Raw genomic sequence first — 57,671 nt, 5'->3', positions numbered from 1 at the left:
ATAAAAGGAAAAGGTATTTATATAAATAATCCAATTAATTCCTCGCTTGATCAAGTTCGTTCACTTTTTGTTAAAAACTCTTTATCGCTTCAGGTAATCATGTTTATTCTAATAAAAGACATTGAACACATTAGTGATTTAGGAAAAGTCTTATATACGCATCACAATACTGTTTACAAGATTCTCGAACGAGTAGACACCTTATTAAAGTCGTATAATTTAAGTTTGAAGCGTGCACCACTTGAAATTGTAGGCAATGAGTTTCAAAAAAGAATCTTATGCTGTGACGTATTGTATGGTCTATATTCCTATACAAATAAATGGGCTTATGATTCACTATCGTTTTCTATTATAAAAAAAGTAGTTACAAAGTCAGCTGAAAAAAATAATTTACTTTTATTTCCACCTACTATATATAAATATATTTATTATGTTGGTACGATGCTTCAAAGAATCGATCGAGATATTCAATTGGATTTAAATCCTTCAAACAATATTAAGGATTCAAAGTTTTTTTCAGTTGCAACTGATATATGCGTACAGCTAGAAAATATTTATAAAGTTTCAATTCCATTAAATGAACTAAACGCTCTTTCTATAATGATATCTGCATCCCCTTATTTTTCTAGCGATAATGAACCTCAAAATGAAATTATAAATAACTATCATAATAAATCAGAAAAACAATATATAGAATTACACGAGCTCGTTACGATGCTCGAAAAAAAGCTTAGTATAAAATTACATGATCATAATGATTTTATTCTCACTCTTCAAAAACAATTTAAAGCCTTTTCCCTAGTTCTTTTTTTAAACGGTAGAATTGATCGATCTTGTCTCATTTCCGAATACGTTAAAAAGCGATATCCGGAGTTATTTAATAAAGTAAAAACTGTATTTCGTAATTGGTGCAATTTCTTTTCATACCCAGAAGTAAGTAATGAAGTAATTGCTAAAATCACATTAAATATTCAAGCAATCATTATTAAATTATCATTAGTAAAAAAAAGGGTACTACTGTTAAGTAGTGAAGGCTATGGTGTAAGACAGTATATAACAACTAAACTAATAAAAGAATTTGGAGATAAAATACAATTTGTTGAACTTCAAAACGGCGTACTGAGTCCTGAAACGGTTAGTGAATTACGTTTGGACTTTATCATTGCTGATTTTCAAATTGATATCGAAATTGTTCCAATTGCGGTAATTAGTTCTACTCTTTCACAGCGCGATATTAATCATATCGCGCATTTATTAAAATAAATTTTATTTTGAATAAGCATTCAAAGGTGATTTTATGATAAAAGAAAAGTCAACATTAGTCACAAATGAGTTAGTTGAACTATTAAGGCAACTTGATCATGGTACTTTTTTACACGGGATGCGTGTAGGTGAAATGGCGTATAAATTTGGTAGATATTTAGATCTCTCTTTACATCAATCAAATCAATTGCATTTTATTGGTTATGTACATGATATTGGTAAGCTTAAAATACCGATTTCAATCGTTGCAAAAAGAGGTCCTCTTACTGATTTCGAGTGGAATCTAATGAAGAATCACACAATTTATGGGTATGATTTATTAAAAAATTTTTCATATCATAATGATATTTTAAATGCTGTACGGTATCATCATGAAAATATTGATGGGACTGGCTATGAAGGTTTATATAGTAACGAAATTGATTTTAATTCGAAAGTAATTAGAATAATTGATAGTTTTGATGCACTGACCCATGATCGTTCTTATCGAAAAAAATGTTCAATTGAAGTATCGTTAAAAAAAATTCAAAAACAAAGTGGTACCGTTTATGACCAGGATTTAATAAAGGAATTCACTAAGTTTATTTGTAAATTGTATTAAGTAGTATTCAATAATGCTAATAATTTACACCTATTAATTGCTAGACCAGAATCTATTAACATGTTATAGTTTCATTAAAATTATAAATTTCACTCGTATAATAGTGAGGATATGGCTCACAAGTTTCTACCGGTTAACCGTAAATTTACCGACTATGAGTGGTAACACATCTGACATGTTAGCTCTAGCGAATCAAAGACTCAAAATGTGTTACTTCACTCATTTTATACAGTGAAGTACATGTTTTGAGTTTTTTGTTTAGATTAAGGGGGATCATTATGGAATTTTTACTAAAAAAAATTGAACAAGAAGGAATCGTTTTAGCAAATGATGTATTAAAAGTGGATGCTTTCTTAAATCATCAAATGGATCCTGTTTTAATGAAAGAAATTGGGGAAGAATTTGCGCGTTTATTTTCTGAAGAAAAAATAACAAAGGTAGTTACTATAGAATCTTCAGGTATCGGACCTGGGCTAATGACAGCACTTGCTTTAAATGTCCCTCTAGTTTTTGCACGTAAGAAAAAATCAATCACAATGCAGCAAGATGTTTATACTGCTAAAGTATATTCATTTACAAAAAAAGAAGAAAATGAAATTTCAATTTCTCATAAATGGTTAGACGAAGGCGATAAAGTATTAGTAATAGACGATTTCTTAGCAAACGGACAGGCAGCTCTTGGTTTACTTTCAATCATGGAACAAGCGAAAGCAGAAACAGTTGGCTTCGGTATCGTAATTGAAAAATCATTCCAAGATGGTGGAAAGATTCTGCGTGATCGCGGTTATCGAGTTGAATCTCTCGCTCGTATTCAATCTTTAAAAGACGGACAAATTAAATACTTCAATGAAGAATTAACTGTTTAAAAATAAAAAAAAGACATTGTTTGAACGATTTGTGTTGTTCACAATGTCTTTTTTTATTAATTAAGCCTTTTTTATTATTAAATAGACAAAGTAAGGTCCACCGATTAGGGCAACTATAATCCCTGCTGGTATTCCTTCTGGATCGACTAAGTTTCTTCCGATTGTGTCGGCAACTAATAGTAATAATCCACCAATTAAAATTGCGATGGGTATAAATAATTGATTTCTCGGGCCAACTAAACTTTTAGCAATATGGGGTGCCATTAATCCGATAAACGCAATTCCTCCTGTTACTGAAACAGCAGATGCTGCTAATGCAACTGCTGCTAACATTAAAACAATTCTTTCCTTTTCTAATGAGACCCCTACCCCGATTGCAACAGGCTCATTTAAATTAAGAAGGTTTAATGTGTTTGCTTTATATAGAGTAAACGGAATTAATACAATTAGCCAAGGTAAGAATGCCCAAATAAACGGCCAATCTGTCCCCCATATATTACCTGCTAACCATTTTGCAATAAAATCTACTTTAGCACGTTCCGAAGATGAAATTAATACAATCATGATTCCTGAAAGAGCCATCGAAAAACCAATACCTACTAAAACGAGTCTTATAGGTTGTAAACCCGTATTTTTCTTATAAGAAAATAAGTAAATAATAATTGCTGTAACAACAGCACCACAAAATCCAACGATTGGGATTAAATAAACAAACGATCCTGCTTCAATTGGAAAGTATAAAAAGAATACTGTAATAGCTACACCTGCACCAGCATTAAAACCTAGTATTCCAGGCTCAGCCATATCATTTCGTGTTACCCCTTGCAAAATTGCACCAGATAATGCAAGTGCCATTCCCGCCATTAAAGATATAATCATTCTAGGTAATCGAATTGAAAAGATGACAAACTCTTCTTTAAATGTACCATCCCCTAAAAATGTTGGAAGTAATCTACTATATGGTATTGCTGAAAATCCCATTCCCATTCCAATAAACATTGTAAATAGAATAAGTATAAAGAGTATTAACAGAATAAACCTTTGTTTTCTAATAATAGCAGGGTGTATCATGAGAATTCTTTGCCTCCTTTATGTATGATAAATAGAAAGAAAGGAAGGCCAATCATTGCAACAATCGCTGCAACAGGTGTTTCATAAGGTATATTAATTGTTCGCCCAAGTGTATCTGCCAAAAGTAAGAATGTAGCACCAAAAATAGCAGACATCGGTATAATAAATCGGTAATCAGTTCCGACGAATCCACGTACCAAATGAGGTACCATTAAACCAAGAAATGCCATATTTCCTACTAGAGCAACTGCCGCTCCAGCTAGTAAAACGATTACTACAAATAAGATTGCTTTGATTTTTGGGATATTTTGACCTAAACCTACAGCAACCTCTTCATTTAAACTAAGTATTGTTAATTGACGCGCCAAGAAAATTGCTACTAGAATACCAACTACAATAAATGGTGTAATCGTTTTTACTTGCCCCCATGAAGTACCAACTAATCCACCTGAAGTCCACATTGAAATATTTTGAGATATTTTAAAGTAAATCCCTACCCCTTCAGAAATAGCAGTTAAAAAACCTGTAACAGCCGCTCCTGCTAAAACAATACGAAATGGAGAAAAGCCGCCTTTTTTCACTGTAGCAATACCAAAAACGATTAGTGAACCGACCGCTGCACCAATAAAACAAGCTATCATAATCCCAAAATAATTTACTTTTGGTAGGAAAGCCATTGTTATTGCTAATGCTGCATTTGCTCCTGCTGTTAATCCAAGCAGACCTGGATCTGCAAGAGGATTTCTTGTCATACCTTGCATGATAGCGCCTGCCACTGCAAGAGCTGCCCCTACAAATATTGCCGCTACCTCTCGGGGTAACCGTAACTCTCTAATAATAGAAATCTGTTGACTATTCATATTTGTAAAAATTGCATTCCAGACATCACCAACGGTTGTATCCGCTGCTCCGAAAACAATTGAGATTACAAACATAACGATAAAAATGATAATCCCCAATATAAATTTAAAAAAGAATGGAACAGTGCCTTTGTTTTTTTGTGTCATTAGCCTCTCATCTTCTCTTTATAGAATGTCTTCAGACTGCCCGCCAAACGCTCGCTTTCTGCAGTGCTCATTACTGAATCAGTCTGCAATAAAATTTTTGGACAATGTCTAAATAATAAGAGTAGGAATAATAGAATTCCTACTCTTATTTTTGTTAATTACCTAAAAATTGCTTTTTAAAGAATTCTAATTGCATGTCTAAAGTATCTGGATCATTGAAATAGAATTCACTTCCATTTACTCCGAAAACGTGCTTATTCTTTACTGCTGGTATATTTTTGTAAGTATCTGTTTTTTCTACAGAAGTATCTGTTTGATCAAATTTACTGAAGATTACATAGTCACCCATAAACTCAGGAAGTACTTCTAAGGAGATTGCATAATATCCTGGTTTCAATGCATTTTCTTCAACTTTTTGAGGCATTTTTAATTTCATCTCTTGGAAAAGAATCTCTGTTCCACGACCCCAGTTGTTACCATATACATAAAGCTGCTTGTCGAATTTTTCAATTACCGAAACAGTTGCATCTGGACCAATTTTAGCTTTAATCTCTTCTCCGGCCTTTTGTGCACGGGCTTTAAAATCATCTACCCAAGCTTGCGCTTCTTTTTCTTTGTTTAATAATTTTCCAATTTCAATATGTTGAGTTAAGTAATCTACTTTGCCGTATGTATAAACTACAGTAGGTGCGATTTTCTTTAATTTATCAAGGTTTTTAACATTATCTAAACCAATGATTAAATCAGGATTTAACTCAATAATTTTTTCGATATTATCATCTGAAACTACTTCAGCATTTTTTAATTTTTCAGCCCAGCGAGGATTCGACTTAGACCAAGAATCTACACCGACGATATTAACTCCTAAAGACATTACATTTCCTGCAAACGAAGATAATACTACTACACGTTTAGGATTTGCTGGGACTTTAACTGGACCATTTTGAGATTGATATGTAATAGTTCCAGACTTTTTTGGTACATTCTTTGAGCTTTCTGTACTTGATGCTCCTTTACTACATGCACTAATAATTAGCACGAATATTAAAAGAAATGGTATTAAGATTTTCTTCATTTTTCTCTTCTCCCTTAAGTAAGTTGTATGTAATGCACATTGGTTTATTTGTTCTTGGGTCTCTTCCAATTACTGTGTCAATCGAAAAAACTTTTTTTAGAACTTCATGTGTAATAACTTCTTCGCAAGAACCTGCTTTTACGATTTCCCCATCTTTAAGTGCGATGATATAATCCGCAAATCTAGCTGCTTGATTTAGGTCATGTAAAACCATTACAATCGTACGGTCTTGCTCCTGATTCAGCTTTTGTAACAACTCTAAAATTTCGAGCTGATGAGCTAAATCCAAATATGTAGTAGGCTCATCAAGGAAAATGATTTCAGTTTCTTGTGCTAACGCCATTGCGATCCAAACTCGTTGACGTTGACCTCCTGAAAGTGAATCAACTGACTTGTACTTATATTCCTTTGTACCTGTAACCTCAAGTGCCCAGTCAATTACTTCAATATCTTTTTTAGTTAATCTGCCAAAACCACTTTGATATGGGAATCGCCCGTAAGATACTAGTTCACCTACTGTTAAACCACTTGCACTCTCTGGTGTTTGAGGTAGAATCGCCATTTTTTTAGCTAGTAATTTAGTATTCTCTGAAGCAATGTTTTCTCCATCTAAGATAATCGTTCCGGATTGATGAGAGATTATTCTTGTAATCGCCTTCAAAAGAGTCGATTTACCGCATCCATTTGAACCGATGATTGTTGTAATTTGTTTATCCGGAATTTTTATATTAAGGTCTTTTACAATCAAACGATCACCATAACCAATGGTCAATTCATTAGTATATAACCGAACCATAAACGGACCTCCATTCATCTAATATTCAAACCGTTAATGAGAATGATAATTATTATCAATAAATGTTACTAGGTAAATATAAGTCTATTTACTATTATTGTCAATATTAATTTTTAGTGAAATTATTGAAAATTTCTCAAAAATGGTTTATATTTTATTGAGAATGATAATCAATGACAGAATATTCTGGAGTGAGACGGAAATGAATATAAATGATCTATATGATGTAACAGTAATCGGGGGAGGTCCTGCTGGACTATACTCTGCTTTTTATAGTGGTTTAAGAGAAATGAAAACAAAAATAATAGAATTTCAATCTGAATTAGGTGGGAAAGTCCATTGTTATCCTGAGAAGATGATTTGGGATGTTGGAGGACAGCCACCAATTCCCGGTGAGAAATTCATCGGCCAAATCGTTCAGCAAGGTATAACGTTTGATCCTACAGTTGTATTAAATGAAAAAGTCGACACGATCACTCGTGATGATAATGGCATTTTTATTTTACATACTTCTTCAGGTCAAAAGCATTATTCTAAAACAATTATTGTTGCAGTTGGTAGTGGAATATTAAACCCAACGAAGCTTAAAATAGATGGTGCAGAAAGATTTGAAGTTTCAAATTTAAACTATACAGTAAAATCACTTAAACATTTTAAAGACAAAACTGTAATCGTTTCCGGTGGCGGTAACTCTGCGATTGATTGGGCTAATGAATTAGAGCCGGTTGCTAAGAAAGTTTATTTAACTTACCGAAAAGATGCTCTAAAAGGTCATGAAGCACAAGTCTCTCAATTAATGAATAGTTCAGTAGACTGTCTATTCAATACATCAATTACGAAATTAATTGCTTGTGAAAATCATGAAGAAATAGAAAAAGTTGAACTAACAAATAACGAAACTGGTGAAATATCTCACTTGACAATTGATGAAGTAATCATAAACCACGGTTATGAACAAGATACTTCTTTATTAAATAACAGTGAAATAAAAGTAGAAATGATTCAAGATTTCTATATTAAAGGGAATACAACGAGTGAAACTTCGATTGAAGGAATCTATGCAGCCGGAGATATTCTAATGCATGAAGGAAAGTTACAATTAATTGCTGGCGCATTTCAAGATGCCGCTAATGCCGTAAATAAAGCAAAGCAATATATTCAACCAGATGCTAGTGGATCAGCAATGGTTTCATCTCACAATGAAGTGTTTAAACAACGAAATCGTGATTTAATTAAACAGATGATGAACTAGAAAACAACTTCTCTTTTCCATGTTAAACTATTAAACAACAAATGAAAAATGAATCAACATTTTATTTTGATACGATAGATGAATTTAGCAATTTTTCATTAGGTTAAAACAAAAAACAAAATAAACTTACTCTTTAAAAAAACGCATCATTTTTAAAATTTTTGTGTTAGTTTTGAGGAAATTTTCATAAAAAGAAGACCTTCAATACACGGTCTTCTTTTTGAATTTTCTAATGCAATTAATATGTAAAGCTTTCATAACAATTGCAATTTTTGTTTCTTTTTATCATCAACTAGGTATATTAGTCCGCCTGCTGTTTGAATCAACTTCTTCTTTTTTTCCAATTTTAAAAATAAAGAAGGAAGAAATCACTAAAACTGTAATTAATGATGTTAAATAGAATTGAGAGCGAAGATCATCCATAAAGTACATCGAAAAATAGATGACGATCATCACTAGTATAGTAACGTAAGTAACATATGGGAAACCCCACATTTTTAATCGTAACACTTTTCCCGTTTTCTCAGCTTGCCTTCGCTTTATTACATGTGATACTGCAATAACAATATACACTAGAAGAGCAATTGAACCTGATGCATTCAAGAGAAATGAAAAAAGTTTATCAGGTGAAATAAAGTTAAAAATTGCCGCTAGGAAGGCGAAAGCTGAACTTGCCCATACGGCCCAATACGGTGATCCACCTTTATTTACTTTTGTAAAGATTCTCGGTGCACTTCCTTGCTGCGCCAAAGAATAAAGCATTCGAGAATTCGTATAAAGTGCTGAATTTAAACATGAGAGTACTGAAAAAAGTACAACAACCTTCATGATTGTTCCAGCTCCTGGAATCCCTAAATTGTTAAGCAACGTTACATATGGGCTACTTAATGATTTTGCATCATCCCAAGGCATTAATAAAACTAAAATAGATACTGACCCAATGTAGAACAATGCTACACGCCAAACAACAGTATTAATGGCAGTAACAACAGATTTTTGAGGGTCTTTTGATTCTCCAGCAGCAATTGCTGCAATTTCAGCCCCAAAGAAAGCAAACATAACTGTCATAAAACCACCTAATATTGCGCTTATACCTTTCGGGAAAAATCCGCCGTGTTGTGTCAAATTTGAAAATCCCGGAGACTGGATCGTAGGGATTAATTTGAATAAAATTGCAAGACCTAATAACATAAACGCTGAGATCGCCACTACCTTTGTAATGGCAAACCAATATTCAAACTCTCCAAATGTTTTCACTGATAAAATATTAGTAAGTGTAAGTACAAATGTAAGAATTAAAGCCCAGCCCCATAATGGGATACTTGGGAACCATGAATTCATTATATTTGCACCTGCAATCGCTTCAATTGCAATTGTAATTAACCAGAAAAACCAATACAACCAACCAATCGTGTATCCTGCCCAAGGGCCAATCGACTCTTTTGCATACGTTGAAAATGAACCACTAACTGGGTTCTCAGCAGCCATTTCTCCTAACATTCTCATAAGTAGTGCAACTAATAATCCCGCTATTAAATAGGCAACAATTGCTGATGGACCCGCACTATGAATAACATTCCCACTACCTACGAATAAACCTGCCCCAATAATTCCACCAATTGAAATCATTTGAATATGACGGTGTTTTAGATTTTGTTGTAAACCATTGTGTTGTTTCTCCATATTCACCCTATCCTTTTTTCTGTTAATATAAAAGAATTTATAAAAACCTTGCAGTAAAAGACTCGAGCAAGTCCCATTAATCTACACATTTGGACGTTACTTTTAAAAAGTTTGAACATATGAAAATCATTTAATGATCAGTTTAACAAAATTTAGCAATTAGATAATACGTTTTCTAGAATAACAAGACCTTCGTTTAACTCATTTTCTGTAATCACCAGTGGACTTAAAAAGCGAATAATATTCCCATCTAAACCTGCAGTAAGTAATAGAAGCCCAGCTTCATTTGCTGCTTTTGCAATTTTTGTAGTAAGATCTTTATTCGGTGTTTTTAATTTTTGATTAGTTACAATCTCTACTGCACACATTGCCCCTAGACGACGGAATTCTCCAATGAAGTTATACTCTAATTGCCACTTTCTCACACGGCTCTCAAGTACATCTCCAATCCATTCTGCTTTTTCACACAATTTTTCTTCTTCAATGACTTCTAATACTGCCAATGCGGCTTCACACGCAAGTGGATTTCCACAATAGGTTCCACCTAATTCACCTGGATCTGCTATATCCATTATTTCTGCCTTACCAATAACAGCACTTAGTGGCATACCACCTGCGATAGATTTAGAAGCTGTCATAAGATCAGCTGCAACTTCGAAATGCTCCATCGCAAATAATTTTCCTGTTCTTGCGAATCCGGTTTGAATTTCATCTGCCACCATCACAATGCCATATTTTGAACAAAATTCACGAACGTGTTTTACAAATGATTTTGGCGGTATTACAAATCCACCTTCTCCTTGAATCGGCTCCATGACAATACACGCTACAGTCTCTGGTGCTACAGTTGCTATAAAAAATTGATTAAACTGTGCAATAACATCTGCTTCGTATTGCTCATCAGTCATACCATCTGGCTTACGGTACATATATGGATATGGTGCTTGATATACTTCAGGTGCAAAAGGACCAAAACCAAGTTTATATGGTTTTACTTTGCTCGTCATTGTCATCGTCATTAAAGTACGTCCGTGAAATCCACGAGTAAATGTGACAACTGCTTGGCGTTTTGTATATTTCCTTGCGATTTTCACGGCATTTTCAACTGCTTCAGCACCACTGTTTAATAAAATAGCTTTTTTTTCAAAATCTCCTGGAGTTGCTTCACACAATCTTTCACAAACTTCAATGTATGACGGATACATAACGACATTGAAGCCAGGATGAATGATTTTTTCTGCTTGTTCTTGTATGGCTGCTACTACTTTTGGGTGTGAATGCCCTACGTTAATGGTTCCTATAGCTGCACCGAAGTCAATAAACTTATTACCTTCTAAATCATATAATGTAGCTCCCTTGCCTTTCACAGCAACTGCTCGATTTCCATTGCTAACGCCTTTAACAACGTATTTATCTCGCTTTTCTTGCCATTCTTTTGTGGATAGTTGCTTAATCATTATTTGATTCCTCCGTTTTTATAATAATTTTTCTACGATGTTTGTTTTTTCAATTACTGAATTAATTACGAGCTAATCATAGTAATATGTATAACTGCCTATACGCTCATTTCTACTTCCAGTATGAGAAACCTATAAACAGTTAAAAAGTACCTTCTAAAAAACGATAAAGCTAAACGGTACACTTAAAAATGAAAACCATTTTAGATGATGTCTAAAATTTATCCTTTGTGCCAAATAACGAGTTTCATTTCAGTCATCTCTTCAATTGCATATTTCAATCCTTCACGTCCTGTACCACTTTCTTTTACACCTCCATATGGCATTTGATCAACACGGAACGTAGGTACATCATTAATAACTACGCCTCCTACATGCAGATCGTCCGCTGCTTTTAGCGCGTTAACAACACTATTAGTGTAAATTCCAGCTTGCAGACCATATCGGGAATCATTCACAGCATCAATTGCTTCTTCAACCGAAGATACTTTACAAATTGAAACAATTGGAGCAAAAACTTCGTTACATGATACTTTCATGTTACTTGTTACATCTAAAATAATTGTAGGTTCAAGAATATTACCTAGCGTTTTGCCACCTGTTGCAATAGTCGCACCCTGTGCTTTTGCTTCTTCGATCCAGCTTAAAGCACGGTCCAATTCATTCGATGAAATTAGAGATGAAACATAGGTTTCAGTATCTAGAGGGTCACCTAGTTTGAGTTCGCTAGCACTTTTTGCAAACTGCGAAACAAACTCATCATAGATTTTTTCGTGTACATATATACGTTGTAAAGAGATGCAGATTTGCCCTTGGTTAGAAAATGCGCCCATTAAGCAGCGATCAATAGCCTTTGTTACATCAATATCCTCATCAATGATTAATGCCGCATTTGAACCTAGTTCAAGTGTTGTTTTCTTAAGCCCTGCTTTTGCTCGAAGTGCAATTCCAACTGAGGAACTTCCTGTAAAAGTCACCATACTAACTAGATCACTTTCTACAATGGCGTCACCTACAACTCGTCCTGGTCCTGTAACGACATTTAATACGCCATCTGGTAGACCAGCTTTTTTGAATAAATCTGCTATATAAAATGCAGAAAGTGGTGTTTGTGAAGCTGGCTTCAATACCACGGTATTCCCTGCAGCAATAGCTGGTCCCACTTTATGCGCAACTAAATTCATCGGAAAATTAAATGGAGTAATTGCACCAATAACTCCAATTGGATTTCGAATGGTGTAGCCTATTTTTCCAATACCACTAACCGCCGCATCAAAAGGAATTGTTTCTCCATGAATTCGTTTTGCTTCCTCTGATGCAAATTTGTATGTTTCAACCGTTCTTATTACTTCTGCTTTGGCGAAGATAAGTGGTTTAGCCGACTCGAGAGCAATTACTCTTGCAGCTTCTTCTAAATTTTCTTCAAGAAGTTGCGAAACTTTCTCTAAAATGGCTGCTCGTTGGTGAGCAGGTATTTTGGCCATTACTTCTTTAGAATCATAAGCAACTTGTATTGCATTCTGAGTTTGTAGTTTATTCGCAATAGCAATATCTGCAATTTTTTCTTGTGAATAAGGAGAAAGCAAATCTGAATAATTTTCTGTTTCTACATATTGTCCGTTAATCCAAATATTCTTTTTCATGTTTCCCTCCATAACTTATGAATACGTATTAATAATAAGCTTCATTTTTAATAATTGTCAAACAATTTTTATTTTTTAGCATTTTATAAATATTTAATTAACATCTAGAAAACTTATCTATATTCTCTAACGAGTTGTGCTTAATGTTGATTGCATCTTGGATCTAGTAAGTATACTTTCGATTTTTATAAAATTTTTATCAGCAAGTATCTAAACTATGTAATGATTACACTTTCATTCTAATTTCTATGAATACGTATTCAAAAAATTCGTTAATTTGCACAAAACTTCTAATCAAGTTCGATTTTATTTGCTATAATATAAAATAGTCCCTTGAAAATTCCAAAAATTATATTGTTTTGGGAGTAACAAGATTTAGTACGTCTGCCGTATTCATTGTTTATTTAATTAATTAACTATTATTTTTAAATTATATATTATATGAACTTGGAGTGATTTATTTGGTTTCTTCACACGATGTTGCGAGGCTAGCTGGCGTCTCTCAATCTACTGTTTCTCGTGTATTAAATGGATCTAAAAATATTAAGCAATCTACAGTAGAGAAAGTAGAGAGAGCCATTAAAGAATTAAACTATCATCCGAATTTGATTGCTAGAAATCTCGTAAAAAAGAAAACCAATATGATTGCGTTAATCACAGGACATACTCATGATCCTTTTTATGAAGAATCTACTCGGGGAATTGTATCGATTGCAGCAAAAAAAGGATATAACGTACTCGTATTTTTCAATAAAATAGATAACGATAAAATGCTTTATAACCAAGTATTAAGCGCTCCTGTTGATGGAATCATAATGTCTTCTATTTTAATGAATGATTCTATTTTTCCCGTTTTAGAAAGTTTGGAAGGCAAACCGTATGTGACCTTCAATCGCAAGCATTCCTGTGGGACAAACTATTTTGAGATTGATAACGTAAAAGCCGGCGAACTAATAACTAATCATATGATCGAATTAGGTCATAAAAATCTAGCGTATATAGGTGGCCCGCTACAAGCATCTACTTTTCACGGTCGTTTAGAAGGGTTTAAAAAAGAGGCTAATAGACAAAAAATAGCAGTTCGTGAGGATTGGATAAAAACCACCGATACAACTATAGAATCCATCGTCCAAGCCTGTAAGGAGTTATTTTCAGGTATTGAATTTCCAACAGCCATAGTCGCTGCGACGGATGCTATTGCATTAATTTGCTTGGATTTCCTTCTTAATAAAGGCTTTAGAATACCGGAAGATATCAGCATTGGTGCAATTGATAATATCGAGTTTTCTGCCCATGCATCTATTCAATTAACAACAGTGGGAACTCATTTAAGTCAGTCTCTAGGAAATCTGGCTATGGAACATCTAATTAATTTGATTGAAAATAAAAACAAACAATTAAATTCCGTAACAACTACAATCACACCTCATTTAATTGTTCGACGATCAACTGGAAAGCCTAGAATAAAATAGATTTTAAATTTGAAACTATTTTAACAAGTAAATTGAGACGTGAATAACTCACGTCTCCTATTTCCGCTCCAATTATTTATAGCATTATATTCACTAACAACAATCCCATCCGAAATTCTACCGAACTCGCATGACATTATTTGTCATTAACTTAAACTCTTTTCTTTATTACTCTTTTTACTATTACGATAAAACAAAAAGGATTGTCCCCTGTGCAGTACAGAGTCCAATCCTCTTTAGCAGCATAAAACTATTTGTCTAACTTTTTCGGTTCACTTTAAATGTGCTTTATTTCCACACCGTCATATATTTTTTTCGATATTTTGGATCCTCTTCAGTTTCAATCAATTCGAAAGCCTTTTGTTTAATCTCTTCATTCTTAACCGCGTCATAAAGGTTTCTCATACATTGAATGATATCGTAACGAATCAATGTATGGTTCTTCTCTTCTTTGCAATTTAAATAACGATTTTCTAGATGATCAAGCACGATTGCTCTTTGTTCTGGACTAGCTAACCCTACTCTCCATATTGATTGTAAGGTATGTCTTGCGGTAACAAATTTTGGATCATATGTAACTTGCCAAATTTCAGGAAAATCATTTAGCATTCTTTTCTCTGGATCACTGATCGCTAAATTTGAGAGAAATTGTGCAGCTCTTGACCTTTTGTGATTTCCTTTATGCGTTAGATCCGACTTTAATCGATCCCATACTTCATAGGACCAATCAACTTTTTCTTTTGTAACGGATATAATGTAGTTAAAGGCTTCGAATTGCAAATTCTTGTCTTTTGATTCAAGGTTTTCAAAATAAGTTTGTACTTGTTGATCCATTTCACGTACCTCTCCTGAGAATAGTAAATAATTCTTTTATCTAGATGATATCATTCCCTAGCATTTTCAAGCTATGATAAAAATTATCTATTGTTCAAATTTTTTTCTTACTTTTACTAATACTAAGTCTATATTTTCAAGCCCGTATACTTTAAAATCATGGCTATCATTACATTTTCAACGTTATCATAAACTTCCGACCCAAAATTGGACTGAATGTATTTTTCGTGGCAAGTCACAGCATCTGAATAACGTATTCAATTTAATTAAACGTTTGTTTAGTTTTGTAATATGAACGAGTTCGGTAAAAAGTATCGCTTATTTTTATAATTGAATTAAAATAAATGAACGAAATACGATCCCTAGTCGTATAAGAAGTAAGGAGGGATTTTTAATGAAAACAATTTTATTTGAGGAAGATAAATTAATCATTTCACTTTCTAGTCTTGAAACAATTTTAGGATTAAAACATACAATCGAGGTTCCCTACAATAATATAAAGGATGTTTCTATAGAGGATACCCATCAATTTTTATGGAAAATATATGGTACACATTTAGGCGCAAGTAAATATGGCTATTTCAAAAAAGATGGAGTGAACTATTTTGTAGCTTCAAGCACTAATAAGGGAAATTTAGTTTTAACGTTAAATAACCACAAATACGATAAAATCATTTTAGAACTAGATCACGTTGAAGATGTTTTACCGCAGATACAAAATACGTTACGTACTGATATTAAATAACTTAAATAAGACTGTCTTAAACGGACAGTCTTTTTACTAATATTTAATCAATAATTCAATGTAAAGACTTCACCGCTTCAACCGTAACTTCTTCAAATGGCCAAGCTGGAAGCATTTTTCTTAACACTTTATCTTCTCTATTTCCAAGGTCATATTCAGCTTGCATAATTGTGTGAATTTCTCTTGTTCCTTCGTAAATAACAGGTGCTTTTGAGTTTCTTAAATAGCGTTCTACTGGGAATTCGTTTGAAAATCCGTATGCACCGTGAATTTGAACTGCATCATTTGCTGCTTCATTTGCGGCATTACAAGAAATCCATTTTGCTAGTGATGTTTCTCTTGTATTTCTCTTTCCGTTATTTTTTAACCAACCAGCCTTATAAACTAATAGACGTGAGATTTCAAGGTTTGATGACATTTTAGCGATCATTTGTTGTACTAATTGATGTTTGCCAATTTCTTTACCAAATGTTTTTCGCTCATTACAGTATTTTACGCTTGCTTCAAGTGATGCCTGAATTAATCCGCAAGCACCAGCCGCAACTGTGAATCGTCCGTTATCAAGCGCAGACATTGCAATTTTAAACCCTTCACCTTCGAAACCTAGTAAGTTTTCAGCTGGAACTCTTACATCATCTAAAAATACTTCACCAGTATTCCCTGCTCTAATTCCCATTTTTCCTTTGATTGCTTTTGTGGAAACGCCTTCAAAATTCCTTTCTACGATAAAACAAGAAATTCCATGGTGCTTTAAGTCATGATTTGTTTTCGCAAAAATTAAGAAATGATCAGCTACATCACATAAAGAAATCCATGTTTTTGACCCGTTTAAGATGTAACTATCTCCATCTTTTACAGCTGTTGTTGCCATTGCTACTACATCTGATCCTGCATTTGGCTCTGTTAATCCAAACGCACCAATTTTCTTACCTTGTGCTTGAGGAACAAGATACTTTTTCTTTTGTTCTTCAGTTCCCCATTGCAGTAATGTCATACTATTTAAACCAGTATGTACTGAAACAGCAGTACGGAAAGCAGTATCTCCACGTTCTAATTCCTCACATACAATCGCTAATGTGTTATAATCCATTCCTACTCCACCGTATTGTTCTGGAATACATACACCCATTAGTTGTAAATCTGCAAGTCGTTTTAGAATATTAGCTTCAAAATGTCCTTTTTCATCCCATTCTTTTATAAAAGGGATAATTTCTCTGTCTACAAATGACCTAACTACTTTCCTTACACTAATTTGTTCCTCTGATAATGAAAAATCCATATTTATTTCCTCCTTAAATTGTTTTATTTCGTTTCATATCTTCTATTTCAATTTGAGAATACCCCAGTCTACTAATTATTTCTTCTGTATGCTCGCCATGTAGGGGCGGGTGTCTTAATACTTCAATTGGTGTTTTTGATAATTTTAACGGTGATCCGACTAATTTTAGATCCTTTATAAAAGGATGGTTTACTTCCAACACCATTTCTCTCGATTTAGCCTGATCAGACTGTAAAGCTTCACTCACATTATTTATTGGGCCATTTGGAATCCCTATTTGATCTAATAATTGTTTCCACTCATTTTTACTCTTCAACTTCAACTTATTTTGAATTAATTGCTCTATTTGTTTTCTATGCTGTAAACGGCCCGTATTTGTCTTAAATTTTTCATCCAATAAGTTTGGTTCATCAATTAGTAAAGTAAACCTTTTAAATTGTTCGTCATTCCCTACTGCTATGACTAATTCACCGTCACTTGCAGCAAAGACTTGATATGGAACGATATTTGGGTGTTGATTCCCCATTCGTTCAGGAACAATTCCACTACATAAATAATTACTAGCTACATTTACTAAAGCAGCTAGCTGAGAGTCAAACAATGAAATATCAATTTCCTGACCTTCTCCTGTACGATCTCGATTCTGAAGTGAAGCAAGAATCCCAATACATGTAAATAGACCAGTTAAAACATCCGAAATGGCTACCCCTACTTTTATTGGCTCTGCCTCTTTCTCACCAGTAATGCTCATTAATCCAGACATCGCTTGGATGATATAATCATATCCTGGTAAACTTGAATTTGGTCCTTCACTGCCAAACCCACTAATGGACGCTAGTATTATATCTTCTTTTATTTTTTTCAAATCTTCATAGCCGAAACCTAGTTTTGTCATTGTTCCAGGTTTGAAATTTTGAACAACTACATCAGCCTCTGAAACTAGCTTTTTTAAAATTTCTTTACCTTGCTCACTTTTTAAGTTTAGTGTTATGCCTTTTTTATTGCGGTTTGCACATAAATAATAAGCGCTTTCACCTACAACGAAAGGTGGCCCCCATCCCCTAGTTTCATCGCCATTATTTATACTTTCTACTTTTATAATCTCTGCTCCTAGATCCCCAAGAATCATCGTACAAAAGGGTCCGGCTAGTACTCTTGTTAAATCAATGATTTTTATTCCATGTAATGCACCTGGCAATTTTTCCACCTCTATTAATCTAGTTAATAAGCCAGTAAAACGATCAATTACAATAGTTGAATTGAATGTTTAACTGGCTTACAACTGCGCTTTGTATTAACAGTAGATTTATTAAATGTCTAACCCAATTGAAATATATTTAACTTCTAAAAATTCCTCAATTCCAAAATGACCGCCTTCTCTTCCAAGACCGCTCTCTTTATAACCCCCAAATGGAACTTGTACAGCAGAAGGTGTGCCATCGTTTAGTCCAATAATTCCGTACTCAAGTGCTTCCGTAACGCGGAAAGAACGACTTAAGTTTTCCGTATACACATATGCAGCCAGACCGTAATTTGAATTATTTGCTCTCTCAATTACTTCTTCTTCGGTTTTAAACGTAGTAATTGGTGCAAGTGGACCAAATATTTCTTCCTTCATACATGCCATTTCATCCGTAATACCCGTTAAAATAGTTGGTGCATAATAATATCCATTTTCTTCTGAAGGTTTATTCCCACTATATACGATTTTTCCACCATTATTAGTAGCGTCTTCAACTAGCGTTTTTACCTTTTCTAAAGCTGCATCATCAATTAGTGGACCCACATCAATTCCTTCTTCTAAACCGTTACCCACTTTTAATTTTTCTAGTTCTTTTGTAAATAACGCTGTAAATTCTTCGGCTACACTTTCCTGTACATAAATACGATTTGTACAAATACAAGTTTGACCTGCATTGCGGAATTTTGACTGAACTAGGCCAACTGCTGCTTTTGATAAATCAGCATCATCCATGACAATAAATGGTGCATTTCCACCAAGCTCTAGCGAAACCTTTTTGACATTCTCTGCTGCTCCTACCATTAGCTTTTTGCCAACTTCAGTAGAGCCAGTGAATGTTATCTTTGTTACTCTTGGATCTTTTAACCATACATCGCCAATTTCAGAAGACTTACCAGTAACGACATTAATTACACCTTTTGGAATTCCCGCTTCATGAGCAAGCTCCGCAAGCTTTAATGCTGTTAAAGGTGTTTGAGTAGCTGGTTTAATAACCGTTGTACAACCAGCTGCAAGTGCAGGAGCAACTTTTCTAGTAATCATAGCTGCTGGGAAATTCCATGGAGTAATTGCTGCTACAACTCCTACAGGTTCTTTCCTAATTAGAATTCGTTTATTAGGTTGTGATGCAGGAATTGTTTCTCCATATACACGTTTGCCTTCTTCTGCATACCAAGAAATAAAACCATTTGCATAAACCGTCTCACCTAACGCTTCTTTTAATGGTTTACCTTGCTCAATTGTCATTAATTTAGCAATTTCTTCTTTCTTTTCGTCAATAAGACGATACCAATTCATTAATAAATGGTATCTTTCTTCTGCTGTCTTTTTTGACCAAGTTTTAAATGCTGTATGAGCAGCATCAACAGCTAATTTAGCTTCATATGTACCACCTGTTGGAATTGCCCCTACAACTGCACCAGTTGCAGGATTTGTAACCTTCGTATAATATTCATGATCATTCCCAACCCATGTACCATCTATATACATTGGGTAGACTTCATACTTCTCTTTAATTTGGCTCATGAGTTTACCTCCAATTGTAATTCTGGTAGTAATACAGCTTCAATTGACTCCCTTAAAATATCTAGTCCTTCTTCAAGCTGTTCATCTGTAATCGTTAGTGGCATTAACAAACGAATAACATTGCCAAAGATACCTGCGCTTAACAACATTAACCCTCTATTGTTAGCTTCTTTTACAATCTTTCCAACTGTCACTTTATCTGGTGTTTTATCTTTCTTATTTGTTACAATCTCCATCGCACACATTGCGCCGATTCCACGAATATCACCTATTTGTTCAAACTGCTTAGCCCATTTGTGCATTTCCTCATTAACTTTTTCGCCTATTACAACAGCTCGCTCATTTAATCCTTCTTCCTCAATGATATCGAGTACTGCTAATGCTGCACGACATCCAAGTGGACTTCCAGAGTATGTTCCACCTATTTCTCCGGCATCAGAAGCTTCCATAATTTCTTTTCTACCGATCACACCACTAATAGGAACTCCTGCACCCATTGATTTTGAAATTGTAATTAAATCAGGCTCAACTCCAAAGTGCTCAATTGCAAAATATTTACCTGTTCTAGCAAAACCAGTTTGAATCTCATCTGCTACAAATAATATTCCATATTGCGTACAAATTTCTCTAACCCTTTTGACAAAATCTAGATCAGGAACGATAAAGCCACCTTCACCTTGGATCGGTTCCATTACGACTGCAGCAATCGTTTCTGGTGCAACCTCTGCAATCAAAAACTGTTCAAATTGTTCAATGATAAATTTACTATATTCTTTTTCATCCATTTGATCTGGACGACGGTAAACATATGGATATGGTGCTTTATATACTTCAGGAGCAAATGGTCCAAATCCATATTTGTATGGCTTAACTTTACTTGTCATCGTCATTGTCATTAATGTACGACCATGGAATCCTCTAGTAAAAGAAATGATTCCTTGACGTTTTGTATATTTTCTTGCAATTTTCACTGCATTTTCAACAGCTTCTGCGCCACTATTAAAAAATGCTACTTGTTTTTCAAAACTTCCAGGTGAAAGATCTGCTAATCTTTCTGCAAGCTGAATATAAGATTCATACATCATGACATTAAAGCCTGTGTGAATATAATCGCCGGCCTGAGCTTGAAGTGCCCTTACAACTCTCGGATGAGAATGGCCCACATTTATCGTTCCAATTGCACCTGCAAAATCAATAAACGTATTACCATCAATATCCTCAACTAGTGCACCCTTTGCTTTTTTTACAAATGCTGTACTATTATTACTAATTCCTTTTGGAACCACTTTATTTCTTCTAGCAACCAACTCTTGTGATTTTGGTCCTGGAATTGACGTTTGGATTTTAACGAATTTTCGATCTGCCATAATTGCACATCCTATCTATAACGATTTTTGTCTGTAATGAAGGCATGTCATGAATTTTAAAGTCATGACATGCCATAAGTATTAAACTTCAATAGTAGATAAAATTTCTTTAAATGCATTTACTACAGTATCAACTTCTTCATAGCTAATTTTTAAAGAAGGCTCGATACGAATTGTTTTTGAGTTAATTAATGTACCAGCAACTAGGATCCCTTTATCAAACATTCCTTTAGAAACTTCATAGCCAATTTCATCTTGATGGAACTCGATTCCAATCATTAAACCTTGACCACGAATTTCTAAAACTTTGTCTTCATGTCCTTTTGCTGCTTCTTTTAATTGATCTAAGAAGTAAGTCCCAACTACTTCTGCTCTTTCAGGTAATTTTTCTTCAAGAAGTACACTGATTGTAGCAATAGCAGCTGCACATGCTAAAGGATTTCCACCAAATGTTGTTGTATGCATAAATGGATTTGGGAACCAGCTTTTGAATACTTCTTCTTTTGCAACTACTGCTCCAGCTGGCATAACTCCGCCGCCAAATGCTTTCGCAAGACAAATAATATCTGGAACTACTTCATATAAATCAGCAGCAAACATTTTACCTGTACGTCCCATACCTGTTTGAACTTCGTCAAAAATTAATAGAGCTCCGTACTCATCACATAGTTCACGAACTTCTTTTAAGTAGTTTGGAGGAGGAAGAATAATTCCACCTTCACCTTGAATTGGCTCAAGTATAACTGCTGCAACATCTTCGCCTACTAAAGAGCAAGTTTCAAATGTTTTTCTCATCATATCAATGTCACCAAATGGAACATGACGGAATCCAGGAATTAACGGTAAAAATGGTTTACGGAACATGCCTTTTGCAGTACCAGATAAAGAACCTAAGCTTTTTCCGTGGAATGCACGTGTAGTTGAAATAAATGTACTGCGCTCACTATACATTTTTGCAAGCTTTAATGCTGCTTCTACACTTTCAGTACCACTATTTGTAAAGAATGAGTATTTTAAATCACCAGGTGTAATATCTGCTAAAATTTTAGCAAGCATTGCACGTAATGGATCTAATAAATCTTGGCTATGAAGTGCCTGTCTTTTTAACTGATCCGTAACTGCTTTGATAACTTTTGGATGACGGTGACCAACATTATAAATTCCAAATCCGCCTAAACAGTCAATATACTCTTTACCATTTACGTCTTTAAAGCATGAGCCGCTATCAGACCATTCAACAGATGCAAATTGACCGCCTTCTGTAACAGTTTTGCGGTAAGCAAGGAAACCTGGGTTTACATGCTCTCTAAAACCATCAACTGTTTCCTTTGTGATCCATGCAGCGTCTTCTTCTGTAACTGTCTCTTTTTCTATTAAACTTAAAACTTTATTAATGTACTCGGTTACATTTTTTTCTTCACTTTTTAATTCGTTTTTTAAGTTGATACTCATTTTGTTCACTCCTATAGTCATTTTATCTATTTTTTTCTTTCCCATATGTCTCTTCTTATAACTGCCTAAAATTATTCTGCAAACCATCCAATTGGTTCAACTTGTAAGTTAATGTTAATTTGTTTAATTTCTTGGAATTCTTCTAACCCAAATGTACCTAGGCTACGTCCTACACCGCTTTGTTTGTAGCCGCCCCAAGGAGCTTCATTGTATGTTGGGTGGTATGAGTTAATCCAAGTAATACCTGAACGTAGCTTTTTAATTACCCTTAAAGCTTTCGCTCCATCTTTACTAAATACTGCACCTGCTAATCCATAAACAGTTCCGTTTCCTAGTTTTAATGCTTCTTCTTCAGTTTTAAACTTTTGAATACATACTACAGGGCCAAAAATTTCTTCTTGAACGATGCGCATATTTTGTTCAACATCTACAAAAACAGTTGGTTCAACAAAGTAACCTTTTTCTAAACCATCTTTTTCGATACGATTTCCACCACAAGCAACTCTTGCGCCTTCTTCTTTACCAATTTGTATATAACTTAAAACTTTTTCTAAATGCTCTTTACTTACAAGTGGACCCATTTCTGTTTCAGGTGCATCTCCAGGACCAACTTTAATTTTCCCGGCACGCTCTACAAATCGCTCAACAAAGCGATCATAAATTGATTCTTCAACTAAAATTCTTGATCCAGATGAACAAACTTGGCCTGAACCTGCATAAATTCCAAATAGAGCATAATCTACAGCCGTTTCAAAATCTGCATCTGCAAAAATGATATTCGGAGATTTCCCGCCAAGCTCAAGCGATACCTTTTTCATCGTATCAGCCGCTGTTTTCATGATCTGTTTACCTGTTTTTGTTCCACCTGTGAATGAGACCATATCTACATCAGGATTTGAAGCGATTTCATTTCCAACTACTGGACCTGCACCCATCACCATATTTGCTACACCGTGTGGAAGACCAACCTCTTCAAAAATCTCAAATAATTTCTTCGGAGTGACTGGTGTAACTTCTGAAGGTTTGTAAACAATTGTATTACCTGCCGCTAGTGCTGGTGCAATCTTCCAAACACTCATTAATAATGGATAGTTCCAAGGAACAATTAATCCACATACTCCAATTGGTTCACGAACAACCATCGCTTGCATAGGATCTGCTACATGATAAGTAAACCCATCTGGCTTTGTAATTAATCCTGCATAATAACGAAAGCACGCTGCTGCATCCGCTACATCGAAGCCAGCTTCACGATTCGGTTTTCCATTATCTAACGTTTCAAGTTTAGTTAATTCTTCTTGGTACTCTTCTATTTTGTCCGCGATTTTAAATAAGTAAGTTGCTCTTTCTTGAGCAGATAAATCAGACCATCTTCCATCATTGAATGCTTTACGAGCAACATCAATTGCTTCTTTCGCATCTTCAACCGTTCCTTCAGGAGCATATGCAATGATTTCTCCATTTGCTGGGTTAATAACAGGGCGTTTCTCATGATTGCTAGAATCTTTCCATTCGCCATTAATAAACATCTTTAAATCAATTGTTTTAAATTGAACATCGAACATTGTATATAAACCCTCCTTAATTACTTAACAACTTATTAGATTGCAAGAACTGTGCCAACTTTAATACACCTAATTTATAAGGGTTTTACTGAATACTCTGTACAATTATTATTCATTTTTGCATAACACTATTACACTTTGCATAATCTTTGAAACTCGTAAAAATTCTGCGATAATAAAACGTTTTTAAAACTATTTCTGCAATACGACATATTAAGAAAATTCAATGCATAGGCTAGAACACCATGAAAGGAGGAATTATTATGTTACTTGCAGGAACATGCATTGCGGTGGGACTCATCATCATATTCATGGCATTTAGTATCTCGGGGGATCAAGTTAGTATGACGGAAGTAATTGATAGTAATGTTGAAAATATAGGGGATTTAGAGAAATAAAAAAACGCACCCTGTGCGTTTTTTTATTTAAATGACATAAAGTCACTATTCATATTCTTTTCATTCATTATTTTTTGATACTTACGACTAACTGAGGACTGACTAATGCCTAAAACCTGTGCAGCCTTCGTTGTTGTTTTATATTGCTTCATCGCAAGCATAATGAGTTGCTCCTCAACATAATCAATTGCTTCTTGAAGAGGAATTACTTTATTAATTACTGGTTTAGATTTATTAAAGTCATAGCTATTTGGTAAGAATTGATTAACATCCTCTGCATTAATAATTTGATCTTCAGCAGAGACGACTAATCTTTCTATGATGTTTTGAAGTTCTCTGACATTCCCTGGCCAAGAATAAAATTCTAATACGTTAATTGCATCTGGAGTAAGATGAAAACTCTTATTATATTTTTCATTTAATTGCTGTAAGAAATGGAAAGCTAATAATGAGATATCTTCAATTCTTTCTCTTAATGGTGGAATGTTTAGAGGTATAACATTTAGTCGATAATACAAATCCTCCCTAAATGTACGTTCTTCAACCATTTTTTCTAATCTTTTATTTGTAGCTGCAATAATTTGCACATTTACTTTAATTGGCTTCGTACTTCCAACTGGAATTACTTCTTGTTCTTGAAGGACTCTAAGTAATTTAACTTGTAAATGCAATGGCATTTCACCAATTTCATCTAAAAATAAAACGCCTTCATCTGCTTGCTTAAAATAGCCGTCCTTATTTTGATCTGCCCCTGTAAATGCCCCTTTAATATAGCCAAAAAGCTCACTTTCCAGAAGATTTTCAGGTATTGCACCGCAATTTAATTTTAAAAACGGTTTTGAAGAACGATTCCCTAATTGATGAATAGCCTGTGCAATTACTTCCTTTCCTACACCAGACTCCCCATGCAGTAATACAGTGGAAGAAAAATCAGCAATTTTTTTCGCTTGATTGATGATTTGCTCCATTTTTGGACTACAGTAAATCAGTTTTTTGACAAAACTATCTTTGCTCTTAATATCTTCAAGTTCCTTTTTATATTGCTCAGAAATCTTCTTCATTTCTTTTAATTCCGTTTTAAGGCGTGAAGTCTCTGTAATATCTCTAGAAGCAATAATAATACGATCTATTTCCATATTCTCATCAAAAACCGGATTTCCTACTGCAAGTACTTTACGCCCATTAATTGTTTCTTGAACAATCGATACTTTCTTCTTTTTTTCTAAAACTAATTTTGTAACGGATGGCGTAAAAAGTCCTTGGTTTTCGAATTCTAAAATACTCTTTCCAAGCAATTCCTTTAAATCTACATTCCAAAATCCAGGAATTATATTCTCACTGTAACGGATTAGCTCACCTTTATGGTTCACTACCAGTATTTCATCATAAATACTTGATAAAATTGCATTCAAATCTTTATTTAAATCTTTTACATATTCAATTTCAGAAGCCATTTCTTCAACCATCGGGAGATCTTGTACGACAATAACAACTCCTTCAACCTCGTTATCAACGAAAATTGGGCTATAATCGACAAGAACGCCCATATCGTCATTTATTTGAAGCTGATTAAGAATTGTTTTACCAGTAGCAAATACATTATCGACTTGTTCACCGCTAAAAATAGTTTCTGCTTTTGTATTTATTACTTTTTCCGATGTTGATTTAATCATTTTTAACCCAGCATCATTACAATTAATAATGATTTTATTTTTATCTACTACAAACGTTCCCATCGGTATCGATGTTAAAATGCTTTTTAACAAATCCACGCTTTTATTGTCTTGTTTGAAAAGCTCCGCTAATATATCTTCACGAAGTATGTAACCTTTTGGTATATCTTCCTCTTCTATTACAATCGAGATCGGCTCACCAATAATTTGAAATAGAACTGTTAATGAAATTTGTCCACTTAAACGACATACACTAGTGATTGATTGAGAAGAACTAGTAATCTTTGAAATTGCTATATTTTTCTTTTTATTACTACTTTGAGTAATATTATTTAATTGAACATAACCAACAATCTGATTTTGTTTACGTAAGAATAAAAAGGGTTCATTTATTTTGGATAAATCGATTTCATCATTTTCTTTAAATTGATCAATATCTATTGTGATGACTGGTCTTATTTGTTTCTCATTTATTGATAACATTTCTTTCCCCCCTTATATCTAATGTATTATACATTCCTATTTTAGCAGAATTTTTTAATTTATCGTAAAAATCTAAAATTATAATTTACTAATCTATTCAACATAAACAAAAAGAAAGGGCAGTCTCTTAAGTCTATTCGACCAGAGACACCCTTTTATTTGTTAGAAAAGAGAACGCGTTAATTGAATCAACGTTGTTATTTGTAAATCCTCGAAATCTTAATCACATTTTACTCAATCGCTAGCAGAAACAAACAAATCCTCTTTAACATACGCAAGAACCATTCCAGGAACTATTTTGTCTCCATTTGAGACCTCCAATGAAACAACTTCACCACTTATTCCTTGATGAATAATTTTTGTAATTCCATCTGTAGTTTTAATAAAGAATAAAGGCTCCCATTCATAAATTCTTGAATCTTTCTGAATAGCAGTCTCTTCAACTGTTCCATGGTAGTCACTGACAATGACTCCATAATACATAAAACTCACTCCTTTTTTGCACATTAAGAATGTATAGATTTGCAGCGAAGAATGTGATTCGCCTTTGTCTTAGCCTTAAAGCTCGCCAATAAGCGAGTTTTCTTTAAAAAATAATTCCTGGTATTATAACTCACAGATGTGTTTTGATGGTAAAACCATGCTAAAGAAATTTTGGATTTCTAAAATATCCTCTTCAGCAATACCTAATTTAGGAGCCCAATAATGTTCAGAATGAATATCTTCTAAACATAATAATGCCATTTTACTAGATTGAATTGATGTAACCATTGATTTCCCATAAAAGTGGCTTGAAAAGGCTATTGATAAATCATATCGATTGTTCTGCGTTAATAAACAATAATGGTGTACAAGCTGTTTTTCCGTTGATTCAGAAATAATATCAATCATTCTAGATCTCTCCTTTTGTTTTAGTATTTTACCCAACCTCTCAAGCGACAAGCTTCAGCGATTTTACGAATCCCTTCGATATAAGCTGCTATTTTCATGTTTACATTATATTTTCGCGATGTTTTATAAACTTTTAAAAAGCTATCTGTCATTTTTTCTTTTAATCTCTCATCTACAGTACTCTCAGTCCAATAATAACCTTGCATATTTTGACACCATTCAAAATATGAAACAACAACTCCACCTGAGTTAGCTAAAATATCAGGAACGACTAAAATCTCTTTTTGATCAAGAATTTCTAGAGCTTCTTTAGTAGTCGGTCCATTCGCTGCTTCAACAACAATCTTACATTTCAATTTATCCGCATTACGGTTGTTAATAACTCCACTTATTGCTGCTGGAATTAAGACATCACATTCTTTTTCTAATAACTCATGATTAGAAATCGCATTTTTAAATAGGTTAGAAACAACTCCAAATGAATCGCGATTGTCTAACAGATATGGAATGTCTAAACCTTTTGGATCATAAATTGCTCCGAGTACATCTGAAACTCCAACAACCTTTGCTCCAGCTTCATGTAAGTATTGGGCTAAGTAACTACCAACATTTCCAAATCCTTGAATAATGACCTTCATATTTTTAATCTCGATTTTCTGTATTTCACTAATTAACTCAAGAGCATAAAATACTCCTTTTGAAGTTGCCGTCTCACGACCTACTGAACCCCCTAAAGTTATAGGTTTACCAGTAATAAAGCTTGGTGAATCAAACTCTCTAATATGGTCATATTCATCTAGCATCCAAGCCATTACTTGTGCATTTGTATACATATCAGGTGCTGGAATATCTTTAGTAGGTCCTACAATTTGGCTAACAGCTCTTACATAACCTCTACTTAATTTTTCTAGCTCATTCATACTTAATAGTCTTGGGTCACAAACAACCCCACCTTTTGCTCCCCCATAAGGTAAATCAGTAATACTACACTTTAAACTCATCCATCCAGCTAATGCTTTTACTTCCTCTGGCGTTACATCGGGATGAAATCTGATTCCCCCTTTTGTAGGTCCTAATGCATCGTTATGTTGAGCTCGATATCCTTGAAATACTTTTGTCTCCCCATTATCCATTTGAACGGGAATACTAAATTCTAAAAATCTCATTGGCGTTTTAAGGAAATCAAATACCTGGCTAGGATAGTTCATTATGCCAATCGCTTCATTTAACGTTTCTCTAAACTCCTGGAGGGAATCATCTATTTCTACCTGCTGTTCTACTTTAGTTAAATCTGAGCTCATTTTACACACCTCATTAGTTATTTTAAAAATTAAATAGCAATTCCTGTGCCAACTTGAATTCATATCATTATTTTGTGAAGTGATAAAATAGACAAAAGCTTATTAGAAAGGCAATTACAAGACCTTCATCTATTTTTTGAACGATCCTTTTTAGTGTTTTTTTCCTTCAATAGCCTATTTCGTCCTTTAGTGAAAATATGATTAAATGCATGAATTATTCAATTTTGCATTAATCATTATTCAAAATTGAATTACCCACAATCATGAAAAAGGGAAATGTGAACAAAAATTCCAAAGTAGATTCAAACATAAAAAAGCCACAAGGGGTAAATTTCCTTGTGACCTTTCTTCAATGTGAGTTTACTACACAGCAGCCTCTTCTTCATATTTAGGAGGGGCAATTTGGAATGCCTTAGTTAAGTAAATTAAATATAATAATCCAACGACGAACCAAACTGTTCCCATTATTAATGAGCTTTTTTCAATGTTGAACCATAGGATTGCTACAGATGCGGCTCCAATTAATGGCAAAAGCAGGTAAGAAAAGAAGCCTTTGACTGATCTATGCTTTCCACGAATGTAAAAATGGTTAATGACTGATAAGTTAACAAAAGTAAATGCCATTAATGCTCCGAAGTTAATTAACGAAGTGGCTGTTACCAAGTTGAAAAAGATGGCTGATAATGAAATCACACCAACGAAAATTACGTTAAATGCTGGTGTTTTCCATTTTGGGTGAACAAATCCGAACCATTTATCTGGGAAAACTTTGTCACGCCCCATTACAAATAACAAACGTGAGACACTTGCATGTGAAGCCAATGCAGAAGCAAGTGTGTTAATAAAAGTAATGCATAAGAAAATTGATTGAAATAATTTTCCACCTACATAGAGTGCAATCTCTGGAGATGCAGCATCTGGATGCTTAAATCTAGATATGTCCGGATAGTATAATTGAATGAAAAATGATGTAACCGTGAAGATTACTCCTCCCCACAGAGCTGTATAGAGAATTGCTTTAGGAATTGTTTTTGCAGGGTTTATTGCTTCTTCTGATAAAGTTGAAACAGCGTCGAATCCTAAAAATGAGAAGCAAAGGATTGTTGCACCGGTTACTAATGTACCAAAATGCATTCCTGCATTAAATAATGGTTTTAGACTGAATCCACCATATCCTTCTCCATGATGTAATCCTTGAACAACTAGAATGATAAAGACAACCATAATCGCAAGTTGGACTAATACAAAGAAGGTATTGAAGTTCGCCAGCATATTGATACTTCTTAAGTTTAAGAAAGTAACTAATCCTACAAATCCAATTACCCAAATCCAAGTTGGAACACTTGGAAAAAGTGCATTTAAGTAAATTTTCGTTAATAAAGCATTTACCATAGGTAGGAATAAGTAATCTAGTAATGATGACCAGCCAACTAGAAAACCTAAGTGACCACTAATCGCTTTCTGGGTGTATGTGTATGCAGACCCAGCTTCGGGAAATACTCTTACTAACTTGCCGTAGCTAACAGCTGTAAATAACATTCCTATTAAAGCTACTATATATGCAGTTGGTACGTGACCATTAGTTACATCAGATACAATTCCAAATGTGTCGAAAACAACCATAGGGGTCATATAGGCTAACCCCATCATAACTACTTGCCATAACTTTAAGGATCTTTTTAACTGTGTTTTATTTTCCACCTATCATATCCCCTTCGTTTTTTAGATTAAGCGCTTACACCAAAATTACTACTTCCTTATAATTCTTACTTTTCCGACAGAAACCTCCTTTTTTTGAATATTTAAATAAGTCATTTTTAGGAGTGCAAGTTTTATGCCAAAATATTAATTTTTTGTAAACGTTATAAAGAACAGCTACTATTGCTTTGAAATTAGTAAGTATTAATAGAAAAAATGAATTTCCTATCCCTAAAATCTACTTTTATGATTAGCCTAGTCGTTATTCAGCCCTGCATACATTATTCAAGACCTCATAGAATTTACTTCTCTTTTTTTACGAATCTCTAAAATTACTCACATCTATTAGACTGGCACGGAAGTTGCATTGTTAACTGTAAAATATCACTCTGCCCAATTTTAGGTTAGAGCAATATATGTAGATTTTGTACCTGATCGATAATAAAACTTTTAGTTAATTAAATCGAACTAACTATGAGTTTAATTATAAGAAAATTCTGTAAATAAAATTTGAATTTGGAGGAGATGATTTATGAGTAAACAAGGAATTGATTCAGATGCTTTACAATCGTTTAACTACAAACAGGAATTGCAGCGATCATTAAAATTTTTCAGTTCATTTGCAGTTGCTTTCTCGTTTATCTCAATTACAACTGGTATTTTTAGCTCTTATAGTCTTGCTTTAGGAGCAGCCGGACCTGCTGGAATTTGGACATGGCCTTTTGTCATGGTAGGTCATTTACTTGTAGCCTTAATATTTGCAGATTTATCGAGCAAAATTCCTTTAAGTGGCTATGTTTACCAATGGGTTAGTCGTTTAACGAATCGGGGATTTGGTTGGTTTACAGGTTGGGCAGCATTATGTTACTTAATTATTGTTGTACCTACTGTTGATTATGGTGTAGCACCAATTTTTCTTGATTTAATTGGTATTAAGAGTACTACTACAGTTCTTACAACCGTCGTGATCATAACAATCGTTATACAAGCATTATTAAATATTTACGGAGTAAGGATTGCTACAATCATTAATAATTCAGCTGTCTATACAGAAGTAATCGGATTTATTGGCATTATTATTATTTTAAGTTTTGTCTTATTTTTCAAAGGAGCAGATTTTTCATTATTAACTTACACTGCTCACAAAGTTGGCTCAAATGGAAGCTATTTAACAGCATTTGTACTTTCAGTCGTAATGGGCTCTTATACATTAGTAGGATTTGAAGCTGCGGCAAATTTAGCTGAAGAAACAGTTGATGCTAATAAAACCGTACCTAAAGCCATCGTTTACTCAATGTTACTTGCAGGTGTAATTGGATTTGTTTTCTTAATCATTGTTACTTCTGGAATTAAAGATATTAATAGTATCATGGCTTCTACTTCCCCTATTTCTGATATTTTACAATCTCGTTTGGGTACTGCAGTTGCTGACTTCTTCCTTGCATTAGTTATTGTGTCAATTTTTGCTTGCGGATTAATCATTATGGCTTCTGCTTCTCGACTTATTTATGCTCTTTCAAGAGACAATGTATTTTTTGCTTCAAATGTGTTTAAAAAGGTAGATAAAAAACATAATGTACCGTACAATGCGATAATTTTAGTTTCTGTATTAGGCATTATTGCTGTATTCTATTTTGGGAAGCTATCTTTATTAATAGGTACTTCTGCGGCACTTCCGGCCATAATTTACTTAATTACTGTAATCGCATACGCTACTAAAATTAAGACCTTACCGGATACAGATGGTTTTAAGTTAGGAAAATGGCGACTACCTGTTACGATTCTTGCAATTATTTGGTTATTATTTGAAGTTGGTATTTTAACACTCCCAAAAGATTTCCTACCAACTACTAAAGTAATCCTTTACTTATTTCTTGCTGGAATCGTTATTTACTGGACTCTATTCAGATCTAGAATACAGGAAGGGAAAATTGGTATTAATTTAGAGAAGGATTTGGATGTATAAAAGAAAAAAATAAAGCCGATGCTCCTTATATTAGAGGAGATCGGCTCAGGCTGTCGACAAAGTCGACAGCTATTTTTTACGATAAGAGTAGTAACAAGATTGTCTCTTTAGCAAAGCGGATAATTTCATCTGACAGTTCCATATATTGTAAAGGAATTTCTTCAAGCAGCTTCTTAAAATGCTCCGATAAATCCTTGTTTTCCAACTTGAAAACCTTTTCAATCAGTTGTCATTCAAAACACTTACTACATTGTTATTAATTACTTTATGGATGATCATCTATTTCACCTCTCTTGCGAAGGATTATTTGCGATACCATTAATTATTTCTATACTATATCTTCTCTTTTTACAGGTCAATTTAACTACATGTTTATAAATAAAAATAACCTAAATAATCAATGTCTAACATTAAGACATTAATCATCTAGGTTTTGCCTGCATTGCAGTAACAATCCTTTTACTCATAAGATACAGATAATTATAAAAAATATCATATTTATAAACAAGATATTTTTATTTTTTGATTCTGAAAGAGTATAAGATTGCTATCTACTTACAAAGACCAGAGTATAAATTACTATCTCACTCTGTAAGTTTATTCCAATATTATAAAGTTATTCAATTCTTCAGAAGTGGGATTGACAGAGCACTTTCGAAATCATCTACTAAACTACTTTTGCTTTTCAACTAAATACTTCTTCTGATCTTTATCAGTGATTTGAATCACTGTTTTTGCTGGTGTAGGGAAATCATAAGCTGAACTTGTCCACCAATTGTTTGTTCTGATTGCATCTCTTTGAATAAATGCTGCACTTAACTGACCATCAAGCCCACCGTATGTTTCATCATCTGCTTTTAATTGTTGAATTTGAGTTCCAGTTGCCGTTTAAGTTGCGATTGTTACCGTTTCCATTTACAAGCTTAATACTCATTTCTCCAAATCACACTCATTAAGCCGAACAATTTTTGTTCTTTTTATGAGTTTATATCCGATCCACAAAACAAGGAATAATGGCAAACCTATATATGAAACAAGTACACCGTTCCAGTCAATTGTTTTTCCCATAAATGCTGAATAGTTTTGTCCAAGAATAACGACCCCACATAGTACGAATGCAAATATTGGACCGAACGGGAACCATTTCGCTTTATACGGTAGATCATTTAAGTCCTTCCCTTGTGCTACGTAGGCTTTACGGAATCGATAATGACAAATTGCTATACCAAGCCAAGCAATAAATCCAGACATACCAGAAGCATTAAGTAACCAAATGTAAACCACTCCGTCACCAAACAGAGAAGCTAAAAATGCTAATGTACCAACCGCCGCTGTAATCATTAATGCATTAACAGGTACACCCCTTTTATTTAACCTACCTAATGCTTTTGGAGCTTTCCCTTGGCGAGCCATGTCCCACAGCATTCGAGCTGAAGCATACATCCCTGAGTTTCCAGCTGATAAAACCGCCGTTAAAATAACTGCATTCATTACAGACGCTGCAAATGCAATACCAGCTTTATCAAAAACTAGCGTAAACGGACTAACAGCTACCTCTCCACTTGCTAGATTATGATTTGTATATGGTATTAGTAGACCTATTACAAATACAGATAATACGTAAAATAATAAAATACGCCAAAATATTTGACGAGCCGCACGAGGAATATTTCGCTCTGGCTCCTCGCTCTCCCCAGCTGCTACCCCTAATAACTCGGTACCTTGGAAAGAAAATCCAGCTGCCATAAAAATTCCAAGTGTCGCCATGAATCCTCCATGAAAAGGAGCATCACCAACTGTAAAGTTTTTAAACCCTACTGATTCTCCACCGATAATGCCAAAAATCATTAAAAATCCCGAAATTAAAAAAATGATGACTGTAACAACTTTTATAATAGAAAACCAGTATTCAGATTCCCCAAACCCTTTAACAGACAGATAGTTTAACAGAAAGATAATAGCTAAAAATAATGAGCTCCATAAGATTGAGGATGTATGTGGTAACCAGAATTTCATAACCATTGTAACTGCAGCTAATTCAGCTGCTATCGTAATTGCCCAGTTATACCAGTAATTCCAGCCAAGTGCAAAACCAAGTGCAGGATCAACGAATTTTGTTGCGTATGTACTAAAAGATCCGGCAACTGGCATATATGTAGCCATCTCAGCAAGGCTTGTCATTAAAAAGTACACCATTATTCCAATCGCTATATAAGCAGCCAGAACACCACCTGGTCCTGCATTATGGATTGCTCCCCCACTTGCCAAAAATAGACCTGTTCCAATTGTTCCTCCTAGTGAAATCATTGTAATATGGCGAGGTTTTAATCCACGCTTTAACTCTTGAGGCATAGAAGGAATATGATTCTCAGAATCGATGACTGTTATTGTGTTTACCGTATTTTTCATTAAAATACTCCTTTTCAGTCGTTTTTTGGATTCGATAATTTTCTGCTTTTTTTCAAACTCTCATTGGGTGTTTAGGAAAAGTTTGAACATTAGAGAAAATGAGAAGCGAATGGTCGCTTCTCATTTCTTATTTGGAAAAGTCAAAATAATTCCTCTTTAATAATCTCTTTTGCTCGATCAACCCATTATATGAAGTTGTTTTACCAAGTAGCTTTGTGTCGATTAAGTATAATTGCTCTTCAATTGCACTAACAGTATCATCTGCTTGATATGTTATTTTACAATCTAAGCAAATGATACATGGTGTTTCTTTAATCTCAATTGCCTTCGTACCATCAGGAAGTTCCCAGTAGACCGTATTTGTTGATTCAACTATGTTAGCTGATTCACACCACTGACATTTCATCATTCAGTGTCTCCTTGCGCACTTCCTACTAGCTTTTCACTAACTTGAATTTTTGTAAGCTGTGCTTGGAATTTCTTTTCTTTTAATTCATCACGTTTTTCGCGCTTATCTTTTAAAGAGGCATGCTCTGGATTTGTCGAATATGTTTTACGAGCTTCCATACGTTGTAAACCTTCTGGTACAAGATTGAATTTTGTTTCATTCATTAATCCCGCGATTCCTGCATTGGATCGTTTTTCATCCATATTAGGATAAATTTCTTTAAAGTATGCTTCTGCTCTACCTGGTACGTAATTTTGTGGTTCTGGATAAGTAGTAATTACACCTTCAAAATTACGAAGAACAACTTTATCAGCGCTTTGCGAAATTAAGTAATTTGGTTGAAGAGATATTTTCCCTCCGCCACCTGGTGCGTCTACTACAAATGTTGGAACTGCATATCCAGAAGTATGGCCACGTAACCCTTCCATAATTTCCAAACCTTTTGAGACAGGCGCACGGAAATGTCCAATTCCTTCTGATAAATCACATTGATAAATATAATATGGACGAACACGAATTTTAACTAAATCATGCATTAGCTTTTTCATGATTGGGACACTGTCGTTAATTCCAGCCAAGATTACGGCTTGGTTTCCTAACGGTACACCAGCATTTGCAAGCATTTCACAAGCTCGTTTCGATTCCTCTGTAATTTCAATTGAAGTATTAAAGTGAGTATTTAGCCAAACTGGATGATATTTTTTTAAGATATTACAAAGATTTTCAGTAATACGTTGTGGGAATACTACAGGTGCCCTTGTACCAATACGGATAATTTCCACATGTGGAATTTCACGTAAATTTTTTAAAATATACTCTAGAATATTATCGTTAATTAAAAGACCGTCTCCACCTGAAATAAGTACATCTCGTACTTGAGGATTTTTGCTAATGTAATTAATAGCAGCATCAAGCTGTTTCTTTGGCACTCCCATTCCAATTTGTCCTGAGAAGCGACGTCTAGTACAATAACGACAATACATTGAGCATTGATTTGTTACTAAAAATAGGACACGATCTGGATAACGATGTGTTAAACCTGGTACAGGAGAATCTTCATCCTCGTGAAGTGGGTCCTCTAAATCATACTTAGTTTTATGAATCTCCGCAGAGATCGGAACTGATTGCATACGAACTGGACAACGTGGGTCATCCGGATTCATTAACGATGCATAATATGGGGTAATATTTAGTGGAATTGTTTTTGTCGCAATTCGTACCCCATCTTCTTCGTCTGGCGTGAGGTTAATTACTTGCTTTAACTCATCCAAAGATTTGATGGTGTTTGTAAGTTGCCAAACCCAATCATTCCATTGTTCTTCTGTTACATCTTTCCATAATTCAACTTCTTTCCAATGTCTTTTTGGAGCATAGACTGCATTTACCATACTTACATCCCCTTTCAAACTGTTTGTTTTAATATATAGCAAGAGCCGTGCCAAAAATTTACAAATATTTAATAAACACGCCGCAAATATAGAAAATTCAAACTATTCAGCCTGTTTTTTTATTTTTTAAAGTTAAAATCTTAAGTTAGGATCTTCCTAAGATGAATCAAAAATAATAAAACCGCCTAAAATTAGGCGGCTTGGCTGTTAAATGAAGTGCTAAAACTAGATTTTTTTATAAGATTATAAAGTAGTTTATACTACGATATTTAACTTTTGGATCTTATATTGAAGAGTTTGCCTAGGTATTTCAAGTAGCGCTGCGGCTTGTTGAATATTAGAATTCGTTTGTAGCAATGCTTGTTTAATAAGTGAAATTTCCATTTCCTGCATCGCGGTACGTAAAGGCTGAACGCCTTTTGTTTCAGTACTTTTCTTAATATGTTGTAGTTGAATAGGAAGATGTTTAACTGTAAGAGTATGCCCTTCTACCATAATCATAGCATGCTCAATTGTATGCTTTAGTTCTCGGACATTTCCAGGCCAATTATATTGGTGGAATAACTCAAATACAGTATGTTCTACGTTTCGAATATTCTTTGAGAAACGTTCATTGAATTGCTCTACAAAATGAGATGTGAGTAACTCGATATCATAATTCCTTTCTCTTAAAGGCGGTATGAACAAAGAGAACACATTCAAACGATAATACAAATCCGGTCGCATGATACCGTTTTGAACGCAATCTAAAGGTGATTCATTAATTGCAGCGATTACTCTTACATTAACTTTACGAGTCTTTTGATCACCTATTCGGCGAACAACTCCATCCTCAAGTACTCTAAGTAGCTTTGCTTGAAGCTCTAATGGCATTGAGTTTAGTTCATCTAAAAACAAGCTTCCACCATCAGCTAGTTCAAATAACCCTGCTCGATCTATTGCTCCCGTATAACTACCCTTTGTCGTACCAAATAGTATACTTTCCAATAATGATTCTGGTAAAGCAGCACAGTTTTGAGCAATAAAAGGGCCTTCACTTCTATTGGAACTATGGTGAATTGACTGTACGAAAAGTTCTTTCCCAGTTCCAGTTTCACCAACTACCAGTACTGCTGAGTCTGCATTTGCTACCTTTTCAACTTGATTTTTAACGGCCATTAAAGCAGGGTCATCCGTTAAAATATCTGTGATCGTATATGAGTGCACTTGTTTAGCTTTTCCTTTTTTCACTTGCGGTTTAATTCTCGCTTGTAAGTCTAAAACCTTCTCACCAAGCGATTTAATTGTAGAATAATCCTTTGCAATTTCAACCGCACCAATCAATTGATCATCCAAAATGATTGGAATTGTCGTGTTAACTGTATCAATGAATTGGCCTTTAATATTTTCATAGCGTTGAGGCTGTTGAATAATCGCTTGCTTTGTTTCTAGTACTTTCAATAAGGTACTTGTTTCTTTCGTTAAAGAAGGGAAAGCTTCTAGTACATGCTTCCCCAGAACCTCTTCAACTGAAACACCGTCATGGTCAGCCGCAACTTGATTATAAAATATAGTCATTCCATTTTTGTCGACTGCGTGTATTGATTCATCGATACTATTTAATATGGCACTAATCATTTCATTAGTTGGAATTGTTGCGTTCATTTCATAACCATCCTTCCACTGCCGAAAACTTGGCAATTCAACGCTCAATTTTCGGCAGTTTGACATTAAAAGACTACTTTTGAAAGATCCTTCACCCATACGTTCATATCTTCTAATTTATCAAAGATATAGCAGTTGTTTGTCATTCTTCCAGTATACTGATACCCTAATTGATGAAAGGCAGCATTCATTCCATATGATAATGATCGTGCGATCGTATAAGAGCAATAAACTGATTGGCTTACTAAATCCTGTTCCAACTTCTTCATTAGCTCTTTCATCAATCCATGCTTACGATGCTCTTCAAGTGTTGCACAATTTGTTAGCTCGGCATTTCTTTGACTGAAGTCCACTTCAGCAGATGCTGCACTTACAATATTTCCATCTTTCTCATATATCCAATAAATCGTCCCTTCATCCATCGTCTTTTCAACATAAGCAGATTCATTTAAAGGAGTAGGGTATACCTTAAAAACTTGACCATATAATTTAGCAAGTTTAGTTGAGTCATTTTTTTCTGCTCTTCGTAAAACATAATCGTCCGGAATTACTTTTTCTTTTGATCGATCACTTTTTAAAACAGCATCTAAAATATCATCTCCTGCAGCCCAATAAAGACTATTTCTTCTATCCTGGCTAGCATATTTCGTAACAAAAAAGCCATCACTACCTTGAAAATAGCCTTTCAGTGCAGATTCAATCATATACCCTGATTGTAAGAAGGAATATAAATGTTCACTTCTTGCTTTAATAATTAGCTTAGTAAATTTGTATTCTTTTGCTAGTTTTTCTATTCTCTCAATTAGTAGTGATACATTCCCTAAGTAAAAATCAACTCGAATTCGCTCATTAAAATAATCTAAAGCACCTTCGAAATAATAGTTTTCCTGTTGAACTTTAATTGTTTCATAATACTTTTTCGTTTTCATATGCTCCCTCACCTTCATGTTGTTGGCCCTCAACTCCACACCAGTCAATTAATGTACAGGCAATAATTTCTGCAGCTAAAAACATTTGATCTAAATCAATAAATTCATCTGGGTAATGAGCTACTTTTGTCTCCCCAGGTCCAAAAACAATCATTGGAATATTTAAAATTTGTGTAAATAATCCTCCATCAGTTCCCCATGGTGCAGCTTCAACTACTGGGCTTTGTTTCGTTGTTTCAAGATAGTTTCGTTGCAAAGTTTGCACTAATTCACTATCAGCTTCAACAGTACCAGGAACCCATCTTGCTCCAAACCACTCTACTTCTACAGAATTTTCTACGAACCAATCATCAAGATTTTTAATATTATCTATCCAATTCTCAAATTCTAGTTTCGCATCTTCTAATCTCTCATTTGGTGCTACTCCGAATCTTCCTTCTAAAGTCACTAAATCAGAAACAGAAGATGGCCATGTTCCACCATGAATTGTTCCAATATTAATTGGAATCGGAATCGGTACTCCATCATATAACGGATCAGCTATTCGTTCATTTCGTAATTGCTCAAGTTTTTGTATTTGTTGAATGATGAGTACACTTTTTTCGATAGCGCTTACACCTTCGTAACGAGTTCCACCATGTGCTACCTTACCTTTTACCTTAAGACGGAACCACATTGATCCTTGTTGCTTAATGAAAAACTTCATATTTGTTGGTTCAGGGATAATAACACCATCAGCTGTATATCCTCGCAAAATTGTAGCAAGTGTACCTGCACCACCACTCTCTTCTTCGATTACACTTTGAAAATAAACATTACCTTTTAGCGTAATTCCACTTCGTTTTATTGCTTCAATCGCTAAAATTAGCGCAACATTTCCACCTTTCATATCAGTTGCCCCACGCCCATAAAGCTTGTTATCTACAACAGTTGCACTGTAAGGAGGGTACGTCCATTGCTGAATATTTCCTTCTGGAACAACATCTATATGTCCATTTAAGATCATGGACTTTCCTCCGCTCGTTCCTTTAAGCGTAGCGACAATATTAGGACTGCCAGTAAAACTGTCTCTTGTTGAAATAAAATAAGGATGCTCTTTCATTTCTTTTAGATCTGGATCCCATACGTCTAAATCCAATTCAAGTTCTCTCAGTTTTTCAAGGACAATTGCTTGTGCCTTACTCTCATTACCTGACACACTATTTTCCATTACTAGCTGTTTAAGAAGATCAATTGTTTTATCTTTATGATTGCTTATATAATCTTGAATAACTTTTTTGTAATGACTCATCCTCTTCACCCTTTTCTATATAAACATTTTTAAATCTGTACTAATTTCTAGTTTTGCACCAGTTTTTTCAATTACATCCTCTACAGTATATGGACTCATTAGTTCTTTAAGCACTAAAGTATCACCGACTACTTCAATGACAGCCATTTCCGTAATGATTAAATCAACACAAGATTTAGAAGTTAATGGCAAACTACATTCTTTCACAATTTTTGGATTCCCAGCTTTATCGGTGTGATTCATAACGACTATTACTCTTTTAGCCTTTTGAGCTAAATCCATCGCCCCGCCTATTCCTGGTACACGCTTTCCAGGTACAATCCAGTTTGCTAAATCTCCTTTTTCACTAACTTGTAATGCCCCTAGAACCGTTAAATCTAGTAAACCTCTTCGTATAATGCCAAAAGCAGTAGCACTATCAAAATAACTAGCACCTTTTAAAACAGTTATTGGGAAACCACCTGCATTACATAAATTTTCATCTTCTTTCCCTTTTTCAGGACTCGGTCCAATTCCCATAACGCCATTTTCCGCATGGAACATGACATGTACATCTTCCGGTAAGTAATCAGGTACAATGGATGGAATTCCAATGCCTAAGTTTACGATCATTCCGTTTTTTATTTCTTTAGCAGCTCGCATTGCAATTTTTTGACGAAAGTCTATTCCCATGCCCATTTCCAGTTCACTCCTTCTGATGAAATTATGTAATCAACAAACACACCTGGAGTTACGATTTCCTCTGGATTCAACGAGCCAAGTGGAACGATTTCTTCCGCTTCTACAATCGTAATATCTCCTGCCATAGCCATATGAGGATTCATATTCCTTGCACTCTTATCAAAAACCAAATTTCCAAATGGATCAGCTTTCTTTGCAAAAATAATACTGACTTCTGCTTTAAGAGCTTCTTCAACTAGAAATTTTTTACCTTTTACAGTTACTTTCTCTTTACCGTTTTCTGCCATACTATCAAGACCTACATCTACTAAAACTCCTCCAAGCCCCATTCCTCCAGCTCGGATACGCTCTGCTAACGTACCTTGCGGGGAAAATTCTACTTTGAGCTTACCTTCTGTCATTAATTTTCCTGCAAACGGATTCGATCCTATATGAGATGTCACAATTGACTTGATCCTTTCATTCCTTACCATCCTTCCGATACCAATATCCGGAAATCCAGTATCATTACAAATCAAGTGAAGATCTTTAACTCCACTATTAAACAATGTTTGAAGTAAAGTTGGCGGTGAACCGACTCCTCCAAATCCTCCAACCATTAGTGTCATGCCATCTTGAAAAAATTGAAGAATTTGTTCTATTGTTGCTATTTTTTTATAAGTATTCTCAACTAAATTCATATGATTTCCCCCTTAGCTGTATAAGTTAGTTGGGATTGTTCCATTTCCAATTCTTTTAAACCCTCTGTAAGAATTTGAAGTAATTCATCCAGTTCTCCATAGGTAATCGTTAAAGGTGGTGCAATCATGAAAGCTGAATCTTCTTTTCCGTTTTTTCCAGCAACAGAAGGGTATAAAAGTAATCCCTTACTCATTACTTTTTGAATAAAGGAACTTGATTTTATACCAGAAATAAATTCAATCCCGATTAACAAACCTTTTCCTCTAACATCTCCTATAAATGGAAATTTCTCTTTTAATCCTTGAAGCTTATTCAACAGATAATTACCTTTTTCTCCTGCGGCTTGTACTAAATTATGTTTCTCAACATATTCAATAACAGCTAATGAAACAGCGGCTGATAGTGGGTTCGCACTAAACGTATGTCCACTCATTACAAGCTTTGAACCTTGCATAATCGGTTCAATAACTCGATCGCTAGCAATTGTTGCAGCCATTGGTGTATAGCCAGATGTTAATCCTTTTCCAAGCGTAACGATATCAGGCTGAACACCCCAATGCTCCATTGCAAACATTTTCCCGGTACGTCCAAGGCCAGTCATTACCTCGTCTGCAATCAGTAAAATATCGTACTTTTCACAAATAGCTTTAATTCTTTGGTAATAACCTTTAGATGGTACAATCGCGCCACCAGCAGCACCGATAATTGGTTCAGCAATAAATGCTGCAATATGTTCAGGGCCAATTCGATCAATAGCTGTTTCTAATTCAGATGCACACGCTAAATCACAAGATGGATGTTCTAAGTTAAAAGGACATCGATAGCAATATGGTGGTGAAACTGAAGGGTAATCCTCCAAGATTGGTACAAATCTTTGTCGTCTTAAAGGGTGACCCGACATAGATAGCGCTCCAATTGTTATGCCATGGTAGCTCATCCAACGTGAGAGAATTTTATTCTTTCCCTTCATTCCCTTTTCTTGGTAATGCTGAATCGCTAGTTTCATTGCAGTTTCTGTTGCTTCAGTACCACTATTAACAAAGAACGTCCAATTTAAATCACCTTGTGTGATATCACTCAGCTTCTTTGCTAGCTTCTCAGCAGGTTCACTAGTAAACTGTGAACGATAAACGAAAGATACTTGTTTTGCCTGTTCAGTCATAACATCAATAATTTCCTCAACACCATGACCAATTCCTACGGTAATTGCACCAGATGAACCATCAATGTACCGATTACCATCTTTATCAAATAGGTACACACCCTTTCCATGAGAAATCATAGGGTAATGCTGGCCAAGTAATGGTTTAATTAAATAATCTCTTTCCATTTTTCATCCCCACCCTTCCTTATATAAAACGAAAAAAGCCACACTACTAAATATTGGAATTTAAATAGAGGGTATTTTTTAGTATTCTTGCTTTCTGAGATACTTCCTTTTTATTTTTTTACACTTAACCTCTGTATTTAAAAATTTAATTAGCTGTCTTAACTTTTAAACATAAGATTTGTACAGATAGTTGCCCGCCCCAATTGATGGCCAGATACATATCTATATAAAAAATATGTATCGCAATCAGTTGGTGGTGAAGATTAAAAATGGATTTATCAGAGAAAGTTAGAGCTGAAATAGATAGTCTAATAGATAAAATTAAATTGGATCAAAGTGATGATGGATCATGGAGATATTGTTTCGAAAGCGGTCCTATGACAGATGCCTATATGATTATTATTTTAAGAACGATTGAATGTCATGATGAAGAACTAATTAAGAAGCTGGTAAATCGTTTATTAATAAAGCAAGATGTCAGTGGGGCCTGGAAGCTTTTTGATGATGACTTAGGAAATTTATCGGTAACTGTAGAGGCTTACACTGCATTACTGTTCTCGGGTTATATAGAAACTACTGATGAAAAAATGAAGAAAGCAGAAGCGTTCATTCGTCAAAACGGGGGATTAGAGAGTGTACATGTCTCCACAAAATTTATGCTTGCATTACATGAATTGTATCCATGGCCTAGACTTTTTCCAGTCCCTCTCCTTTTAATGAATTCACCAAAATTCTTTCCTTTGTCCTTCTATAAATTTAGTTCTTATGTTCGATTCCACTTTGCTCCACTTTTAATATTAGGACATAAAAGATTTACGATTAAAAATAAATGGACGCCTACAATACAACATTTGTTTACAAGCAATAAATTTAAAGAGATAAGCAAAAAGCGGAAATTCAATTTTAAAATGCCTTTCATTAAATCATTATCCAAAATGGCTGTTAAGAAGGCCGAGCAATATATTTTTCAAAATATTGAAAGGGATGGAACTTTATCTAGTTATGCCAGCGCTACTTTTATTGGAATTTATGCACTTCTTTCATTAGGCTATCAAGTTACTTCTCCTGTCATTCAAAATGCTGTTTTAGGTATAAAATCTTTCCTATTTGAATTGGAAGATTCCCTTCATATCCAAAATTCCCCTTCGACAATATGGGATACAGCACTTACTAGTTACGCATTGCAGGAAGCAGGTGTGCCAATAAATGATGATGCAATAAAGTCTGCTTCTAACTTCTTAGTCTCTCTCCAACATACACTAGTTGAGAATGACCATAGGATTCGTTTAGGTGGATGGGGGTTTTCAGTCAGCAATACTCAAAATCCTGATGTAGATGATACACAAGCAGTCTTAAGAGCAACAACTGATATCTCTTTAATAGAAGACGATTATAGAAAATCTTGGAACGCTGGCGTGAAATGGTTATTTGATATGCAAAATAAGGACGGTGGATGGGCCTCATTTGAAAAAAACAGTAGCAAGTACTTAAAACTCATCTTCCCCATCCAAAATTTTGTTGATACTGCAGTTGATCCATCTACAGCAGATTTAACCGGTCGAACAATCGAATTTCTAGGATCCAAATTAAAATTAAATATGGTTCATCCAAGAATTGAAGATGGGGTTAATTGGTTAATCCATCATCAACACGAAGATGGTTCTTGGTACGGTCGTTGGGGAATTTCATATATTTATGGAACATGGGCCGCAATTACTGGTATGAAATCGGTCGGTATCCCTTCAAGTCACCCTAGCATTCAAAAAGCTAACAACTGGCTACTCAATATAAAAAACGAGGATGGTGGTTGGGGTGAGTCTTGTAAAAGTGACATAGAAAGAAAGTATATCCCACTGTCCTATTCCACAATTGTTCATACATCATGGGTTGTGGATACGCTCATTTCGATCAACGATTATCCTACTAGTGAAATTGAGGATGGAATAGAAAACATTTTAAACTGGTTAAAGGTCCATGATAAGCGATTGACCTATCCAACAGGTGGCGGTTTACCAGGTCATTTTTATATAAATTACCATAGCTATCGGTCTATTTGGCCCTTATTGACTTTAAGTCATTATCTAAAAAAATATGAGACAAGTGACTAATTTGCGATTTCTAGTTAACCGCCTTGTCCTTATTTACTTTGACGGCATATACTACATTGTTGAAAAAACATTTGTGTGTATGTCATTTTAGTTAATGGTTTAAACAATAAAGGAGTGGCTTTATGGGAAATCTTGACCCAAGCTTAATGAGAGAATTTTGTGGTAAAATTTGTGATCCTCGCAAGTTTCCACGCATTTATAGTATTCTTCGATCCTATCGTAAAAATGATTTAAAAAGCCGAGAAGGTGCATGTCATATGATTGACAGACTATCGGATTGTTGTAGTGTATCAATAACTGCGGAACAACGTGAAAACGCAGCTCAATGGTTAATGAATTGTGACGTAAACCCACAAGATCCTGATCACCAAAGAGAAATGTGGAATATGATAAGAAGCAGTAGAAGACGTTCTTGGTTTTAATTAATTTCGGACAGTAATATTTACTATTTTTTCAAATAAATGAGCCTATTAAATTTCTCTTTAGTGCGGACCTAAGGAAAATTTTTTAGGCTCTTTTCATTAATGTATGTAGTGGGGGTAACTTTCCTAATTTTATTTGATATAGAAAGCATTGGATCAATTTTGCTAACTTTGCATTTGAAAGTATCTATTTTAGTGCAAAATTCGGGTTTTAATACCTTAACTTGTATGGGTATTTTTTTATCTAATTTGCGATTCCTAAAGTTTTAATTGCAGTTTTGCAAAAAAATAATTGCGATTTTCGTATTTTATTTGCAGTTCACTGTCTATTTGCACAGCTAGGATTCTTACTTGCGATTTTTTAAGACCTTATATTTGTAGCTTAGACTTTATTCGTATCTACTTTTTTTAATTACATTGTTTATTTACGAAAACAAAAAATAGGACATCCCTAATAAGTTTCCTTTGGGACACCCTATCTTTATCAAAAAATTTCCTCTTTCTTAACCAAGTCCTCGAACCGATAATCCACCGTCACTAGAAATGACTTCACCAGTGATTGCACGTGACTGGTCAGATGCTAAAAGTACATATGCTGCAACATGATCTTCAGGCATTTGTGCTAGTTGAAGTGGATTTCTTCTTTTTATATTGCTTGCTTTTGTATCATTATCCACAGATTTAGTAAAAGTACGTAAAGGTGGGATGACAGTTAGTGCTGTTAAAGTCCCTCCTGGCGCTACTGCATTTACTCGTATATTTGGTGCTAGTTCAAAAGCAAGTTGACGCATTAATCCGATTTGAGCATGCTTACTAGCCGTGTACCAAACTCCACCACCGTCTGGGTAGAAGCTTGCACCAGATACTGTAAAAATAATATTACCATTTGTTTTTTGTAATTCCTCTAAAGCTGCTTTTGCACCAAAAAAAGATCCTTTTACGTTTATATTTAAAAGGTAATCATATGCATCTGATAGGGCCTCTGGTGTCACATCAGCGAATTTTGCAAAACCATCGAAAACGCCTGCATTTGCAATAAATACATCTAGTTTACCAAACTGTTCAACAGTCGCTTTTACAGCTCGCTCATTGTCTTCATATTTGCTTACGTCACCTTGAATAATAAGGAGATTGTCATTAAATTCTTCTTTCATTTGCTCTAGTGTTTCAAGTGAGCGACCGATAATACTTACCTTTGCTCCTTCTTGAATGAATCGTCTTGTAACGGCTGCTCCTATACCAGAAGCGCCTCCTGTAATTAACACTACCTTATCTTTTAATAACATTACTTAGCCTCCTTTTTCTTCTATTAAACAAAGATTGCAAGATTTCTAGTATTAATTGTAGTTTGATCTACAATAAATACCCTCTTGGAAAGCTTCCACTTCCCATCTTCATATGTAAACTCATCATGACGTTCTCCAGAAATTAGATCATGGTGAATATCTGTGCTGCGGCTACGGTAAATCAGTAAGTAACTATTAACTACTGCCTTCTCTTCTTTAACTAGCTCTTTTACGCTAACATTGCTTACAAAACGGCGGGTTCTTGAAGGGGGAATTTCAGCCCAAGCATAGTCAGTTTTCAATCGATCTACCCGAAGCTTTAATAATTCTATATCATCATTAAAAGTAAACATCTCGGTAGAATAGTCTGGGCGCTCTGTTCCTTCTTTATTTACGCGCACAGGCATTTGATAGATTAAATTCGAATGCATTAAACTAAACCAATCATCAAATTCAATATCATCAAGTAATTTTGCTTCATCTATTAACCACTGTTCAAATTCTAATTTCGTTAATAATTTTTCAACATTCATTTTTCTTCCTCCCCCCTTTGTTACTTTGTCATTAATTCAAGCCAATACTGATAAAAATTACGTTGGCTCGCTTCTGTAAATTTATCATCATAGGCTACCCCAGGTCCGATAAAATCGACAGGTTCACGATGTAGTCCCATTGTATAGTTGTAAGTTAAATTCTTTTGAAATGGCATTGGACCTTGAGCTGCTTCCGTTATGTCTGTGAATACTTCAGTATCATCTTGTTCAAAAATACCAGATGGACTAAACGTTAAGATAAAGGAATCTCTTGATCGGTTTTTCCATTCCTGAGAAGCATTTTTTTCTACTAACAACCATGCAATTACTTCCATTTTATTGTGACTAATTGGTCTCCACATTCTAATTGAAGTATTCGAAATTAATTCGCCTTTAACTTTTGTGTGAGATATTAAAAATGACATATTCGGAAAAGCATTGCCAATCATATTTTTTAAGTTTGATAGAACTTCATATTGTTCTTCTGACAAGTTACTTTTATACTCATCCTTCAATTCTTCAGGAAAAGCAAAGTCTGGGTTTGGTGTTCCAAGGTTTAATCCGTGTCCGTTTTCAGTATGTATTTGAAAACCGCGCTTCGAGTATGTTGCATTTGGGACCATGCCTAATTTTGCAATTGAACCGTGAGTAACCATCGTGTGGTATGAATCACCTACAAAGTTATCAGAACCGACCTTCCAGTTTGATTTAACAATAAATCGTTGCGGGGCTCCAATTACTTCCATCTCAGCACGTCCTACTACGATATCTAAATACCACTTAAAATCGCCGAGAAACTCTTCAAGAGGTTCTGCATTTTCGTCCCAGTTTCCAAATAAAAGTCCTTTAAATGATTCTAGTTTCACTTGGTGAAGACCCATTTTTGATCGGTCAAGTCTCTCGCCATAAATATCTTTTTGAAGCGGTACTCCAACAAGTTCACCTGTGTTTTTAAAGTTAAATCCGTGATATGGACATGTAAATAAAGTCTTGTTTCCTTTATCAGCACGGCACAGCTTCATACCACGGTGTGTACACATATTGTAAAATGCATTGATTTCTCCCATACTTTCACGTGAGATAATGATTGAATATCCTGCAAGCTCGCGAGTCATAAAGTCCCCTGGATTAGGAATTTCGGATTCATGCCCAAGAAAAACCCATGTTTTTAAAAATACTTTTTCATGTTCTAATTCGTAAACGGCTTTATCACCTAGAAGATATGCAGGAATGACTCCTTCATCTGGTTTGACGGTTTCGTTTAAGTAATTTACTAGTTGCTCTTTTAATAATTCATCTAAAGTTTTTTCTGTTTTAATCATGCACAGCACTCTCCCTTCCTATTTTGACTATCTACCCAACTTGTACATACTTATCCTTGTTTTGTAACGTTGCCAAAACACTTAATGCTGCTAAATAACTTGTTTTAGGATTATTTGGCATTGGATCATTTTCGATTTCAAGTTTAAGTTTTCCAAACGCACCAGATGCTTCAATTAAATGACTATTTTTTATCACAATTGGATCAGCAATAATTTTCACTTTTGTATTGTTAGCACCAAGTCCAGCTAAGGATAATACAATTGCCACATTAATATTTCTTGGGTATAGCTTAATTGCTTCAGCTGCAGAGCCTTCAAACAATATCGTTTCTTTATCTAGCACTTCTTTTGATAATGCTCCAGGTGGTTTTCTAGTTGTAATTGAAACAGCCTCTAGACCACCCACAGCTTTTGCTGACTTTAAAATATCCAATCCACCGATTGCTCCTGAAGGTAAGAAAACATTTACATCTTTTGTTGTACAAACCTCTCGAATTTCTTCTTCAAAAGTGAAATCAGCCATGACTCCAATGCTACTTAACAATAAGTCTTTCCCACCTTCAAGAACTTTTATAGCGTACTCCTTTGCAGCTTCAACTGTAGCAGCTTCAATGACCAAATCTACATCTGAAAGAAGTAGCGCCTCTACACTTTGATAAGCTTCCGTTTCAAATTCTTTAGCAAGTTGAACGCCTGACTCTTCGCAACGCGTATAAATTGAAACAATCTTTCCACCTGCTAACATTCCATCTTTATTAATTGCTTGAAGAAGGAACTGGCCAATATTCCCACAGCCGATTAGACCTAGTTTCATGCCTATTCACCATCCTTAATTTGCAAATCCGTATGAATCTGCAAAGAATTCCAATCCACAGTGTCTCGTTTCCCTTGAAACACCACTCTCTTTTAACCCTGGGAAATCTAATGCTAAATCATTAAAGATGGTATGATTATTATGAAAAACTGCGCCTGCCTCTAATCGATCTGCCATTTCAACTGCCAATTCTTCATTTTCAGTCCAAACAGAAGCTCTTAAACCAAATTCACTATCATTTGCTAGTTTGATCACTTCGTCAATAGTTGAAAAAGGTAGAATAGGAATTACTGGTCCGAATTGTTCTGCACGAACGATCTCACTTTGCTGATCAACACCTGTTACGATTGTTGGTAAGATGTAGTATCCTTGATCCCACTTTTCAGGATTCAGTTGAATTCCAGCTGTTATTACATTTGCACCTGCTTTTTCAGTACGCTCGATCAATCCATTAACATAGTCATACTGAGCTTTATTATTTAATGGGCCCATAGTCACATCAGGTTGAATACCATCACCTACAACAATACGGTCAAATTCTTTTTTCAGTTTTTTTACTAATTCAACATATCTAGATTCTTGTACATATATACGCTTAATTGCCGAACATACTTGGCCAGCCGCTTTTAAAATACTCATTCTTAATCGTTTAATAGCTTCTTCATCTAAGTTTGCATCTTCTAAAATAATCGCTGGGTCATTCCCACCAAGCTCCATATATACTTTTTGAAGATTTCCAGAGGACTTTTTCATAATATCTTTACCTGTTTGTGTACTTCCGACAAAAGCAATCGTACGAACTCGTGAAACGGAACAAAGCTTGTCACCAATCATTTTTCCTGAACCTGTTACAATATTAATTACACCAGGCGGAAAATGTTCAGCCACCACTTTTAAACAAGCCATAATGGTAAGCGGACAATTTGTCGCAGGTTTCACGACAACTGTATTACCTGCTAAAATAGCAGGAATTACTCGTTTAAATGTTAAAATCATAGGAGAGTTCCAAGGAGTAATTACTGCAGTAACCCCTCTAGCTCTTCTTCTTACTTGAACTTTTTGATTTCCTGGAAGTATTTCTGGACTCCACCATTTAAGTAGTTCATCCGCTCCACCATTCATTACTTCAACACAGCGTAATAAGTCTTTTTTAGCTTCTACTAGTGTTTTTCCATTTTCACGAACAAATAATGAAACATTTTCTTCAATGATTTTAGAAAGTTCCTGCGCTGCCGCTTTCATTCTTTCTACACGGTCCTGAATCTCACTTTGTGACCAAAGTTTAAATGCATTCGATGCTGCATTAATTGCTTCGTTTACGATTTCCTCAGTACATAATGCAACTTTACCAATTACTTCCGACTTATTTGCAGGATTAATAATATTTGATGTTTCCTTACTTTCTTTCCATTCACCATTTATGAGATATCTCCCTGATACAACTGGATATGTCGAAATCATATTGAATCTCCTTTATAATTTTTTTGGCTTAAAGCTTTCAGCTGCTCCTGGAGGTCCACCAAAAGGTTTTGCCATAGGTCCAACTGCTTCCATATCTACAACGATCATTGTTGGCTTTCTTCTTTCACTTGCCTTCTTTAGTTCATTAACAAATTCGTCTCCTGATCCAATACGTGCTGCCTCAAAATGCATTGACTCAGCTAGTTTTACAAAATCAGGACTTAATAAATTCACTGCTACTTGGCGACCGTATGCCGCTTCCTGAATATTACGAAGAACCCCATAGCCAGAATCGTCAAATAACACAACAATAATAGGAAGATTTTCTTCAGCTGCAGTCACCATTTCACCTACATTAACCATAAACCCACCATCTCCAGCCATTAATACGACCGTTTGATGAGGACAACCCAATTGAGCTCCTATAGCTGTAGGAAGACCTTGACCGATTCCGCCACCGGATGCGTGAATAGATGTTCTCGGTTCATAAATATCGAATATTCTACTTCCCCATACATTTGCTTGTACTGTCACATCTCGAACTAAAATCGTATCTCTCGGTAAAATCTCTCTCATACCATCTACAAACTGTTCAAACGGACCAAGTGTTTTACGAAGTTGTCCCCGCACTTCATTTCTTAGTGAACGTACTTCTTCTATATAAGAAGGTAAAACCGAAATAGACTTTTCATCGATTTTATTTATTAAAGCCGATAAAATATCTTTTGCATCTCCGACTAACCCAACTGTTGCTTTATAATTTCGATTAATTGCATTAAAATCTGCATCAATCGAAATATGTTCTTCTGGGACAGGGACTTTCCAGTTAGAAGTTTCATTTCCTCTGAAACGTACACCTACGCTAATCAATAAATCTGCATTTCTCAAAAACTCTTTTGTCGACTCATTGGCTGCAAAATGCCCTATACATTGCTCATGATCCTCTGGTATTGAACCTTTTCCAGATTGACTTGTAATGACAGCAGCTCCAAGAATTTCCGCTAAATTTGTTAACTCTTTTGAGGCATTGGCAGAAATAACACCGCCACCTGCCCAAATAACTGGACGACATGCTTCTGAAATTTTTGAAATTGCGATTTCTGGTATAACGGTAGTTAGTTGCGGTTTAAAAACATCTACCTGTACTTTATCGATTGAAACGTCCTCGATAATTGCTGATTGAAAGTCGATTGGAATTTCTAAGCTAACTGGTCCTGTTGGAGCAGTTAATGCTTCTTCAATTGCTTTTCTTACTACACCAGCTGTTTGTTCTGGTCGTCTAAGCCTTACAGCATTTTTACAAGCACCGCTCATCATTGACAGCTGGTCTTTACATTCATGTATGTACCCTTTACCTGTACCAAGATAAGGTGATGCTACTTCTCCAGTCAGATGAAGTAGTGGTACCCCAGCTGCCCATGCTTCTACTAATGAACCAGCAGCGTTTCCAGCTCCTGTTCCTGTACTAGTAATAACTACACCTAATTTTCCTGTCGCACGTGCATAGCCATCTGCCATATTTACTGCTCCACTTTCGCCTCGTGAACAGATCAGCTTGATACTTCCATCCCTTAGAATCGCGTCATAGATGGGCATATTGTGAATACTTACGATTCCAAAAGCGACTTCTACACCTGCTTGAACTAACTCTTTTACGACGGCATCCGCAGTAGTAAATACGATTTCTTCTTGATTTTTCATCTTAGTATCCTACCTTTGTCTAATAATTTATTTAAAGTGCTTTCCCGATTGCACCTGCAGTTTCAATTGTAGAACCAGCTACATAACTCGCTTTGTCTGAAGCAAGAAAAACAATTACACTAGCAACTTCTTCCGCTTCACCTATACGACCTAGTGGAATATTTCTTTTTATCGCAAGATCTTTATAATATTCCTCGGGATCCATATCAGGAGCATTCTTCATCCTTCTACGTTCCCATTGATCTGTCCGAATTAATCCAAGACTAACTGAATTGACTAAAATATTGTCAGATGCTAATTCTTGAGACAATGTTTTACTTAAATTTAAAAGTCCTGCGCGGGTTGCTGCGGTTGCTACCATATGACGCTCAGGCTCTTTTGCTAGAGTTGCATTTATATTAATAATTCGGCCACCTCCTCTTTTCACTAAATAAGGATGAGTTGCACGAACTGCATAAATAATTGCGAAATACTTTAATTGAATTTGTTCCTGCCACTGTTCATCAGTAATATCGAAAAAATGCCCCATAACACTTTGACCAGCTGCATTCACTAACGTATCAATTCCACCAAACTTTTCTGCTGTTTGTTGAATAAACGAATTAACTTCCCCTTTTGATGTAACATCACACGTCGCAGCAAATAGATCTTCGCTTTTGCCATATGTGAGTAAATGCTTTAATGCTTTATCTGCGCGCTCTTTGCTTCTTCCACAAATTGCTACTTTAGCACCTTCACCTAAAAATAATTCAGCTGTCTTCAGTCCAACACCAGAGGTGCCACCCATAATTACTGCAACTTTTCCCTTTAACCCAAGATCCATTCCGTCACCCCTTATTAAAGTTTTCATGGTTCGTATTCCCTATAGCATTTTTATTTAAACTTTTTATCGTACTATAACTGTTGTATCTACCCAGCCATTATCTGGCTCTCCGCCCATCGCTTTACGAGCTTCTGGTTTTGGTGGACCAGCAATTCCCCATTGATCCATTAGATGTGGCACGCGTTTCCAAACTCGCGCTCTCCACTCAGCCTCATCTTCAATTGTTTCAAGATAACATGTATATTCCATGACAAATCCACCGAGATCTTGAAAATAACAAAAGATATTATTACCAGGACCATGTCGACCTGGACCCCATAACTCACTTAATCCGGCTTTCCTAACATTACTAATGCCTCGCATCAGTTCATCCACCGAATCAACTTCGTAAGCAATATGATTAACTGAAGCGTGTGCATCTTGGTTAAATGCAATCGAGTGATGTTTTCGATTACACCTTAAGAAGGACATTTGGTGCTCACTCCAATCCGTCACTTTGAATCCAAGCACATCAGTATAAAACTCCACAATCATATCTAAATCTGTTGTGTTCATAACTACATGGTTTAATTTCACGGGATCAACGTTTTTATTAGTCCAAATCGATGTTTGAACCTCTACCCAAGCGGAAAGTTCAATTACACGGTTTTCTGGATCAACAAATCGAAGTCCATATCCTCCACCAGCTTCATCCAAATAACCGGGCTCTTCAACAATATGTACACCTTTTGAATGTAAAATTTCCGCTGCACGATCAACTGCATTTTTATCGACCATTCCAAATGCGATATGATGCAAACCGCATTTATCACCTTTTCGAAGGCTTAGTATATGATGCTCAGGTCCTGCCCCTCGAAAATAAGCAATCTTGTCATCCGAAGCATTTACACGATCTAAACCCCAAACTTTTTCGTAAAAGTTCACTTGTTCCTCAAAGTTTGGTGTGATCAAACTTATATGTCTTAAATGAGTAATTCCTAGCACCAACAATCCCTCCCATTTATTTATATAAAGCGCTTTCTTTTATTAACTCTATTGAAAAAGGCAGCTGCAATTTATTTCAAAATGCAGCTGACCCTTTTTCAATTTTTTTAATTAACCTTTGATGATCGCTTCTCTTTCTTTAGCACGTTGTTTACGAAGTTCTTCAAGCGCGCTACCTTCTGGATAGGTTGGAAGGTTTGGTTTCACTGCGCCAAGCATAACTAACATACGCGCTTCAGTATCTCCATCATTTCTAATTCCTCGATGAACACCAGGAGGAGAACTGATACAATCTCTAGCTTTTAATTTAATTTCATGTACTTCATCTTTACCAACTTCTTGAATTAAAGCAGTAACTTCTCCCTCAAGAATAAAAAATACTTCTTCTACATCATCGTGTAGATGTAAAGGTCCGATACAGCCAGGAGGTAGAACCATTGTACTTAATGTAAAATGTTCTGCTGTAATTACATTTGAATCATTATTCGCTGTCGCACCACGTCCAATATAACGCATTTGAGCACGCTTATATCTCGGATCAATTTCCTCTTGAAACTTTAAAACATTCCAATCTAGCGTACGGTCTTCTAAGCGAGCCACGTATTTTTTTTCAAATTCTTTAACTGAAAAAGTTTCATTTGTCATTTTTAAAATCCTCCCTGTATTGTTGTTCTTTTTAAACAAAATGTTTTGTATCGAGCACTTGCTATGTTTTATATACAAAACAATGTTTTATCTATAAAATAATTCTAGGATGAATTATTCTTTGTGTCAACATAGTTTTTAGAAAATTTTGATATGTCACAAGAGTTAAATATAAAAAAACACTGTATTTTCAAGGTTTATAACTTGTTTTTTTTGCAAAAAAAATATGGATTCCCTTAGTTTGGGAACCCATATTTTTAACTTTAACTATTTTACCTGATTTGAAACTCTGCCATTGTAACCCATATAGTTTGATAGTAAAACAGAGACATCTAGAAGTTTAGGCAATGCAACTTTATTCATGAAATCTTCCTGATAAGATAATTCAGTCGCTACGATATTCAGTGCTGCCAATACTTTTCCTGTTCTACCGTAAATAGGTGCAGCGATTGAATGAATACCTTGGTGAAATTCTCCACTAGTCATTGAATAGCCATTTTGGCGTATTTTATCTAATTGATCCATAAACTCTCCAGGCGTCGTTAACGTTTTATCTGTATAAGGTGTTAAATTTGTAACTTGGAATAGTTGCATAAGACTTTCCTTTGGCTCGTATGCAAGAAGTAGCTTTCCATTTGCAGTTGCATGAGCTGGTAGTCTTAAACCAATATTGACATTGACTGCCGATACCCCTCTAACTGGTGCACTCCCAACATAAACTACTTCATGTCCATCTAAAATTGACAAATGACAAGAAGCACCTATTTCATCACGTAATGATTCCATATAAGGTTGTGCAATTTCAGGTATTTTCAAGCTATTTATATAACTAAAACCTAATTCAAGAACTTTAGGAGTTAACGAATATTGTTTCGTATTTTCATCCTGTGTTAAGTAACCAATCGACTGCAGAGTATAAAGTAATCGATAAGGTACTGTTCTGCTTACCCCTAACTTTTTTGCAATCTCTGAAAGTGACAAACTAGGATGTTCCTCATTAAAAAGCTTAATAATTTCTAATCCTCTAACTAAAGAATTAGCGCTATATTTTTCTTTTTCTACATTATCCATCGAGCAAACCTCTCCTAATACAATAGATTCAATTCTACTTTTGACTTATCGGTTGTTTCTTTAAAAAGTTTAACACGGATTGATTAAATAGTTTAGGATCTTCTTGATAGCATAAATGTCCTGTATTTGGAACGATAACAAATTCTGAATTTGGAATCAACTCGTGAAATATTTGTGATTCACTTACTGGAGTTACTTGGTCTAACTCCCCACACATAACAAGTGTTGGAACAGATATTGAAGACAGAATCTCCATTTGGTTTAAGTTCGATAATGAGTAGGAAACAGAACGGTAACCAGATAGACGAACTTGTGACATTATACGTTCTGCCTCTTTTATAACCTCAGGTGATGCATTTGGTGCAAGTAATGCTTTTACTCTTTTTCTTGCTAGTTCAGAAGGATGTAGATTTTCAATAGAGTTTAATCTATTTTGAAGTTTTTTCTCGTTTTCTTCTCTACTTAACCCAGCTGCTCCACGTGTTGCATCTGAAATAATTAACGCATCGACTATATGTGGAAAACGATTCGTAAAATCAATTGCAATTGCCGATCCCATTGAATGACCCAGCAAATAGATAGAATCTAACCCTAGACTATCCAAAAACTCTTTAAGAACATTAGCAAACTCGGAAAATTCATGGAACTCCTCTTTTAGATCAGAACTTCCACCATAACCTGGAGCATCCCAAACGATTACTCTATAATGATCCTTCAATTCATCTAATTGTTGCTTCCATGACTGAGAATTGTTTCCTAAACCATGTAGAATTACAAGGGCTTGTCCTTCACCAGATTCTTGAAAATGAATCGATAACTCTTTTAAATGACTAATTGGCATCCACAGTACCTCCACTCTATTTTTTTACACAAAATCTACAAACCTGAATATCACATAATGCTTCAAAAACATTGTGTTTCATATAAAAAACATGTTTTTCAACTTGAATTATAGATTTGTCAGAATTTAATGTCAATAACTCAATTTTTCCAATGGATAGACAAATATAGATAAGTGCATTCGAACATAAAACTGGAAAATTTTTCTGTAAAATCACAATTGACAAACTTTTCAAATTATTTTATCTTTAAAAG

General features: G+C 34.9%; 50 protein-coding genes and 1 riboswitch (1 of these 51 running past the window's edge). Of the genes, 10 read left to right on the top strand and 40 right to left on the bottom strand.

Translation table 11 applies throughout. The features are described from left to right. From CN514_RS02750 to CN514_RS02740, 3 genes are all read left to right on the top strand, one after another. On the top strand, positions 1–1,263 hold the 3' portion of the coding sequence (locus tag CN514_RS02750; RefSeq protein WP_098231273.1) for a BglG family transcription antiterminator. 171 nt of this gene lie to the left of the window's left edge; 1,263 of the gene's 1,434 nt are visible here — the last part of the coding sequence; its start codon lies off the left edge, out of view; the stop codon is at positions 1,261–1,263. A 34-nt stretch (positions 1,264–1,297) separates the two neighbouring features. Next, on the top strand, positions 1,298–1,864 hold the full coding sequence (locus tag CN514_RS02745; protein WP_098231272.1) for an HD-GYP domain-containing protein: 567 nt from the start codon (positions 1,298–1,300) through the stop codon (positions 1,862–1,864). A gap of 73 nt (positions 1,865–1,937) precedes the next feature. Further along, a riboswitch (purine riboswitch) is annotated at positions 1,938–2,039 on the top strand. A 103-nt stretch (positions 2,040–2,142) separates the two neighbouring features. Further along, complete coding sequence (locus CN514_RS02740; protein WP_098231271.1) at positions 2,143–2,730, top strand: xanthine phosphoribosyltransferase; 588 nt, start codon at positions 2,143–2,145, stop codon at positions 2,728–2,730. A 60-nt stretch (positions 2,731–2,790) separates the two neighbouring features. Here the strand turns inward: CN514_RS02740 and CN514_RS02735 are convergent, their stop codons facing one another. The 4 genes from CN514_RS02735 to CN514_RS02720 all read right to left on the bottom strand — a co-directional run bounded on the left by CN514_RS02735 (position 2,791) and on the right by CN514_RS02720 (position 6,679). Continuing rightward, positions 2,791–3,801, bottom strand: coding sequence for a FecCD family ABC transporter permease (locus CN514_RS02735; protein WP_098231270.1), 1,011 nt, complete (start codon positions 3,799–3,801; stop codon positions 2,791–2,793). Further along, complete coding sequence (locus CN514_RS02730) at positions 3,798–4,808, bottom strand: FecCD family ABC transporter permease (protein ID WP_098231269.1); 1,011 nt, start codon at positions 4,806–4,808, stop codon at positions 3,798–3,800. The genes CN514_RS02735 and CN514_RS02730 overlap by 4 nt, the downstream gene beginning before the upstream one ends. Before the next feature lie 154 nt (positions 4,809–4,962). After that, positions 4,963–5,883: an iron-hydroxamate ABC transporter substrate-binding protein gene (locus tag CN514_RS02725; protein ID WP_098231268.1), complete on the bottom strand. Its 921-nt coding sequence runs from the start codon at positions 5,881–5,883 to the stop codon at positions 4,963–4,965. After that, entirely contained in the window at positions 5,834–6,679 is an 846-nt protein-coding gene (locus tag CN514_RS02720; RefSeq protein WP_098231267.1) for an ABC transporter ATP-binding protein, read from the bottom strand. The genes CN514_RS02725 and CN514_RS02720 overlap by 50 nt, the downstream gene beginning before the upstream one ends. A 202-nt stretch (positions 6,680–6,881) precedes the next feature. Here CN514_RS02720 and CN514_RS02715 point away from each other — a divergent pair, with 202 nt between their 5' ends. Next, complete coding sequence (locus CN514_RS02715) at positions 6,882–7,931, top strand: NAD(P)/FAD-dependent oxidoreductase (protein WP_098231266.1); 1,050 nt, start codon at positions 6,882–6,884, stop codon at positions 7,929–7,931. Positions 7,932–8,219: 288 nt separating this feature from the next. On the opposite strand, the gene CN514_RS02710 is transcribed toward CN514_RS02715, so the two are convergent. The 3 genes from CN514_RS02710 to CN514_RS02700 form a co-directional block, all read right to left on the bottom strand. Beyond that, positions 8,220–9,614 (bottom strand): amino acid permease, encoded by a 1,395-nt coding sequence (locus tag CN514_RS02710; RefSeq protein WP_098231265.1) that lies wholly within the window; start codon positions 9,612–9,614, stop codon positions 8,220–8,222. Between the two features lie 152 nt (positions 9,615–9,766). Beyond that, positions 9,767–11,071, bottom strand: a complete 1,305-nt coding sequence (gene gabT / locus CN514_RS02705; protein ID WP_098231264.1) for a 4-aminobutyrate--2-oxoglutarate transaminase — start codon at positions 11,069–11,071, stop codon at positions 9,767–9,769. A 221-nt stretch (positions 11,072–11,292) separates the two neighbouring features. Further along, positions 11,293–12,714, bottom strand: a complete 1,422-nt coding sequence (locus CN514_RS02700; protein WP_098231263.1) for an aldehyde dehydrogenase family protein — start codon at positions 12,712–12,714, stop codon at positions 11,293–11,295. A 461-nt stretch (positions 12,715–13,175) separates the two neighbouring features. On the opposite strand from CN514_RS02700, the gene CN514_RS02695 reads away from it, so the two are divergent. Then, on the top strand, positions 13,176–14,186 hold the full coding sequence (locus CN514_RS02695; protein ID WP_141529286.1) for a LacI family DNA-binding transcriptional regulator: 1,011 nt from the start codon (positions 13,176–13,178) through the stop codon (positions 14,184–14,186). Positions 14,187–14,474: 288 nt separating this feature from the next. On the opposite strand, the gene CN514_RS02690 is transcribed toward CN514_RS02695, so the two are convergent. Continuing rightward, positions 14,475–15,020 carry a hypothetical protein gene (locus CN514_RS02690; RefSeq protein WP_098231261.1) on the bottom strand — a complete coding sequence of 182 codons (546 nt, stop codon included), beginning with the start codon at positions 15,018–15,020 and terminating at the stop codon, positions 14,475–14,477. 394 nt (positions 15,021–15,414) lie between these two features. Between CN514_RS02690 and CN514_RS02685 the strand changes: the two genes are divergently transcribed. Next, positions 15,415–15,765 (top strand): PH domain-containing protein, encoded by a 351-nt coding sequence (locus CN514_RS02685; protein WP_098231260.1) that lies wholly within the window; start codon positions 15,415–15,417, stop codon positions 15,763–15,765. Between the two features lie 55 nt (positions 15,766–15,820). On the opposite strand, the gene CN514_RS02680 is transcribed toward CN514_RS02685, so the two are convergent. The 6 genes from CN514_RS02680 to CN514_RS02655 all read right to left on the bottom strand — a co-directional run bounded on the left by CN514_RS02680 (position 15,821) and on the right by CN514_RS02655 (position 24,195). After that, positions 15,821–17,044, bottom strand: coding sequence for an acyl-CoA dehydrogenase family protein (locus CN514_RS02680; RefSeq protein ID WP_098231259.1), 1,224 nt, complete (start codon positions 17,042–17,044; stop codon positions 15,821–15,823). Between the two features lie 13 nt (positions 17,045–17,057). Then, entirely contained in the window at positions 17,058–18,242 is a 1,185-nt protein-coding gene (locus CN514_RS02675; protein ID WP_098231258.1) for a CaiB/BaiF CoA transferase family protein, read from the bottom strand. Positions 18,243–18,353: 111 nt separating this feature from the next. Next, positions 18,354–19,775 (bottom strand): NAD-dependent succinate-semialdehyde dehydrogenase, encoded by a 1,422-nt coding sequence (locus tag CN514_RS02670; RefSeq protein ID WP_098231283.1) that lies wholly within the window; start codon positions 19,773–19,775, stop codon positions 18,354–18,356. A gap of 32 nt (positions 19,776–19,807) precedes the next feature. Next, a complete protein-coding gene (gabT, locus tag CN514_RS02665) occupies positions 19,808–21,178 on the bottom strand; it encodes a 4-aminobutyrate--2-oxoglutarate transaminase (protein WP_098231257.1) in 1,371 nt (456 codons plus the stop codon). A gap of 81 nt (positions 21,179–21,259) precedes the next feature. After that, on the bottom strand, positions 21,260–22,630 hold the full coding sequence (locus CN514_RS02660) for a putrescine aminotransferase (RefSeq protein WP_098231256.1): 1,371 nt from the start codon (positions 22,628–22,630) through the stop codon (positions 21,260–21,262). Positions 22,631–22,701: 71 nt separating this feature from the next. Continuing rightward, on the bottom strand, positions 22,702–24,195 hold the full coding sequence (locus tag CN514_RS02655) for an aldehyde dehydrogenase family protein (RefSeq protein ID WP_098231255.1): 1,494 nt from the start codon (positions 24,193–24,195) through the stop codon (positions 22,702–22,704). Positions 24,196–24,458: 263 nt separating this feature from the next. On the opposite strand from CN514_RS02655, the gene CN514_RS26330 reads away from it, so the two are divergent. Continuing rightward, a complete protein-coding gene (locus CN514_RS26330) occupies positions 24,459–24,593 on the top strand; it encodes a hypothetical protein (RefSeq protein WP_286141521.1) in 135 nt (44 codons plus the stop codon). Positions 24,594–24,616: 23 nt separating this feature from the next. Here the strand turns inward: CN514_RS26330 and CN514_RS02650 are convergent, their stop codons facing one another. The 5 genes from CN514_RS02650 to CN514_RS02630 form a co-directional block, all read right to left on the bottom strand. Then, on the bottom strand, positions 24,617–26,749 hold the full coding sequence (locus CN514_RS02650) for a sigma 54-interacting transcriptional regulator (RefSeq protein ID WP_098231254.1): 2,133 nt from the start codon (positions 26,747–26,749) through the stop codon (positions 24,617–24,619). A gap of 234 nt (positions 26,750–26,983) precedes the next feature. After that, positions 26,984–27,232 (bottom strand): biotin/lipoyl attachment domain-containing protein, encoded by a 249-nt coding sequence (locus CN514_RS02645; protein ID WP_098231253.1) that lies wholly within the window; start codon positions 27,230–27,232, stop codon positions 26,984–26,986. A 123-nt stretch (positions 27,233–27,355) separates the two neighbouring features. Continuing rightward, positions 27,356–27,640, bottom strand: coding sequence for an SAV0927 family protein (locus tag CN514_RS02640; protein WP_098231252.1), 285 nt, complete (start codon positions 27,638–27,640; stop codon positions 27,356–27,358). A gap of 20 nt (positions 27,641–27,660) precedes the next feature. Next, positions 27,661–28,941 carry a Glu/Leu/Phe/Val family dehydrogenase gene (locus CN514_RS02635; protein ID WP_098231251.1) on the bottom strand — a complete coding sequence of 427 codons (1,281 nt, stop codon included), beginning with the start codon at positions 28,939–28,941 and terminating at the stop codon, positions 27,661–27,663. Positions 28,942–29,304: 363 nt separating this feature from the next. After that, positions 29,305–30,642, bottom strand: a complete 1,338-nt coding sequence (locus tag CN514_RS02630) for an APC family permease (RefSeq protein ID WP_217993909.1) — start codon at positions 30,640–30,642, stop codon at positions 29,305–29,307. Positions 30,643–31,171: 529 nt separating this feature from the next. Here CN514_RS02630 and CN514_RS02625 point away from each other — a divergent pair. Then, a complete protein-coding gene (locus CN514_RS02625; protein WP_098231250.1) occupies positions 31,172–32,605 on the top strand; it encodes an APC family permease in 1,434 nt (477 codons plus the stop codon). A 76-nt stretch (positions 32,606–32,681) separates the two neighbouring features. Here CN514_RS02625 and CN514_RS26980 read toward each other — a convergent pair whose 3' ends face one another. From CN514_RS26980 to CN514_RS02580, 10 genes are all read right to left on the bottom strand, one after another. After that, complete coding sequence (locus CN514_RS26980) at positions 32,682–32,810, bottom strand: hypothetical protein (RefSeq protein WP_483294993.1); 129 nt, start codon at positions 32,808–32,810, stop codon at positions 32,682–32,684. Between the two features lie 725 nt (positions 32,811–33,535). Further along, a complete protein-coding gene (locus tag CN514_RS02620; protein WP_098231281.1) occupies positions 33,536–34,957 on the bottom strand; it encodes an amino acid permease in 1,422 nt (473 codons plus the stop codon). Positions 34,958–35,141: 184 nt separating this feature from the next. Continuing rightward, positions 35,142–35,420, bottom strand: a complete 279-nt coding sequence (locus CN514_RS02615) for a YokU family protein (RefSeq protein ID WP_098231280.1) — start codon at positions 35,418–35,420, stop codon at positions 35,142–35,144. Further along, positions 35,420–36,850: a lysine 2,3-aminomutase gene (gene kamA, locus CN514_RS02610; RefSeq protein ID WP_098231249.1), complete on the bottom strand. Its 1,431-nt coding sequence runs from the start codon at positions 36,848–36,850 to the stop codon at positions 35,420–35,422. The genes CN514_RS02615 and kamA overlap by 1 nt, the downstream gene beginning before the upstream one ends. Positions 36,851–37,105: 255 nt before the next feature. Then, a complete protein-coding gene (locus CN514_RS02605; RefSeq protein WP_098231279.1) occupies positions 37,106–38,494 on the bottom strand; it encodes a sigma-54 interaction domain-containing protein in 1,389 nt (462 codons plus the stop codon). 65 nt (positions 38,495–38,559) lie between these two features. After that, positions 38,560–39,423, bottom strand: a complete 864-nt coding sequence (gene ablB, locus CN514_RS02600; RefSeq protein ID WP_098231248.1) for a putative beta-lysine N-acetyltransferase — start codon at positions 39,421–39,423, stop codon at positions 38,560–38,562. Next, on the bottom strand, positions 39,401–40,714 hold the full coding sequence (locus CN514_RS02595) for a peptidase (RefSeq protein WP_098231247.1): 1,314 nt from the start codon (positions 40,712–40,714) through the stop codon (positions 39,401–39,403). Before CN514_RS02595 ends, ablB begins: the two co-directional genes overlap by 23 nt. Before the next feature lie 15 nt (positions 40,715–40,729). After that, positions 40,730–41,392 (bottom strand): 3-oxoacid CoA-transferase subunit B, encoded by a 663-nt coding sequence (locus CN514_RS02590; protein ID WP_098231246.1) that lies wholly within the window; start codon positions 41,390–41,392, stop codon positions 40,730–40,732. Next, positions 41,377–42,075 carry a CoA transferase subunit A gene (locus tag CN514_RS02585; RefSeq protein WP_098231245.1) on the bottom strand — a complete coding sequence of 233 codons (699 nt, stop codon included), beginning with the start codon at positions 42,073–42,075 and terminating at the stop codon, positions 41,377–41,379. The genes CN514_RS02590 and CN514_RS02585 overlap by 16 nt, the downstream gene beginning before the upstream one ends. Further along, entirely contained in the window at positions 42,072–43,406 is a 1,335-nt protein-coding gene (locus CN514_RS02580; RefSeq protein WP_098231244.1) for an aspartate aminotransferase family protein, read from the bottom strand. The genes CN514_RS02585 and CN514_RS02580 overlap by 4 nt, the downstream gene beginning before the upstream one ends. A gap of 269 nt (positions 43,407–43,675) precedes the next feature. Between CN514_RS02580 and CN514_RS02575 the strand changes: the two genes are divergently transcribed. Both CN514_RS02575 and CN514_RS02570 read left to right on the top strand, forming a co-directional pair. Then, entirely contained in the window at positions 43,676–45,514 is a 1,839-nt protein-coding gene (locus CN514_RS02575; protein ID WP_098231243.1) for a terpene cyclase/mutase family protein, read from the top strand. A 122-nt stretch (positions 45,515–45,636) separates the two neighbouring features. Beyond that, positions 45,637–45,936 carry a hypothetical protein gene (locus CN514_RS02570; RefSeq protein WP_098231242.1) on the top strand — a complete coding sequence of 100 codons (300 nt, stop codon included), beginning with the start codon at positions 45,637–45,639 and terminating at the stop codon, positions 45,934–45,936. A 503-nt stretch (positions 45,937–46,439) separates the two neighbouring features. Here the strand turns inward: CN514_RS02570 and CN514_RS02565 are convergent. The 11 genes from CN514_RS02565 to CN514_RS02515 form a co-directional block, all read right to left on the bottom strand. After that, the gene (locus CN514_RS02565) at positions 46,440–47,222 is read right to left on the bottom strand and encodes an SDR family NAD(P)-dependent oxidoreductase (protein WP_098231241.1); all 783 of its coding nucleotides are present in this window, start codon (positions 47,220–47,222) and stop codon (positions 46,440–46,442) included. Between the two features lie 23 nt (positions 47,223–47,245). Continuing rightward, on the bottom strand, positions 47,246–47,755 hold the full coding sequence (locus tag CN514_RS02560; RefSeq protein ID WP_098231240.1) for an aromatic-ring-hydroxylating dioxygenase subunit beta: 510 nt from the start codon (positions 47,753–47,755) through the stop codon (positions 47,246–47,248). A gap of 20 nt (positions 47,756–47,775) precedes the next feature. After that, entirely contained in the window at positions 47,776–49,077 is a 1,302-nt protein-coding gene (locus CN514_RS02555; protein ID WP_098231239.1) for an aromatic ring-hydroxylating oxygenase subunit alpha, read from the bottom strand. A 31-nt stretch (positions 49,078–49,108) separates the two neighbouring features. Next, positions 49,109–49,891 (bottom strand): aspartate dehydrogenase, encoded by a 783-nt coding sequence (gene nadX, locus CN514_RS02550; protein WP_098231238.1) that lies wholly within the window; start codon positions 49,889–49,891, stop codon positions 49,109–49,111. Between the two features lie 15 nt (positions 49,892–49,906). Next, on the bottom strand, positions 49,907–51,352 hold the full coding sequence (locus CN514_RS02545) for an aldehyde dehydrogenase family protein (RefSeq protein ID WP_098231237.1): 1,446 nt from the start codon (positions 51,350–51,352) through the stop codon (positions 49,907–49,909). A gap of 12 nt (positions 51,353–51,364) precedes the next feature. After that, on the bottom strand, positions 51,365–53,053 hold the full coding sequence (locus tag CN514_RS02540; protein WP_098231236.1) for a thiamine pyrophosphate-binding protein: 1,689 nt from the start codon (positions 53,051–53,053) through the stop codon (positions 51,365–51,367). 31 nt (positions 53,054–53,084) lie between these two features. Beyond that, positions 53,085–53,903: an SDR family oxidoreductase gene (locus CN514_RS02535; protein WP_286141513.1), complete on the bottom strand. Its 819-nt coding sequence runs from the start codon at positions 53,901–53,903 to the stop codon at positions 53,085–53,087. 36 nt (positions 53,904–53,939) lie between these two features. Beyond that, entirely contained in the window at positions 53,940–54,860 is a 921-nt protein-coding gene (locus CN514_RS02530) for a VOC family protein (protein ID WP_098231234.1), read from the bottom strand. 111 nt (positions 54,861–54,971) lie between these two features. After that, positions 54,972–55,505 (bottom strand): cupin domain-containing protein, encoded by a 534-nt coding sequence (locus CN514_RS02525; RefSeq protein ID WP_098231233.1) that lies wholly within the window; start codon positions 55,503–55,505, stop codon positions 54,972–54,974. A 267-nt stretch (positions 55,506–55,772) separates the two neighbouring features. Then, positions 55,773–56,576, bottom strand: coding sequence for an IclR family transcriptional regulator (locus CN514_RS02520; protein ID WP_097974016.1), 804 nt, complete (start codon positions 56,574–56,576; stop codon positions 55,773–55,775). 34 nt (positions 56,577–56,610) lie between these two features. Further along, positions 56,611–57,417, bottom strand: coding sequence for an alpha/beta fold hydrolase (locus tag CN514_RS02515; protein ID WP_098231232.1), 807 nt, complete (start codon positions 57,415–57,417; stop codon positions 56,611–56,613). Positions 57,418–57,671 lie beyond the last annotated feature (254 nt).

The organism is Bacillus sp. AFS001701 (genome assembly GCF_002559405.1).
Lineage (GTDB): Bacteria > Bacillota > Bacilli > Bacillales > Bacillaceae_G > Gottfriedia.
The sequence above is the reverse complement of the archived record's forward strand: the minus strand, read 5'-3'. Positions and strand labels throughout refer to the sequence as shown.

Coding starts and splice junctions, on each gene's coding strand:
- CN514_RS02745 (WP_098231272.1), top strand. CDS start 1,298: ATGATAAAAGAAAAGTCAACATTAGTCACAAATGAGTTAGTTGAACTA.
- CN514_RS02740 (WP_098231271.1), top strand. CDS start 2,143: ATGGAATTTTTACTAAAAAAAATTGAACAAGAAGGAATCGTTTTAGCA.
- CN514_RS02735 (WP_098231270.1), bottom strand. CDS start 3,801: ATGATACACCCTGCTATTATTAGAAAACAAAGGTTTATTCTGTTAATA.
- CN514_RS02730 (WP_098231269.1), bottom strand. CDS start 4,808: ATGACACAAAAAAACAAAGGCACTGTTCCATTCTTTTTTAAATTTATA.
- CN514_RS02725 (WP_098231268.1), bottom strand. CDS start 5,883: ATGAAGAAAATCTTAATACCATTTCTTTTAATATTCGTGCTAATTATT.
- CN514_RS02720 (WP_098231267.1), bottom strand. CDS start 6,679: ATGGTTCGGTTATATACTAATGAATTGACCATTGGTTATGGTGATCGT.
- CN514_RS02715 (WP_098231266.1), top strand. CDS start 6,882: ATGAATATAAATGATCTATATGATGTAACAGTAATCGGGGGAGGTCCT.
- CN514_RS02710 (WP_098231265.1), bottom strand. CDS start 9,614: ATGGAGAAACAACACAATGGTTTACAACAAAATCTAAAACACCGTCAT.
- gabT (WP_098231264.1), bottom strand. CDS start 11,071: ATGATTAAGCAACTATCCACAAAAGAATGGCAAGAAAAGCGAGATAAA.
- CN514_RS02700 (WP_098231263.1), bottom strand. CDS start 12,714: ATGAAAAAGAATATTTGGATTAACGGACAATATGTAGAAACAGAAAAT.
- CN514_RS02690 (WP_098231261.1), bottom strand. CDS start 15,020: ATGGATCAACAAGTACAAACTTATTTTGAAAACCTTGAATCAAAAGAC.
- CN514_RS02685 (WP_098231260.1), top strand. CDS start 15,415: ATGAAAACAATTTTATTTGAGGAAGATAAATTAATCATTTCACTTTCT.
- CN514_RS02680 (WP_098231259.1), bottom strand. CDS start 17,044: ATGGATTTTTCATTATCAGAGGAACAAATTAGTGTAAGGAAAGTAGTT.
- CN514_RS02670 (WP_098231283.1), bottom strand. CDS start 19,775: ATGTATATAGATGGTACATGGGTTGGGAATGATCATGAATATTATACG.
- gabT (WP_098231257.1), bottom strand. CDS start 21,178: ATGGCAGATCGAAAATTCGTTAAAATCCAAACGTCAATTCCAGGACCA.
- CN514_RS02660 (WP_098231256.1), bottom strand. CDS start 22,630: ATGAGTATCAACTTAAAAAACGAATTAAAAAGTGAAGAAAAAAATGTA.
- CN514_RS02655 (WP_098231255.1), bottom strand. CDS start 24,195: ATGTTCGATGTTCAATTTAAAACAATTGATTTAAAGATGTTTATTAAT.
- CN514_RS26330 (WP_286141521.1), top strand. CDS start 24,459: ATGTTACTTGCAGGAACATGCATTGCGGTGGGACTCATCATCATATTC.
- CN514_RS02650 (WP_098231254.1), bottom strand. CDS start 26,749: ATGTTATCAATAAATGAGAAACAAATAAGACCAGTCATCACAATAGAT.
- CN514_RS02645 (WP_098231253.1), bottom strand. CDS start 27,232: ATGTATTATGGAGTCATTGTCAGTGACTACCATGGAACAGTTGAAGAG.
- CN514_RS02640 (WP_098231252.1), bottom strand. CDS start 27,640: ATGATTGATATTATTTCTGAATCAACGGAAAAACAGCTTGTACACCAT.
- CN514_RS02635 (WP_098231251.1), bottom strand. CDS start 28,941: ATGAGCTCAGATTTAACTAAAGTAGAACAGCAGGTAGAAATAGATGAT.
- CN514_RS02625 (WP_098231250.1), top strand. CDS start 31,172: ATGAGTAAACAAGGAATTGATTCAGATGCTTTACAATCGTTTAACTAC.
- CN514_RS02620 (WP_098231281.1), bottom strand. CDS start 34,957: ATGCCTCAAGAGTTAAAGCGTGGATTAAAACCTCGCCATATTACAATG.
- CN514_RS02615 (WP_098231280.1), bottom strand. CDS start 35,420: ATGAAATGTCAGTGGTGTGAATCAGCTAACATAGTTGAATCAACAAAT.
- kamA (WP_098231249.1), bottom strand. CDS start 36,850: ATGGTAAATGCAGTCTATGCTCCAAAAAGACATTGGAAAGAAGTTGAA.
- CN514_RS02605 (WP_098231279.1), bottom strand. CDS start 38,494: ATGAACGCAACAATTCCAACTAATGAAATGATTAGTGCCATATTAAAT.
- ablB (WP_098231248.1), bottom strand. CDS start 39,423: ATGAAAACGAAAAAGTATTATGAAACAATTAAAGTTCAACAGGAAAAC.
- CN514_RS02595 (WP_098231247.1), bottom strand. CDS start 40,714: ATGAGTCATTACAAAAAAGTTATTCAAGATTATATAAGCAATCATAAA.
- CN514_RS02590 (WP_098231246.1), bottom strand. CDS start 41,392: ATGGGCATGGGAATAGACTTTCGTCAAAAAATTGCAATGCGAGCTGCT.
- CN514_RS02585 (WP_098231245.1), bottom strand. CDS start 42,075: ATGAATTTAGTTGAGAATACTTATAAAAAAATAGCAACAATAGAACAA.
- CN514_RS02580 (WP_098231244.1), bottom strand. CDS start 43,406: ATGGAAAGAGATTATTTAATTAAACCATTACTTGGCCAGCATTACCCT.
- CN514_RS02575 (WP_098231243.1), top strand. CDS start 43,676: ATGGATTTATCAGAGAAAGTTAGAGCTGAAATAGATAGTCTAATAGAT.
- CN514_RS02570 (WP_098231242.1), top strand. CDS start 45,637: ATGGGAAATCTTGACCCAAGCTTAATGAGAGAATTTTGTGGTAAAATT.
- CN514_RS02565 (WP_098231241.1), bottom strand. CDS start 47,222: ATGTTATTAAAAGATAAGGTAGTGTTAATTACAGGAGGCGCTTCTGGT.
- CN514_RS02560 (WP_098231240.1), bottom strand. CDS start 47,755: ATGAATGTTGAAAAATTATTAACGAAATTAGAATTTGAACAGTGGTTA.
- CN514_RS02555 (WP_098231239.1), bottom strand. CDS start 49,077: ATGATTAAAACAGAAAAAACTTTAGATGAATTATTAAAAGAGCAACTA.
- nadX (WP_098231238.1), bottom strand. CDS start 49,891: ATGAAACTAGGTCTAATCGGCTGTGGGAATATTGGCCAGTTCCTTCTT.
- CN514_RS02545 (WP_098231237.1), bottom strand. CDS start 51,352: ATGATTTCGACATATCCAGTTGTATCAGGGAGATATCTCATAAATGGT.
- CN514_RS02540 (WP_098231236.1), bottom strand. CDS start 53,053: ATGAAAAATCAAGAAGAAATCGTATTTACTACTGCGGATGCCGTCGTA.
- CN514_RS02535 (WP_286141513.1), bottom strand. CDS start 53,903: ATGAAAACTTTAATAAGGGGTGACGGAATGGATCTTGGGTTAAAGGGA.
- CN514_RS02525 (WP_098231233.1), bottom strand. CDS start 55,505: ATGACAAATGAAACTTTTTCAGTTAAAGAATTTGAAAAAAAATACGTG.
- CN514_RS02520 (WP_097974016.1), bottom strand. CDS start 56,576: ATGGATAATGTAGAAAAAGAAAAATATAGCGCTAATTCTTTAGTTAGA.
- CN514_RS02515 (WP_098231232.1), bottom strand. CDS start 57,417: ATGCCAATTAGTCATTTAAAAGAGTTATCGATTCATTTTCAAGAATCT.